Source organism: Austwickia sp. (assembly GCA_016699675.1).
GTDB lineage: Bacteria > Actinomycetota > Actinomycetes > Actinomycetales > Dermatophilaceae > Austwickia.
The window spans coordinates 2,646,532-2,704,202 of record CP064985.1 but is presented as its reverse complement, the minus strand read 5'-3'; the positions used below and the strand labels follow the sequence as shown (position 1 = coordinate 2,704,202).

The 57,671-nt window shown below is 73.3% G+C and carries 40 protein-coding genes, 1 tRNA gene and 1 pseudogene (2 of these 42 only partly in view); 22 read left to right on the top strand and 20 right to left on the bottom strand.

Annotated elements, in window-relative coordinates:
• From IPK37_12360 to IPK37_12330, 7 genes are all read right to left on the bottom strand, one after another.
• Nucleotides 1-4,548 carry the 5' portion of a hypothetical protein gene (locus IPK37_12360; protein ID QQR99779.1) on the bottom strand. The gene continues 120 nt to the left of window position 1, outside the view, so the window shows 4,548 of its 4,668 coding nt (coding positions 1-4,548); its start codon is at nt 4,546-4,548; its stop codon lies beyond the left edge, outside the window.
• A 206-nt stretch (nt 4,549-4,754) separates the two neighbouring features.
• Nucleotides 4,755-6,143, bottom strand: coding sequence for a VWA domain-containing protein (locus IPK37_12355; protein ID QQR99778.1), 1,389 nt, complete (start codon nt 6,141-6,143; stop codon nt 4,755-4,757).
• Nucleotides 6,140-8,677 (bottom strand): hypothetical protein, encoded by a 2,538-nt coding sequence (locus IPK37_12350; protein ID QQR99777.1) that lies wholly within the window; start codon nt 8,675-8,677, stop codon nt 6,140-6,142. Before IPK37_12350 ends, IPK37_12355 begins: the two co-directional genes overlap by 4 nt.
• Complete coding sequence (locus tag IPK37_12345) at nt 8,674-9,879, bottom strand: AAA family ATPase (protein QQR99776.1); 1,206 nt, start codon at nt 9,877-9,879, stop codon at nt 8,674-8,676. Before IPK37_12345 ends, IPK37_12350 begins: the two co-directional genes overlap by 4 nt.
• Nucleotides 9,876-11,588 (bottom strand): hypothetical protein, encoded by a 1,713-nt coding sequence (locus IPK37_12340; GenBank protein QQR99775.1) that lies wholly within the window; start codon nt 11,586-11,588, stop codon nt 9,876-9,878. Before IPK37_12340 ends, IPK37_12345 begins: the two co-directional genes overlap by 4 nt.
• Nucleotides 11,585-12,964: an SWIM zinc finger family protein gene (locus IPK37_12335; protein QQR99774.1), complete on the bottom strand. Its 1,380-nt coding sequence runs from the start codon at nt 12,962-12,964 to the stop codon at nt 11,585-11,587. Before IPK37_12335 ends, IPK37_12340 begins: the two co-directional genes overlap by 4 nt.
• A gap of 45 nt (nt 12,965-13,009) precedes the next feature.
• Nucleotides 13,010-14,074 (bottom strand): hypothetical protein, encoded by a 1,065-nt coding sequence (locus IPK37_12330; GenBank protein QQR99773.1) that lies wholly within the window; start codon nt 14,072-14,074, stop codon nt 13,010-13,012.
• Between the two features lie 201 nt (nt 14,075-14,275).
• Here IPK37_12330 and IPK37_12325 point away from each other — a divergent pair.
• The 6 genes from IPK37_12325 (at nt 14,276) to IPK37_12300 (ending at nt 21,115) form a co-directional block, all read left to right on the top strand.
• Nucleotides 14,276-14,351 (top strand) — tRNA-Arg (locus IPK37_12325).
• A gap of 179 nt (nt 14,352-14,530) precedes the next feature.
• Nucleotides 14,531-14,758, top strand: a complete 228-nt coding sequence (locus IPK37_12320) for a hypothetical protein (protein ID QQS02847.1) — start codon at nt 14,531-14,533, stop codon at nt 14,756-14,758.
• Nucleotides 14,758-15,033 (top strand): hypothetical protein, encoded by a 276-nt coding sequence (locus tag IPK37_12315; GenBank protein QQR99772.1) that lies wholly within the window; start codon nt 14,758-14,760, stop codon nt 15,031-15,033. Before IPK37_12320 ends, IPK37_12315 begins: the two co-directional genes overlap by 1 nt.
• A gap of 137 nt (nt 15,034-15,170) precedes the next feature.
• Complete coding sequence (locus IPK37_12310) at nt 15,171-16,955, top strand: GMC family oxidoreductase (protein QQR99771.1); 1,785 nt, start codon at nt 15,171-15,173, stop codon at nt 16,953-16,955.
• Nucleotides 16,956-17,562: 607 nt separating this feature from the next.
• Nucleotides 17,563-20,229 carry a hypothetical protein gene (locus tag IPK37_12305; protein ID QQR99770.1) on the top strand — a complete coding sequence of 889 codons (2,667 nt, stop codon included), beginning with the start codon at nt 17,563-17,565 and terminating at the stop codon, nt 20,227-20,229.
• A gap of 31 nt (nt 20,230-20,260) precedes the next feature.
• Nucleotides 20,261-21,115 (top strand): zinc ribbon domain-containing protein, encoded by an 855-nt coding sequence (locus IPK37_12300; protein ID QQR99769.1) that lies wholly within the window; start codon nt 20,261-20,263, stop codon nt 21,113-21,115.
• A gap of 44 nt (nt 21,116-21,159) precedes the next feature.
• On the opposite strand, the gene IPK37_12295 is transcribed toward IPK37_12300, so the two are convergent.
• Nucleotides 21,160-21,741, bottom strand: coding sequence for a TetR family transcriptional regulator (locus IPK37_12295; protein QQR99768.1), 582 nt, complete (start codon nt 21,739-21,741; stop codon nt 21,160-21,162).
• Between the two features lie 36 nt (nt 21,742-21,777).
• On the opposite strand from IPK37_12295, the gene IPK37_12290 reads away from it, so the two are divergent.
• The 4 genes and pseudogenes from IPK37_12290 (at nt 21,778) to IPK37_12275 (ending at nt 27,951) form a co-directional block, all read left to right on the top strand.
• On the top strand, nt 21,778-23,013 hold the full coding sequence (locus IPK37_12290; protein QQR99767.1) for a glycosyltransferase family 1 protein: 1,236 nt from the start codon (nt 21,778-21,780) through the stop codon (nt 23,011-23,013).
• Nucleotides 23,010-23,590: pseudogene (locus IPK37_12285) on the top strand (GNAT family N-acetyltransferase). The gene IPK37_12290 and the pseudogene IPK37_12285 overlap by 4 nt, the downstream one beginning before the upstream one ends.
• A 149-nt stretch (nt 23,591-23,739) precedes the next feature.
• Nucleotides 23,740-25,584, top strand: a complete 1,845-nt coding sequence (locus IPK37_12280) for an alpha amylase C-terminal domain-containing protein (GenBank protein QQR99766.1) — start codon at nt 23,740-23,742, stop codon at nt 25,582-25,584.
• A gap of 1,617 nt (nt 25,585-27,201) precedes the next feature.
• Nucleotides 27,202-27,951 carry a DUF222 domain-containing protein gene (locus IPK37_12275; protein ID QQS02846.1) on the top strand — a complete coding sequence of 250 codons (750 nt, stop codon included), beginning with the start codon at nt 27,202-27,204 and terminating at the stop codon, nt 27,949-27,951.
• A 257-nt stretch (nt 27,952-28,208) separates the two neighbouring features.
• Here IPK37_12275 and IPK37_12270 read toward each other — a convergent pair whose 3' ends face one another.
• A complete protein-coding gene (locus IPK37_12270) occupies nt 28,209-29,600 on the bottom strand; it encodes an IS1380 family transposase (GenBank protein ID QQR99765.1) in 1,392 nt (463 codons plus the stop codon).
• A 411-nt stretch (nt 29,601-30,011) separates the two neighbouring features.
• Here IPK37_12270 and IPK37_12265 point away from each other — a divergent pair, with 411 nt between their 5' ends.
• Entirely contained in the window at nt 30,012-30,575 is a 564-nt protein-coding gene (locus IPK37_12265) for a hypothetical protein (protein ID QQR99764.1), read from the top strand.
• A gap of 194 nt (nt 30,576-30,769) precedes the next feature.
• Here IPK37_12265 and IPK37_12260 read toward each other — a convergent pair whose 3' ends face one another.
• Nucleotides 30,770-31,432: a nucleoside/nucleotide kinase family protein gene (locus IPK37_12260; protein ID QQR99763.1), complete on the bottom strand. Its 663-nt coding sequence runs from the start codon at nt 31,430-31,432 to the stop codon at nt 30,770-30,772.
• A gap of 257 nt (nt 31,433-31,689) precedes the next feature.
• Between IPK37_12260 and IPK37_12255 the strand changes: the two genes are divergently transcribed.
• Nucleotides 31,690-32,562, top strand: coding sequence for a hypothetical protein (locus tag IPK37_12255; GenBank protein QQR99762.1), 873 nt, complete (start codon nt 31,690-31,692; stop codon nt 32,560-32,562).
• Here the strand turns inward: IPK37_12255 and IPK37_12250 are convergent.
• Nucleotides 32,559-33,647 (bottom strand): IS630 family transposase, encoded by a 1,089-nt coding sequence (locus IPK37_12250; GenBank protein QQR99761.1) that lies wholly within the window; start codon nt 33,645-33,647, stop codon nt 32,559-32,561. The two genes, IPK37_12255 and IPK37_12250, sit on opposite strands and share 4 nt — an antisense overlap.
• 333 nt (nt 33,648-33,980) lie before the next feature.
• On the opposite strand from IPK37_12250, the gene IPK37_12245 reads away from it, so the two are divergent.
• Together IPK37_12245 and IPK37_12240 are read left to right on the top strand one after the other, a co-directional pair.
• Nucleotides 33,981-35,105, top strand: coding sequence for an enoyl-CoA hydratase/isomerase family protein (locus IPK37_12245; GenBank protein ID QQR99760.1), 1,125 nt, complete (start codon nt 33,981-33,983; stop codon nt 35,103-35,105).
• Nucleotides 35,106-35,243: 138 nt separating this feature from the next.
• The gene (locus tag IPK37_12240; protein QQR99759.1) at nt 35,244-37,301 is read left to right on the top strand and encodes an NAD(+) synthase; all 2,058 of its coding nucleotides are present in this window, start codon (nt 35,244-35,246) and stop codon (nt 37,299-37,301) included.
• A gap of 98 nt (nt 37,302-37,399) precedes the next feature.
• Here the strand turns inward: IPK37_12240 and IPK37_12235 are convergent, their stop codons facing one another.
• From IPK37_12235 to IPK37_12225, 3 genes are all read right to left on the bottom strand, one after another.
• Nucleotides 37,400-37,654, bottom strand: coding sequence for an acyl-CoA-binding protein (locus IPK37_12235; protein ID QQR99758.1), 255 nt, complete (start codon nt 37,652-37,654; stop codon nt 37,400-37,402).
• A gap of 86 nt (nt 37,655-37,740) precedes the next feature.
• A complete protein-coding gene (locus IPK37_12230) occupies nt 37,741-38,172 on the bottom strand; it encodes a pyridoxamine 5'-phosphate oxidase family protein (protein ID QQR99757.1) in 432 nt (143 codons plus the stop codon).
• An 81-nt stretch (nt 38,173-38,253) separates the two neighbouring features.
• On the bottom strand, nt 38,254-39,693 hold the full coding sequence (locus IPK37_12225; GenBank protein QQR99756.1) for a cytosine permease: 1,440 nt from the start codon (nt 39,691-39,693) through the stop codon (nt 38,254-38,256).
• Nucleotides 39,694-40,024: 331 nt separating this feature from the next.
• Between IPK37_12225 and IPK37_12220 the strand changes: the two genes are divergently transcribed.
• The gene (locus IPK37_12220) at nt 40,025-40,768 is read left to right on the top strand and encodes a hypothetical protein (protein QQR99755.1); all 744 of its coding nucleotides are present in this window, start codon (nt 40,025-40,027) and stop codon (nt 40,766-40,768) included.
• Here IPK37_12220 and hutG read toward each other — a convergent pair.
• Nucleotides 40,734-41,792, bottom strand: a complete 1,059-nt coding sequence (hutG, locus tag IPK37_12215) for a formimidoylglutamase (protein QQR99754.1) — start codon at nt 41,790-41,792, stop codon at nt 40,734-40,736. The genes IPK37_12220 and hutG overlap by 35 nt on opposite strands.
• A gap of 159 nt (nt 41,793-41,951) precedes the next feature.
• On the opposite strand from hutG, the gene IPK37_12210 reads away from it, so the two are divergent.
• From IPK37_12210 to IPK37_12200, 3 genes are all read left to right on the top strand, one after another.
• Nucleotides 41,952-43,664 carry a urocanate hydratase gene (locus tag IPK37_12210; protein ID QQR99753.1) on the top strand — a complete coding sequence of 571 codons (1,713 nt, stop codon included), beginning with the start codon at nt 41,952-41,954 and terminating at the stop codon, nt 43,662-43,664.
• A gap of 1 nt (nt 43,665) precedes the next feature.
• Entirely contained in the window at nt 43,666-44,952 is a 1,287-nt protein-coding gene (locus IPK37_12205; GenBank protein QQR99752.1) for an imidazolonepropionase, read from the top strand.
• Nucleotides 44,953-45,061: 109 nt separating this feature from the next.
• Nucleotides 45,062-46,717, top strand: coding sequence for an AMP-binding protein (locus IPK37_12200; protein ID QQR99751.1), 1,656 nt, complete (start codon nt 45,062-45,064; stop codon nt 46,715-46,717).
• 172 nt (nt 46,718-46,889) lie between these two features.
• Here IPK37_12200 and IPK37_12195 read toward each other — a convergent pair whose 3' ends face one another.
• Together IPK37_12195 and IPK37_12190 are read right to left on the bottom strand one after the other, a co-directional pair.
• The gene (locus IPK37_12195) at nt 46,890-49,832 is read right to left on the bottom strand and encodes an AAA family ATPase (GenBank protein ID QQR99750.1); all 2,943 of its coding nucleotides are present in this window, start codon (nt 49,830-49,832) and stop codon (nt 46,890-46,892) included.
• Nucleotides 49,829-50,950 (bottom strand): metallophosphoesterase, encoded by a 1,122-nt coding sequence (locus IPK37_12190; GenBank protein QQS02845.1) that lies wholly within the window; start codon nt 50,948-50,950, stop codon nt 49,829-49,831. Before IPK37_12190 ends, IPK37_12195 begins: the two co-directional genes overlap by 4 nt.
• A 293-nt stretch (nt 50,951-51,243) precedes the next feature.
• On the opposite strand from IPK37_12190, the gene IPK37_12185 reads away from it, so the two are divergent.
• The 3 genes from IPK37_12185 to IPK37_12175 are packed head-to-tail and all read left to right on the top strand — an operon-like array spanning nt 51,244 to nt 52,651.
• Entirely contained in the window at nt 51,244-51,825 is a 582-nt protein-coding gene (locus IPK37_12185; GenBank protein QQR99749.1) for a universal stress protein, read from the top strand.
• Nucleotides 51,822-52,286 (top strand): CrcB family protein, encoded by a 465-nt coding sequence (locus IPK37_12180; GenBank protein QQR99748.1) that lies wholly within the window; start codon nt 51,822-51,824, stop codon nt 52,284-52,286. The genes IPK37_12185 and IPK37_12180 overlap by 4 nt, the downstream gene beginning before the upstream one ends.
• A complete protein-coding gene (locus tag IPK37_12175) occupies nt 52,283-52,651 on the top strand; it encodes a CrcB family protein (protein ID QQR99747.1) in 369 nt (122 codons plus the stop codon). The genes IPK37_12180 and IPK37_12175 overlap by 4 nt, the downstream gene beginning before the upstream one ends.
• A 74-nt stretch (nt 52,652-52,725) precedes the next feature.
• On the opposite strand, the gene IPK37_12170 is transcribed toward IPK37_12175, so the two are convergent.
• Both IPK37_12170 and IPK37_12165 read right to left on the bottom strand, forming a co-directional pair.
• Nucleotides 52,726-53,508, bottom strand: coding sequence for a C40 family peptidase (locus tag IPK37_12170; protein QQR99746.1), 783 nt, complete (start codon nt 53,506-53,508; stop codon nt 52,726-52,728).
• 409 nt (nt 53,509-53,917) lie between these two features.
• Nucleotides 53,918-54,619 (bottom strand): metal-dependent transcriptional regulator, encoded by a 702-nt coding sequence (locus IPK37_12165; GenBank protein ID QQR99745.1) that lies wholly within the window; start codon nt 54,617-54,619, stop codon nt 53,918-53,920.
• 503 nt (nt 54,620-55,122) lie between these two features.
• Here IPK37_12165 and IPK37_12160 point away from each other — a divergent pair.
• Nucleotides 55,123-56,232: a citrate synthase 2 gene (locus IPK37_12160; GenBank protein ID QQR99744.1), complete on the top strand. Its 1,110-nt coding sequence runs from the start codon at nt 55,123-55,125 to the stop codon at nt 56,230-56,232.
• Between the two features lie 197 nt (nt 56,233-56,429).
• Here IPK37_12160 and IPK37_12155 read toward each other — a convergent pair whose 3' ends face one another.
• A protein-coding gene (locus IPK37_12155; GenBank protein QQR99743.1) for an MFS transporter crosses the window boundary here: on the bottom strand, nt 56,430-57,671 show its 3' portion. The gene runs 66 nt beyond the window's last position; 1,242 of the gene's 1,308 nt are visible here — the last part of the coding sequence; its start codon lies beyond the right edge, outside the window — the gene reads right to left on this strand; it ends in the stop codon at nt 56,430-56,432.

The window sequence follows — 57,671 nt, the reverse complement described above, 5'->3', positions numbered from 1 at the left end:
GAGCCGCTCCCGCTCCCGCACCGTCGCGACGGCCGCGTGCCGCGCTCCGTCGGAGTGGACGGCGACGACGACCTTGCCCGGCACGTACGGCTCCTCGACGGCCAGGTCGATGCGGGCCTCGCCGACGCCGTACCCCTCGTGCACCGTCAGGCCCTCCGACCGGAGGCGGCCGGCCAGCTCGCGAAGCAGGGCGTGCCGGTCGTCGTCGTCGGGCGCGGACCCGAGGTAGCCGTCCCGTTCCGCGTGCTCCAACAGCTGCGCCATCCGGACCTGACCCGCGGAGGCGGCCGGGATCTGCGCCATGTCCCGGGCCGTGAGCGCGGAGACGATGTCGAGGCGATGCCGAGCGATGCCCACCACGGTGTCGACGAGCCGGTCGCCGTCGGCGTGGTGCAGCCGCTCGGGGGCGCGCAGCCGCATGCCGGGCAGTGGCATCAGCCCGGTGGCGAAGACCACCGTGTCGCGGGTGGTGCCCGCGGCGCGGTCGACGGTGGTCACGAGGAGCCGTTCGTCCGCGCCCTCCGCGAGCACCGGCGCGGCAGCGGCCTGGGCGTCCCTGGTCAGCGCGTGCCTGATGTGCCGGTCGAGCTCGGCCGCCTGGGCCGGGGTGATCGCCAGCACCGCGAGGGAGGACTGCGGGGACTGCCGCAGGTGCTCCACGACGACATCGACGACCCGGCTGTTCTCGCGCGCCTCCGCCTCGCCGATCTGGTCCACGGAGGAGATGACCGCGCCGGTGCGCAGCAGCCGCAGCGCCGTGCCCCGGCGGGGGGTCGGCCAGGCCCGCGCCTCCTCCTCGCGCTGCCCCACCGCGAAGGAGACCAGGCGCGCATCCCGCTCGCCGTACGCGCAGGTCAGGTGCCGCAGGGGCAGGTACGCCGAGAGGGCCTCCAGCACCGAGACCGACGCGGCCGGTGCGTCGTCGTCCTCGTCCACGTCGTCCGCGGGCGCCACCGTCTCGAAGTGCCGCGGACCGAGCCCCTGCAGGTCGCCGGCGGCGACGACGCGCACGGCCCGGGCCAGGGCCGACACGGCATGCGCGACGGGCATCCGCCCCGCGTCGTCGATGAGGACGGCGTCGAAGGCCAGGTGGGTGGGCACGACGGATGCCAAGGTCAGCGGGCTCATGACCCAGATCGGCGCGACGGCCGCGACCACCTCGCCGCACTCGGCGAGCAGGGCGCGGGTGGGGCGGGGCAGCCGGTCGTACGCCGCAGCCTCCCGCAGGACGTTGACCTGGTCCGGCCGGGTGGAGGCCTCGACGCGGGCGTGGGCGCGGGCCCGCTGCAGCACCTGCTGGGCGCGCCCGGCGTGCAAGGCGCGGTCGCAAGCCACGAACTCGCGCACCAGGTCGTGCAGGGCAGCGCCGTCGTGGGAGCCGTACGCCGGGTCCTGGCCCGCCACCGCGTCCAGCACCGAGAGCCACCAGACGAATTCGGCCTCGTCGACCACTCGCTCGGGGGCGACGTGCCGGTGGGCCAGGTCGCGCAAGAACTCGCCCAGCCCGGCCTGCGCCAGGCGCGCCAACCGCTCCCGGACCGCCGGGACCACGTCCGCCCGGTCCGCGCGGGCAGCCAGCTGGGCGAGCCGGGCCTGCAGCCGGTCGATGGGCAGGGTCATCAGCGCCGAACCACCGCTTGCTCCCGCAAGCATCAGGTCCAGCCAGGCCACGTCCTTCTCGAGGGCGACGCACCGGGCCAGCGCCTCGGCCGCCTTCTCCGGCACGCGCGGCTCGTCGTCGCGGCCGGTCAGCGCGACCCAGCGCTCGCGCTGGTCGTGCGCGCGCCGCAGCGCTTCGTGGAGGGAGTCGATGCGGGCGTGCGGCAGGGCCAGCGCCCGGGCCTCCTTCTTGTGGCTGCTCCCCCGGGCCCACCAGGACGAGCGCGCCTCGGTGGCCGGGTCGGTAGCCGCGATGAGCGGTTCGAGATCGCGGCTGTAGACCTCCGGCCGGAACGCCATCAGCGTGTCCCGCACCCCCGCGACGAGACTCAGCGCCTCGTGCCAGTCCTCCACCGAGCGGCCCGGCGGCAGCCCGGCGTCGGCTAGCGCCGCGTCCAGGACGTCTCGGTCGGCGGCCAACCGGCCCCCCGCGAGATCGGCTGCGATCGCGACCGCGAGTTCCGCGTCCTCCGGCGTGGGGAGTTGTGCTCCCCACCAGGGGTCTTCGTCGCCGGGCGCGGTCGTCCAGGCCCCGTCGGCCGCGACCTGCGCGGCCTCCTGCGCCAACTGGCGCAGCCCGTCGCGGGTGAGCCGGCGCAGCGCCTCCGGGGGGATCCGGACCCGGGAGGTGGGGGCGTCGGCGTGCGCCGAGAGCCCGGCGAGCGCGGTCTGGGCCTCGAAGATGCTGACCCCCCAGGGCTCCCGGGGGGCGTGCAGCGCCTGCGAGTGGCCGGCGAGGCGCGCCCGCAGCCGGGCCAGCTCCCGGTGCGGGGAGTCCTCGTCGTCGGGGCGCGCTCGGCGTACGGTCGCCAGCGCCTCCTCCTCGGGACTCAACGCGGGCGCCGTCCGGGAGCCGGCCGCCGTGCCGGTCCCGTCACCGCTTTCGCGTCCATCCAGCTCCCGAGAGCCCGATTCCCCTGGGCCGGTGAGGTTTTCCCCGGCGGCGCCCGACGCGGGGTCCGCGCCCCGCTCGCCGTACCCCTCCCGCGAACCCGGCGGGATTCGGCGGCCTTCGACCCGCGCGATGATGTCCGTCGAGATCGTCCGCCGCAGCTCGTGCGGGTCGCGCGCGTCGAGGACCAGTTCGCTGAGGCCGGCCCGGTCCAGGTACGCCGTGAAGTCGGCCAACTGGCGCGCGCTCTCGCTCACGACGAGCACCCGCTGATCGCCGGCCACCAGCGCCGCGGCGATGTTGGCGAGGGTCTGGGTCGTCCCCGTCCCCCGGGCCGCGTCGAGCAGCACGTGCCGGCCGCTGCGGGCCGCGTCGATCACGTCCTGCTGGCTGGGATCGGCGTCGAGGACCAGCGACTCGCGGGCCAGGTCGGGTTCGGCGGGGCGACGATCGCTGTCGGCGAGGCCGCCGTCGCCGTCCGCTCGCAGGGCCTGCTCGGCGTTCGGGTCGCCCGCCAGCGCCGCGATCACGTCGTTGCCGGCGAGGATGTCGGCGAAGGCGGCCAGGTCGGCGACCATCGCCATCTTGCTCATCGCGAACGTGGAGATGACCCGGCGGTCGACGATCGTGAAGTCCGCGACCCCGGCGAGCACCCGGCGCAGCTCGCGATAGACGGGCAACGGGTCGAAGCGGCCCGTCGAGTGGGCGAGGTCGGCGAGGGCCTCCCCCTTGAGCCGAACGCCCTGCTCGGAGGCCATGTAGTGCAGGAACACCGGGTTGATCTCGACCCGGGTGGACAGCTCCATCTCCAGGTCGGTCTCGGCCCCGTCGACCGCGTGAAGCCGGGCCGAGCGCAGCATGATCGGGGCCTGCGGGCGCCGGTGGGTGCCGGGCAGTTGCCAGGTCGCCATGCCCACGCAGACGTACCCCGCGTCGAGGCCATGGTCGTCGTGCAGCTCCAGGGCCTTGTTGCGGATCCGCCGCGCCGTACCGAGCGCCTCCCGGAACGCCGCCGGCTCGCGCACCAGGTGGGAGAGGCGCACCCGGTTGCCGGCCATGAGCATCGACACGCCCGTAGGGTGCGCCTTGGTGAGGTCGAGAGTGCCGTCGGGGGTGTCCCGGTACCACAGCAGCGCGTTCGGCCCCCCCGTCTGCGCCAGGTCGCCCCGCCAGACCCGCAGCGCGGCGCCGACGCGTTCCCCCCGCGAGGGGGCGGCCCCGGGCTCCAGGGCGGAGTCGGCGATGGGGGTACGTCGAGCGCGGCGGGTCACCGGACGCCGGACTGGGACCTCAGGCGGCCGCTCCGCCCGGGGCGGGTCGGCGAAGCTCGGGGCGTCGGCGGCGGGAATGAAGGGCACATCGTGCGAGGTCGCGCCGGCATTTGCACCGGCCACGGCCCCGGTCTCGGCTGGCGGCAGGGCACCGGCGGTCGCGCCGAGATGGCCGCCGGCGACGTCGTCGTCCGCCGAGCCGGCCGCCCGGACGCGGGGTGGAGGCGCCGCGGAGTAGATCGTCTCGCCGCCCTTGTCGGCCCGGCGCTCGACCGTCTCGTTGGGGACGACGACCATCGGCGCGTGATAGACGTCGAGCTCGGCCGCCTCGTCTGCGGATTCGCCCGTGTCGTCGGGTCCGCGGCGCTGGTCGGCGGGTTCGCCGCGCTGGTCTGCTGCCGGTTCGGGTGTTGCCGTCGGCCCGCCCGGGCCGGCTCCGGCGGAGTCATCGCTTCCCAGGAGGTCCGCACGGTCGATCTCGGAGGCGTCCATCTCGGCGCCGATCTCGGAGACGGCGTCACCCGCGGGAGCATCGGCGGGAGAACCCTCGTCCACCGCCTGGCCGAACTGCGGCTCATCGCCCGCGGGCGCGCCGATCAGATCGGCGGGCGCATCGTCGTGGGCCCGCGGCCCGGACGCGCCACCACGACCCGTCCGAGAACTCGTCGGCCGGCGCGCGGTGTCGCTGCCAGGGCCGGCCGACTGCTGCGGAGGGGTCGGACTCACCCCCCAAGGTTAAGGGCATCCCGACGGTTCGCGGACCCGGGCCCGCCGGGCTTTCCCACCGACCGGTCCGTTCCGCCCGGATGCGTCGCCGCAGGTCACTGGACGTGCGTCCAGCACGGCTCGACCGCCGAGCGAGTCGGCGACCCCCGCGTGGGACCCAGCCTCGAGCCCCGGCGGGGGCTTCATCCGCGAGCCCCAGCGGGGGGTTAACCGCCGTGCGCGGCGGCCTCCTGCTCGCGCTGCGCCCACGCCGCCACATCGCCATGGTTGAGGGCCAGCGCGATGAGTTCGGGGAAGGCATCCGGCGTGCAACCGAACGCCGGCAACCCCTGATCGGCAAGGCGCTGGGCGACCTCGGTGGAGTACCCCGGCGTGCCCGCGTCCGTCAGCGCCAGCAGCACCACCACGCAGACTCCGCTGGCGCGCAGGTCGACCAGCCTGGCCAGCATCGCCTCGGGATTGCTGTCGAAGAGGTCGCTGATCAGCACGAGCACGGAGGCGCGCGGATCGGTGATGAGCCCGGCGCAGTAGGCCAGCGCGGGGGCCGTGTCCGTTCCGCCGCCGAGCTGGGTGCCGAAGATGACGTCGACGGGGTCCGCGAGCTGGTCGGTGAGGTCCACCACGGCGGTGTCGTACACCACCAACGACGTACGCACGGCCCTGATCGACGCCAGCACGCAGGCGAGGATCGAGGCGTACACCACCGAACTCGCCATCGACCCCGACTGGTCGACGCAGAGCACGACGTGCCGCTGGAAGCCGCTCTGCCGGCGCGCGTAGCCGACCAGCCGCTCGGGCACGACGGTGCGGTAATCGGGCTGGTAGTGCTGGAGATTCGCCCGGACCGTGCGGGCCCAGTCGATGTCGGCGTGCCGGGGCCGGCGGGTCCGGGCCGCCCGGTGCAGCGCCCCGCGTACGGCCTGCCGGAGCTTGTCGGCGAGGCGGGCCTCGACGTCGTCGACCACGCGGCGGACCACCTCCCGCGCCGTCGCCTTGGACGCCTCCGGGATGACCCCGCGCAGCGCGGCCAGCGTCGCGACCAGGTGGACGTCGGGCTCGACGCTGGCCAGCATCTCCGGTTCCAGCAGGAGGCGGCGCAGCCCGAGCCGCTCGATCGCGTCCGACTGCATGACCTGGACGACGCGGCTGGGGAAGTACGTGCGGATGTCCCCCAGCCACCGCGCCACCCGCGGGGCCGACGCGCCCAGGCCGGGGGCGCGGTCGGCCGGGGCGTCCGGACTGTCGGGTCGGTCCGTGGCGGGGTCGCGCGGGCCGCGGTCGTAGAGCGCGGCGAGCGCGAGGTCCATCGCCCGCTCGTCGCTGGTCAGGTCGGTGCGTTCGCCGTCCGGGTCGGCGCCGAGGGCCAGCCGCCAGCGGCGGTCCCGGTCGACGGCCGGATCCGGGATGGCGGCCGGGTCGCCTCCCTCCCGTTTGACGTCGCGCCCCGCGTCATATGTCGCGCCGTCGCCGTACGTCGCGTCGTCGCCGTGGGTCGCGTCGCCACCGCCGACGTCGTACGTCGGGTCGCGCGGCGAGCCCGAGGCGTCGCCGAGCACGTCGTAGGTCGGGTCCGCCCGGCCCGGGATCTCGGTCATGCCGCGCCGCCCGCCCCGGGCACCGCGCGGGCCGCGCGCCCGTGCAGGAGCAGTCCCGCCAGCTCCAGCAGCGGCGCCGCCGCGGCCCAGTCCTCCTCGGCGACCGCGTGACCCAGGGAGTCCGCACCGCCCGGCCCGCCTGGCCCGGCCGATCCGGCGGGCCCCGCCTGACCTGCCGCTATGCGCGTCGCGAGCCGGCGCCGGGCCGGCGGATGCCAGGCGCCGAACGTCCGCCGCAGGATCGGCAGCACGTCCTGGAAGGCCGCGGCGCCGATGCCGCTGAGCCAGTCGTCGAGGATCTCGATGAGCCGGTCGTCGTGCAGCACGAGCAGCGGGTTGCCGGCGAGGAAGCCCTCGACCCAGGCCGCCTGCCGGCCTGGGTCGGCGCCCGGCGACAGGGCCCGGGACAGCCGCGCCGCGCCGTCTTCCGCGTCGAGCTGGCCGGCGTCGAGCAGCAGCCGGACCAGCCGTCCCGCGACCAGCCCGGGGACGTCGCGCCGGTCGGCCGCCGTCCGCAGCGTCTCCGACCACAGCCGCTGCGACTCCGGGCCCAGCAGCGGCACCACCGCCTGGACCTCGTCGATCGCGTCGCGCAGCTCCCGCGCGGCCTCCTCGGCGAGCCCCGAGGCGGCCGGCGGCAGCCCGGCACACGCCCGGGCCAACAGTCCCTCCCCGACGCGCTCCACCGCGGCGGCAGCGGTGCGCCGCACGTCGCCGTACCGGCGCACCCGCGCCATCGGGGGCACCGCCCGCAGCAGGGCGCCCACGTCGGCCTCGTGGGCGGCGCGCCGGTCGAGCGCGTCGAGCAGGGGCGGCAGCGCGTCGTCGAGGCCGGCGAGCAGGGCGGTCTCGATCGCGGCGGTAACCCGCGGCAGGGTGTCGGTCTCGGCGACGAGCACCGCGGTGGCCGCGGTCGCGACGGTCGTCCCGTGCCGGGCGGCGTCGACGATGCGCACCGCGAACTCCGGCCGCCAGATGAGGGTCCAGCCCTCCTTGAACGTGCCGGTGGAGGTGAGCTGATCCGGCTCGCCCCAGCCGATGCCCAGCACGGCCAGCTGGCGCAGGAAGCGCGACTTGGCCAGGTCGTGCTCCTTGCGCAGGTCGAGCGCGACGGCCCGGGCGGTGGCCTCGGGCTTCAGGCGCAGCGACCTGGCCCGGGCGCGCAGGTCGGCGTCGAGAGGGACGGTGGGCACGGCGTCGGGCACCGCCCCGAGCTCCTCGCCCACCACGGCCTCCCGGGTGACGAGGTCGAGGGTCAGTGGGTTGCCGTCGCAGAGCACGGACCAGGTGGCTTCGGTGACCTCCCCGAGCCCCGGCATGGGGCGGCCGCGCAGCCCGGCGAGCGCGTCGGCGAGGCGGACGGCCTCGATGACGTGCGCGGTGCTGACCGGGAGGTCGTGGCCGCGCAGCACCGCGGCGACGCCGGTGAGCCAGCGGGCGATGGGGTCGGTCGGGGTGGTGAAGAGGTGGTGGTACCAGCCCGGGGAGGTCACCCCGGCGCCATACCCGCTCGCCGCCGCCAGCCGCGAGTGCGTCCACGGCACCCAGGTCAGCGCGACCTTGGCCTTCGGGGCGGTCTTCGCGGCGGCGCGCAACAGGGCGGCGTCGGCGGAGGCGGGCGGCAGCTTCCCGGCGAGGGCCGGGGCGTGCCACGCGCCGCAGACCACGGCGATGCGCTGATGGCCGGCCTTGCGGGCGGCGCGCAGCCCCTGCCGCATGTGCGCCTCGCGGCGCAGGGTCTCCGGGTCCGCCTCCCCGGTGACTGCGCGCAGCTGTTCCATCGCCTCGGTGAGCAGGTCGAACGCCGCCCGCTCGCCACCGGCCCGCAGCTCGACGACGTCCTCCCACCAGGCCTCCGGGTCGTCGTACCCCGCCGCCCGCGCCAGGTGCGCGATCGGGTCCGTCCGGATCGGGTGCGCGGCGGCGTCGTCGGAGGCGGCGCCGTCCGGCGTGGGTGCCTCGGGCGCGGGTTCGTCGGTGGCTGGGGCGCGCGACCGGGCAAGCGTGAGCGCGGCGGGCAGGTCGATGAAACGCGCCGGTACGCCGTGCGCGGCGGCCCAGGTCAGCGCCTGCCACTCCGGCGAGAAGACGGCGAACGGCCAGAACGCCGAGCGCAGCGGGGCGGCTACGTCCCAGGCCAGGAGCGCCACGGGCGGCACCAGCTCCGGGTCGGCCACGAAGCTCAGCAGCGCGTCGGCGTCAGCGGGGCCCTCGACGAGGAGGCAGTCGGGCCGGTACTCGGCTAGGGCCGCCGCCACCGCCCGGGCCGACCCGGGCCCGTGGTGGCGCACCCCGAGGATCCGGGTGGCCGGCGGGGACGCGGGTGCTGGTGCGACTGCGCCGACAGCGTCTGGCGTGCGGAGGTCCGGAGCGGCCACGGTGCTCGACGTACCGGCCAGGCTCGACGTACCGGCCAGGCTCGACGTACCGGCCAGGCTCGACGTACCGGCCAGGCTCGACGTACCGGCCAGGCTCGACGTACCGGCCAGGCTCGACGTACCAGCCAGGCTCAACGTACCGGCGACGTCCGTCACGGGACCGCCTCGCGGGCGGCGCGATAGAAGTCGGTCCACTCGCGGCGGTCGCGGACGACGGTCTCCAGGTACTCGCTCCACACCACCCGGTCGGCCACCGGGTCCTTGACCACGGCGCCGACGATCCCGCCGGCGACGTCCGGGGCGCGCAGGACACCGTCGCCGAAGTGGGCGGCGAGGGCGAGCCCATGGGTGACCACGGAGATCGCCTCGGCCGTGGACAGGGTGCCGGAGGGGGACTTGATCGAGGTGCGACCATCGACGCTGAGCCCGGCGCGCAGTTCCCGGAAGATCGTCACGACGCGGCGGATCTCGGCGGCGGCGTCGGCGACTCCCGGCAACTCCAGGGCCGCCCCCAGGTCGCCGACGCGGCGGGTCACGATAGCCACCTCGTCCTCGACCGAATCGGGCAGCGGCAGCACCACGGTGTTGAAGCGGCGGCGCAGGGCGCTGGACAGGTCGTTCACGCCCCGATCCCGGTCGTTGGCCGTCGCGATGAGGTTGAAGCCCGCGTGGGCCTGCACCTCGGCACCCAGCTCGGGGATCGGCATCGACTTCTCGGACAGCACGGTGATCAGGGCGTCCTGCACGTCGCTGGGCATGCGGGTGAGTTCCTCGACACGCACCAGGCTCCCGCGCTGCATGGCCACCACGACCGGGCTGGGCACCAGCGCGTCGCGGGAGGGACCGTGGGCGAGGAGGGCGGCGTAGTTCCAGCCGTACTTGACCGCCTCCTCCGCGGTCCCCGCCGTGCCCTGGACGACGAGCGTCGAGTCGCCGCTGATGGCCGCGGCGAGGTGCTCGGAGACCCAGGACTTGGCGGTGCCGGGCACGCCGAGCAGCAGGAGCGCCCGGTCCGTGGCGAGCGTGGCCACGGCGATCTCCATGAGCCGGCGGCTGCCGACGTACTTGGGCGTGATCGCCGTCCCGTCGCCGAGTTCGCCGCCGAGCAGGTAGGTGACGACCGCCCAGGGCGACAGGTGCCAGTTCGCGGGCCGGGGCCGGTCGTCGGCCTGAGCGAGGGCGGCCAGCTCTGCGGCGTACTGCTGTTCGGCGTGCGGCCGCAGCAGCTCTGCCGTCGGGCCGGCATCGGTTGCCGCGCTTGGCCGGGTGCTGTCGTTTGATGAGGCGGCGCCGCTTGGTCGGGTGCTGGCGTTTGACGAGGCGGCGGCGCTGGCTTCGGTGGCGCTGGCTTCGGTCATGGCTGATCCTTCTCCCCGCGCGCGGGGGTCGGCTGCTTGCTGGAGTGAGCGGTGAGCACGTCGGCGATCGCGCGGCGCAGCTGGAGCGCCGCGGCGGCCTCCCCGAACGCCCGGTGCAGGGCGGCGGATTCCTGGGGCGCGAGGCGGCGGTGGAGGGCCTGGAGGTGGGCCACGGTGTCGGGCGCGATGCTCAGGTCGGCGCGCATCGCGAGCCGGCGGAGCAGGTCCGGCAGCTGGTAGCGCGTCGTGGTGAGGGTGCCGAGCCAGTCGCGGACGACGTGGGTGAGGTCGGCGGTGCCGCGGGCGTCCAGCCGATCCGGCAGCAGCGGCAGCACGGTGGCGGCCGCCGCGGGGCGTTGGCGGAGGGCCGCGCCGACCCAGGCCGCGCGCTCGGGGTCCGGCAGGACGGGGAGCAGGCGCGCGGCCTGCGCGGGGGCGCCGCGCAGCACGACCCTGGCGAGGTCGGCGTCGCTCCACCGCTCGGCCGCGGCGGCCCAGGCGTCGGTGAGGTCGAGGGGGCCGCCGTCGATCTCGGCGGGGATGCGGGCGAGGTCGGCGGCCGGAGTCCCGAGGAGGTCGACCCAGTGGCTCGGCGGCACGATCGAGCAGGCGTGGACGAGCCGGGTCCGGTCGGGGCCGCCCGGCGGGTAGAGGTCGCGGGTGGTGGCCGCGGTGGCGGGTACGCCGGTCGCCATCAGCGTCGCTTGCCGGAGCAAGCGGGTGCGCAGGGTGAGGTGGGCGCGCACGTGCGCGTGGGCACGGGAGACGTACGCCGAGTGCGGCAGCCGCGCCAGGGCGTCAGCGGCGGCGCGGCGCACGCTCAGGGCGCGGTCGTCGAGCAACCGCTCCAGGAACGGCTCGTCGGCGTCGGACAGGCCGATGGTCAGCGTCCGGACGAACTGCTCGCGCGCGTCCGCGGTCTCCCGGGCCCAGCCGGGGCCGTCGAGGAGTGCGAGACCGGTGGGCGGGTCCACCCGGCGGACTCGGGCCAGGTGGGCGAGGCGCTCGGCGAGCGTGCCGCGGTCCCAGGCGTCGGGGTCCGCGGGACCGGCCGGTGCGGCTGGTGCTTCTGCCCGGACGGCGTCGGAGGAGTCGGCGGGCGCGGCGCGTGCAGCGCCGGTGGGGTTCGTGCCGGTGGGGTTCGTGCCGGTGGGGTTCGTGCCGGCAGGGCCGGCGCCGGTGGGGCCGGCGCCGGCGCGCGCCAGGTGTTTCGACCACGTGCTGTCGAGGGCGACGAGGGCGCGCCCGCGGTCGTCGAGGAGCGCGGCGACGGTGCGGGCGATCGCGGGCCGATGCGCGTCCGCGAGGAGGTCGAAGAGCAGCGCGGGCGGCAGCGTGAAGCCGCGCTCGGCGGCGCGGGAGAGCGCCTCGGCTTGGAGCGGCTCCGCGGCCCAGCCGCTCTCCCGGATGCGGTGCAGGAGCGCGACGAACTCGCGTGGCACCGGCGGGCGTGACGCGGGCGGGAGCGCCAGCGCAGGAACCGCGGTCGCGGCGGGAATGCTGGACCGGCGGACCAGCGCAACGGCCGCGGCGGCATCGAGCAGCAGCGCCGAGGCGGAGGCATCAGCGAGCGAGGGCTCGGGGCCCTCGGCCACGGGGGCCACCAGCGCCGCGAGGGGTTCGGGCAGGGCGTCCGCGGTGATCGGTCGGGTCGACGTGCCAAGCGCCGCCGCGGTCGCCAGCGTCGCCAGGGTGCGGTGGGCGTTCACAGCACCACAAGTCCCGCGTCGGTGACCAGCGCGCTGGGGCGTAGCCCGTCCTCGCCGAGTTCGCCCAGTAGCGTGCAGGGTTCGCCGCCGGTGTGCGCCGCGACATGCCAACAGCGGTCCCCGATGAGGGGCAGGGGTGGCGCCGGGCCGAAGTCGTCACCGGGCGCCACGTCGTCCGCGTCGGCCAGGGCGAAGGGTCCGTCGAGCCCACGACGTACGGTCCCGCGCACGCCCACCGGCCACACGTCGATCCAGGGATCGGCGGCGAGGGCATCCCGCCACGCCCGGCGGGCCTGCCCGATCGACAGCGCGGGCCAGGCGGGACGGGCCCCGTCGGGCCAGGCGTCGAGCGGCCGCGCGTGGTCCTCGCGCTCCCCCACCGCGGCACGCACGGCCGGCCGCCCGGGGTAGAAGTGCAGAGTCGCGCGCACGGTGGTGCCGGGGTACAGGTTCGACGTCAGCGCCTGCCCTCCGGCGGCGAAGAACAGCACCAGCGCGGGCCGGCCGGTCGCCAGGCCGCGCAGCCACACCCGGCGTACGGACACCCGTTCCTCGTCCGCGTCCCGCAGCCCGACGACGGCCCACGTGTCGGTCACCCCCGCGGTGGCCAGCACGTCCTCGGCCCGGACCGTGAACCCGAGGTGCGCCCGGACCGTGGCGACGAGGTCGTCGGGCAGGTCCGCGCGATGCTGCCAGGCGCGGGTGAGCAGGTGGATCTCGCCGAGTCCGGCGGTGAGCGTCTCGTGCCAGTCGGGCGCGGAGTCGGGGACGAGAGCCAGGGCGCGCAGCCGGGCGGCGACGCCGGGGGCCTGCGCGTCGACCATGCGGGCGGCCTGTTCGGCGAGGCGCTCGGGGCGGCGGACGGCGTCATGAGCGAGGCCCCGGGAGAGGAGGTCGTGCAGGTACCGGTCCAGGTCCGCCAGTCCAGCGTCCACGCGGGCGTCGCGCTCGGCGGCACGTTGGGCGGCGGCGGCCGGGTCGGCGGGGGCCCGGGTCGTGGCACCACCCGCCTCGGCGTTCGGCGCGGCGGCGCGGGCGCCTCGCTCGGCGGCGGCTGACCAGGCGGCGGCGAAATCCGCGGCGACGCCCTGCTCGTCCACGTGCCCGTCGGCCCAGAGATAGAGAAGCGCGATCGCGTGCTTGCAGGGGAACTTCCGCGAGGGGCAGCTGCAGGCATAGCGGGGGGCGGCGAGGTCGATCGACACTTGGTAAGGCGTGCTGCCCGACCCCTGGCACCGCCCGAACAGCAGCGTGCCGGTGTGGCCGACGTCGCGCCACGGGGTGGGGATCGCGAGCCGGCGGCCGGCCTTGCGGACCTGGTCGTCGGGGGCGGCGCGGTCGACCCGCTCGGGGGTCCATCGGTCGCGCGCCGCCACGCGGCTCACGATAGCCCGCGGGTCCGACAGCGGTCGCGGGCCTGATCAGTCGGGCAGCGCGGCGCGGGCCGCGGTCGCGGCCTGCCAGGTCTGGGTCGCCTCGGCGACGCGCGCGCGGGCCTCGCCGGCCTCCGTCGCGGCAGCGTCCGCCTGGTCGGCCGCGGCGCGCTCGTCGCGTTCCGCAGCGGCGAGGAGGGTGCGGATCTCCTCGGTACGTCGTCGCGCGGCCTCGCCCTTGTCGCCGGCGTCGACCGCGGCGAGTTCGGCCGCGGTGACCTGGCGCTCGGCGTCGCGCAGGGCCTGCTCCGCCTCCGCCACGACGGTCGCGGCGCGGTCGCGCTCGGCCTGGCGTTCCCGCGCCTCGGTTCGCTCGCGGGCCGCCTGGTCGGCCTGGTCGGCCTGGTCGGCCCGCAGTTTCTGAGCCTTCCGCCGGTTCGCGGCCGGCTCGGGCTCGGGGTCGGTCCCGGGCTTGTGTTCGGCCTGTTCGTCCGGCTGGGCACCTTCGCTGGTCCGCTTCGAGGCCTCGGCCTGGTCAGGCGTGGGGTCCGCGGTGGGGGCGCGCCTGGTCGGGGGCTGCGCCGCCGGGAGCGCGGCCACCGCATCGTCGAGTTCGACCTCGCCGAACCCGGCGTACGACAACGCCCGCACCAACCGCCCCGACGTCACCGCGTCCGCGGCGGCGGGATCGGCGAGCGCGGCGACGAACGTACCGCGCACCTCGTCGGCGGCGGCGCCCAGGGCTTGACCACGGGCGGCGGCGACGGTGCCGGCGGCGTGCACCGCCCGTTCCAGCAGGTCGTCGCGGTCCGGCCGGAGTGCCTTCAGCTCGGCCGCGTCGAGGGTCGCCTGGGCGTCGCGAAGCCGTACGCCGAGCGCGGCGAGATCCTGCGTCAGGTCCGGGTTGGCGCGGACCAGCTGGTTGATGGCCCAGGCGGCGACCGTGGGGCGGCCCAGCTTCTTGACCGCCGCGGCGGCCGTCTTGTCACCGGCCTTGCGCAGCGCCGCCGCGGCGGCGTCCCGGGCGGCGACGAACTGGTCGCGGTCGAGGGCGTACAGCTCCGCGATGGCGCCGGCCAGGGCCTCGTCGTCGGCGCCGCTGATGTCGCTCACCGGCTCATGATGCCCGCTGGACCTGCGGACGGCGCGCACAGCACCTCTTTCCTCCGACGGCGCCGGTTTGCGCCAGGAACACCTGCTGCAGCGGGTTCTTCTGTGGGAAGCCGACGCTTCGGTTGGAAAACCGCTCCTCCGTGAGATCGAGCCAGCAGCACGCGTGAGACACTGTCCCGGTGCCCGTCACCGGCGGGTCCAGCCCTCGTAGCTCAGGGGATAGAGCACCGCTCTCCTAAAGCGGGTGTCGCGCGTTCGATTCGCGCCGGGGGCACCATCCATTTCCGCAGGTCAAGGCCTCCCCTCGCACGGGCGGAGGCGCAGGCTGCCCCCATCACGGCCGCCGGTGGTCCCCATCTAGTCCGCGCCCCTGCGCGCCCGCGTGCTGCCCCACGGTATGACGGCTTGCATGACATCTTGCCGCGAGGAGCTTGAACAAGTTAACTTGATACCGTGGTGGTCGAGCCCATCGTCGCTCGTTCCGCTTTCAAACACGGCGTGAGCGAGGAGGACATCCTGCATGCGTACCGCAACCCAGTGCTGGTCTTCGACCTTGACGACAGGTTCACGATGATCATCGGGGCCAATGCCACCGCGATCATCTTCGAGGTCGGCGTTGTGGAAGGCGAGACAGCCGACGTCATCGTGCATGCGATGCGTGCCCGCGAGAAGTTCCTGAGGTGATGACCATGCCCCGCTCGGTTGACGAGATCCTTGCCCACGCCGACGAGCTCGCCCAGCGATTCGAGGACTTCGAGCCCGACCCCGCCCGGGAGCGCGACCCCGCCGCGATCCTGATGCTGCGCGAGGCCGCTCTAGAGCGGTCCGTCGCCGAAGCTCACGTGCGCGACGCCGTACGACGTGCCCGAGAAGCCAAGGTGCCCTGGTCGACCATCGGTGCCTACCTCGGCACCAGCGGGGAAGCCGCCCGGCAACGCTACGGACGAATGAGCGCCTAGTCACGCCGACCGTTGAGCCGCACCAGACGTCCTCGGTGACCGAGGAGCGTCCCTAGCTCGTATCAGCGCGGCCCGAGCGCGCTCTCTCCCGGCGTACCCCGTCGTCACTCAACGTCGAGAGCGCCTGGAGGCCAACCGTGTTCACGATCCGCTTCGTCACCGAGAGGTACGCCCCCAACCAGACCGTGGTCCTGCGCTGGGCGCCGCACTGGGACCTCGACCGCGGCGGGGTCTATATCGACGGTGCGTGGACCTTCGACATCGACGAGGCCGCCTTTCCCGGCGGCATCGAGTTCAAGTTCGCGCTCACCCCGGGTCGGTGGATGACCGGGAACAACCTGATGATCCCCGCGAACCAACTGGCTGGAATCCACGAGTACGCCGAGGCCCAGGTTGAGTTCGACTGGAACACGGAGGTCGTCACCGAGAACGGACTGGTGCCGCAGCGCTTCTTCGTGCGGAACACGTCCCCCGATCACGAGTACGACGTGATCGTGGTGGGCTCCGGCATGGGCGGGGGTGTCCTGGCCTCCGAGCTGGCGCACGCCGGCGCCGACGTACTGGTCCTCGAAGCCGGCTCCTACCTGTTCCCGACGCACGTCGGCAACCTGCCCCGGCGCCTCAAGGTCGGCGCCTTCGACAAGCACATCTGGTCCCTCTGGGACGACTTCAAGGTCGTGAACTACGCCCCCAACCCGGCGTTCCAGGGCGGCCAGGCCTTCGCGCTGGGCGGGCGATCCCTGTTCTGGGGCGGCCTGATTCCGCGGCAGACGCCCTGGGAACTCGCGGCCTGGCCGGCGCCGATCCGCACCGACCTGCTCGCCGGCGGGTACGCCGCAGCCGAGCGCAAACTCAACAGCACCCCGCTGACGGCCAGCCAGTACCAACAGGACAGCAAGACGCACCTCGCCAAACTGCTGCCCGGGTTCACCGCGACGGACGCCCCCATGGCGGTGCAGTATCGGGGCTCGACCAGCCTCGCCGTCTCGGCCGGGCTGTTCTCGACCGCCGATCTCCTCATGGAGGACCGCCTCCTCGACGATCCGGGGAAGAACCACCGGCCGCCGACCATCAACCTCAACACCGCCGTCTGGTCGGTCCTCATCGACCCCGCCAGCCCGCACCGCGTCACCGGCGTCGCCGCCTGGGACCTGCTGGCTCGCCGCCAGCGCACCTACCGGGCCAAGACCGTCGTGCTCTGCGCCGGCACGATCGAATCCGCCAAGATCGCTCTCCAGAGCGGCCTTCAGGACCCCAACCAGCTCATCGGGGTGGGGATCACGGACCACACGATCCGGTACCGCCACTTCACGCTGCCGCCGAACTCGCCGTACTCCAGTCACGACGAGTCCGCCAAAGTGCTCCTCCAACACCCCGGCGCCACCGCGGCCGCGCACCCCTTCGACGTCGTGGTCGAGTTCGGGGCGGAGTTCAATCAGGGACGGTACGTCGACCCGGCGCACCTCGCCCGCGAGCGGGCGTTACGGGCCGACTGGATGCTCTGCGAGGCCGTCTTCATGTGCTACGCGGACCTCAACGACGCCAACAGACTGACCGTGACCGGCAACCCGGCCGACGACGCCCAGATCACGATCGCCGCGTCCCCGCCCCCCGCGGCGGTGCTCGCGGAGATCGAACAGCTCGCCCAGGGCCTGTTCGCCGGGCTGGGGGCGCAGCCGGTCCTCGGGGAGGCCAACTGGCCGACGCTCGACACGGGCGCGCTCGGCGGGGTCGCCCACGAGGTCGGCACCCTGCGCACCGGGGCGGGCGGCGCGGGGGTCGTCGATGAGAACCTGAAGTTCCACGCGTACGCCAACCTCTACGCCTGCGACAACTCGGTCTTCGCCGCGTCGCCCGCGGCCAACCCGAGCCTCACGACCGTAGCGCTCAGCCTGCGCCTGGCGAGTCACCTGACGGCGTGAGCTCGCCGCATTGCAGGGCGGCCGTCGGGTGTCTCCGGGCCGGCGCGTCCTGGGCCGTGCGCCGAAACGGTCGGTCCGCGACCATCGCCAGCGTCCCGAGGGGTCGCGGTGGTCGCGGTGGACGCGGTGGACGCGACGGTCTCGATGGGCGCGGACCAGCCGAATCGGACTTGGTCAACCGCTCAAGTTGGGCCCCTGCGGACCGAATCAGTGTCCGACGGTGAACGGCCGTCACGTCACAACCTCGGGGGAGGCCAAGATGCGGTTCTGCGCGCAATGTGGAGAGGCGGTGACGGCGGCCGACGCGTTCTGTACGTCGTGTGGCCACCGACTAGCTCCGCCACCACCATCGACCGACCAGCTCGCAAAGATCCTCGGTGAGCAGGCCGACGCGGCGGGACAGGCCGCGGATCAGTCCGCTGCCGCTCCGCTCGTCGCCTCGACGCTCTCGGCCGGTCCTGGCTCGGCCGCGCCGGCCGCGTCCGGCCCCGACTCACCGGGGATTGCCGAGACCGCTCTGCCGCCCGCACCGCCCGCCTCACCAGCACCGCCCGCGCCACCGGCGCCACCGGCCGGCGTCGAAGCAGCTGGAATTGCGGCCGCCGAGATGCCTCCCGCGGGGACGTCGGCGCCCATCGTGCCGCCGGCCTCGGCCCTGCCGCCCGCTGCACCCTCGACGACCGCCGTCGCCCTGTCGGCGCGCACCGAGCAGCTTCGCCGCATGGCCCTGCGCAGCAGGGAAGGCCTCACCTCCGGCCACGTCCTCGGCGCCGCGGCGGCCGGGGCGGCCGCGGTCGTCGGCCCGTTCCTGGTCTTCTGGGGCCTCATCGGCCTCGCCATGTCGCGCAGCGAGCTGGGCCAGGTGTCCGACACGAGCGCGATCGCGGCACTGAATGCCTCCGGCCTGCTCGGGATGGGCCTCGGGGTCCCGATGACGGGAGAGGTCGCCGGGTCCGTGAAGTCATTCGGCTCCGGCGGGGTCCAGGCCAGCTCCTCGATCATGCTGCTGACCCTCACGCTGCTCCTCGCGGTCGTCCTGGCCGTCGCGGTGCGGGTAGCCCAGCGATCGGTGGCGGCCACGCCCCAGCAAGCCCCCGCTCTCGGGCTCATCAGCGCCGGCGCGTTCGCGATCGGCTCGGTGCTGCTCGTCGTCGTGAGCCGGGTGAACCAGGCCGTCGAGGTGCCGGAGCTCGGCTCGGTCTCGGTCGCCTCAGGCGTCGATCCGCTGCGCTCGGCACTCAGCGCCCTGGTCCTGGGCGCGGCCGTTGCCAGCGTCTCGTGGTGGCATGTGGCGGCCGATCGGGCCGACCGCAGGATCCGCGACAGGATCAAGCGGCTGCCCGCCGACTGGTACCGGGCAGTAGCGCTGGCCCTGCCCATCGTCGCGCTGCCGGTTCTCCTCGGGTCCGTGATCGTCGTGGTCGCCTCGGCGTACAGGGTCGCCACCAGCTCATCGGACCTTCCCGTCGGGGGTTTCTCCCTGGGTGTGGCCTTCGTCCTGGCCGTGGTGAACGCCGCGGTCCTCGCCGGCGGCGCCCTCATCGGCGGGAGCCTGTTCGCCTCGGCGGGTGCCGCCGCCGCGACGCTGGCGTCCGGGTCCGTGCGCTTCGGCCTGATCAGCGGCGGGCTGCCCACGCGGATCGTCGTCCTCTGCGTCACGAGTCTGGTGCTCATGGTGCTCCTGCTGGGCCTGCGCACCGGGCTGCGGTCCGCCCCACGGCGGCTCTCCGGCGCGGTGGCCTGGCGCACGGTTGCACTGGTCGCCGGATGCTGGTTCGTGCTGGCCAAGTTCGTGCGCGTGACGGTCGACGTCAACGCGTCCGGCTCGCTGCCACCGTTGCTGGCGAGGGAGCTCCTCGGCACCTCGTCGATCGGCGCCAGCATGCACACCAACGCCGGGCTGGGCTACCCGTCCATCCTCGTGGGATCGTCGGTGTTCACCCTGCTGGTCCTCCTCTGCGGATGGCTCCTCACCCCGCAGGTCGCCGGCCTGGCGCCCCGCTGGGCGCTGCGGATCGCCGGATCCGGGATCGACGCGGGCTGGGTTCCCCTGCTGCAGGCGGCGGCAGCCGAGCGCGGCGAGACGGCCCTTCCGGTCGCGGCCGTCGCCCCAGACACCCCAGACGCCCCAGACACCCCGGCCGAGGCTGTCGCAGCAGCGCCGGTCGACCCGACCGCACCAGTCGCGCCGGACGCTCAATCGCTCCCGGACACCCCGGCCGTCCAGGCCGACGAGCCCGTTCGGACCAGCGAACCCGTCCCGGCCAGCCAACCGATGCCGGTCGCCCAGGCAGCGGCGCCGCAACCGTTGGCCACTCGGCTCACGATGGTGGACCCCCGCGCACGGCTCGCCCTGGTGGTCTGCGGGGCCATCCTGGCCCTGGCCGTTCTCGGGCTGATCGCCAAGGCGGCGTACGGCAGCTTCATCGCCACGCCCACGAACGCCGCCGCGGGCTACCTCGACGCGGTCGCGGCCAAGGACGCCGCCGCGGCCCTCGGTCGACTCGACCCGGCCAGCAAGCGCGACCTCGACACCACCCTGTTGACGTCGCAGGCGATGGGCGAGCTGCCGAAGTACACGCTCACCGAGATCTCCGCCGACGACGACCACGCCACGATCCGGGTGGCGTTCGAGCAGAACGGGGTCGCCAACGGCTCGGTCCCGACGAACCTCCTGTTGCATCGCACGGACGGGCCCGCCGGAACGCCGGTGTGGCACGTGACGAACGGCCTCGGGTCCCTCGGTGTCGACGCTGGCTCCGGGGTGGACCCCGCGTCCGTCACCGTCAACGGCGTACCGGCTTCCTCCGGGCAACACCCGGCCTTTCCCGGCCGCTACACGGCCAGCGGCAAGAGCCTGCCCCTCAGCGCGGTCAAGGAGGACTCGTCGTTCGTCGGCGTCGGCAGCCGCAGTTCGCTGTCGGTCGGCGCGGTGATCCCCGAGCAGTACACGAAGGCCATCGAGACGGCCATCAAGGCGCACGTGGACGAGTGCGTGGCGAAGGGCCGCTCCGAGGCTCCGGGCTGCCCCTTCTCGACGTACGGCAGCTACTCCTCCCTGACGTGGTCCGTCACGCAGTACCCGGTCGTCCAAGCCACCCTCGACCAGAACGTGATCCGGGTGCGGAGCCAGCAGGACGGCCAGGTGGCCTACACGGGCGTCGGCGCGTACGCGTCCTCGGCCTCCCGCGGCACCGACCGGTTCGGCATCAACGGCACCGTCAGCTGGGACGGCAAGGCCGAGAGCCCGATCCGGTTCACGCCGGACCACTGATCGTCGGACCACTCGTCGAAGGAGCAGCACCATGCCCACCTGCGCCCACTGCGGCAGTGACCAGCCGGTCGAGGGGCTCTTCTGCCCGAACTGCGGTACGGCGACCGCCGCGCTCCCCGCCGAACCAGCGCCGGTGGCGCTGGCGGTGACCGACGAACCGCGGGTACGGCGCCGCGGGGTCGCCATCGCGGTCGCGGCCTGCGTCGCCCTGGCGGGCGTGGGCGGTACGGCGTTCGCGCTGTCGCGGCGCGGCCCGGAGCGACCGCCTGAGGCCGTCGCGACGGGCGCCACCACCGGCGCGGCGGCGTCCGGCACGACCACGGGCGCGGCGATGCCGGCCGCCCCGGCGGCGGCCACGACGGGCGCGTCGACGGCTCCGTCGACCGTCACGCCGGCGGCTCCGGCACCGGCGCCCGCAGCTCCGAGCGCGCCGGCGCCCCAGCCGGACGCATCGTCGGGGTCAGGCCAATGGCCCAAGGCTCAGCAGGAGGTCCAGTCGATCCTCGAGCGCGACTCTGATGCGGTGTACGCGCGCCTCGACGGGCGGTGGGTCGCCAAGCTCGCCTCCAAGACCGACGGCGTCACCGACATGCGGCAGCTGAGCCTCGCCGGAACGCACACGTTCGGCTGGGACGACGTACTCAACGAGCACCTGTCCCTCCGCCGCAATCCGAACCTGAACGCCACGATCCTGCTGCTCAGCAGCACCCTCGTCGGGGACGGACTCGTCTTTCCGAAGACCGGCCGGCCCTACATGACCACGATCGCGGACGGCGGTTTCGGCAGCTCCGACGCGGTTACGGCGTGGTGTCGGCGGTCCTTCCCGAGCCTGTGGGGCGACGACCTGCGCAACGCCTGTATGCCGATGCGGATGACGCGGTACTGACGCCGCGGCACCACACGGCGTACGTCCTTCGCCGCAACGCGGCCTTACGGCCGTGGCGACACGGTCTGCGCCGCCGCCCGGAGGCGGTCGGTGAGGTCGCCGACGCCGTACGAAATCACCGCAACGACGGCCCCCACCGCGGCCCCCGTCAGCGCGACGGCGCGCGTGGGCTCGAGGTGGGGGTGTGCGCGCCGCAGGGCCTCGGCGAGCTCGGGAACGTGGCCGAACAGCAGCACCGTCTGGCGCGCCGCCAGCTCCGGTTCGCGCTGGACCACGGCAAAGCGCAACCGCGTGAGCGGGTCCTCGATCGGCCGCGTCCAGGGCTGATCGTGGACAGCCCGCTGGAGAGCTCGGGCGAGCGTCTCCTCGGGCGTGGGCCTCGGGTCGAGCGGCTCGGCGAACCGATACAGGTCGGCGTCGGCGAAGAAGATGTCCACCTTGGCGGGGAAGTAGTTGAACACGGTCGCCGGAGACACCCCGGCCGCCGCCGCGATCTGATCCACGGTGGTGCCGTCCAGGCCCAGCTCATCGACCAGCCGGAGTGCGGCCTCGATGATGGCCGTTCGGGTCGCTGACTTGCGTTGGGCCCGCTTGCTTTCGACGGGCGGGCGCTCGGCGTACGGCACAATCGTAGAGTCTCTCTAAGTTTGGGATGGTGCGGCGTGCCTCCACTCTCGCGGTCAGTCCTCGTCTGTGTCCTGCCGGCGCGCGGCCATGTCGCGCCCGCGGTGGCCGTGGTCGACGAGCTGATCAGCGCCGGCCACGCGGTGCACGTGATCACCGGGCGGCGCTACCGGGACCAGTTCGTTGCCGCCGGCGCTTCGGTGACCCTGCTCGAAGCCTGCGCCGACTTCGACGACGCCGACCTCGACGCGTCGTTCCCCGCGCGTCGCGGTCTCCGCGGTCTCCGTCTCGCCCGGCACGACCTGATCGAGGCCTTCGTGCGACCCATCCCGTCGCGATGGGCCACGGTCCAGGCCGTGCTGGCCGGGTTCCCTGCCGACACGGTGCTGGTGGACCCCTTCTTCCTCGCCGGGATACCGCTGGTCCTGACGCGGCGGGCCGGCGGTCCCCGGGTGTTCGTGCTGGGGATCACCCCGGTGATGCTTCCGCCGCACGCCCCACCTGGGCGGACGGCCGGCATTCGGGAGCCCCTCACCGCGTGGGCGATGCGCCGAGCGTTGGCGCCGGTCCAATCCCTCGCGGAACAGCTTGTGCTGGAGTCGACGGGGCGGCCCCTGCCGACGTGGTTCACCCACTGGGTCGGGCTGACGGATGGGATCCTCCAGCTGACCTGCCCCGGGTTCGAGTACCCGCGCCCTCGCGCGACGACCCCCATCCACTTCGTGGGGCCGACGGCGACGAGCACCGCCCGCGACCATCCCCTCCCGCCATGGTGGGACGACCTCGAGCAGGAGAAACCGGTCATCCACGTGACGCAGGGGACGATCGCCAACGGCGACGTCAGTGCCGTCATCGAACCCAGCCTGGCGGCTCTGGCCGACCGGGAGTGCCTGGTCGTGGTGTCCACCGGCGGGGCGCCCCCGCCCGCGAACCTGCCCAGCAACGCGCGAACGGCCCGGTACCTGCCCTATGACGCCCTGCTCCCCCGCTGCGCGCTGATGATCACCAACGGCGGGTACGGCGGCGTGAACCACGCCCTGCGCCACGGGGTCCCGCTCGTCGTGGTCGGGGCCAGCGAGGACAAGCGCCCCGTCGCCCAGCGCGTCGCCTGGAGCGGCGCCGGCATCGGCATCGGCCGGGCCCAGGTCAGCGCCGCGCGGATTGCGCTCGCGACGCGACAGGTCCTCGCCGACCCCTCCTACGCGGCACACGCGCGGCGGCTCGGTGCGCAGATGGGCCGGTGCCCGCGAATTCTGGACATCCTGTGTGGGTGAGTACGCCGAGCCCCCCACGGACGACCCCGTTCACCGACAAGCCGACGTTGCGCGGCGAACTGGTCACCCTGCGCCCGATCCGCGCGGAGGACGCTGACCTGATCGACGCGATCATCGACGCCGACGACGACATCGCCGCCTCACGGGCTCCATCCACGCGAGCGCCGAAAGGCCGCAGCTCGGCGCCATCGAGCGCGTCCGCGAGATCTACGCCGGATGGGCGCGGGCCGACGATCGTCTCGTGCTCGCCATCATCGACAACACCACCGGCCACCTGGTCGGCGAGGCCGTCCTGAACGACTGGGACGAAGCGAACCGATCGTGTGGCTTCCGCACGTTCATCGGCGCGGCCGGACGCGGCCGCGGGCTCGGCACGGAGGCGACCCGGCTCATCGTCGCACACGGCCTGACCACGATGGGACTGCACCGCATCCATCTGGAGGTGTACGCCATGAACCCACGCGCCCGTCACGTCTACGAGAAGGTCGGTTTCGTTCACGAGGGCACCGGACGCGAGGCGTTGCTGTTCGACGGCGACTGGTACGACGTCCACTACCTGGCCATCCTCGGCGACTGACCGGCCACGACGTACGCCGTGCCGCCGCCTGCGTACGACGTACCGACGCCGCGCGACGTACGCGCTCGCGCGCCGCGACGACGTACGGCGACGCGCGGCGCGACGGCCCGCGCGGGCGGCCCTAGGCGGCGTTGTCGGAGCCGCCCCTTATGGTGTCGCCCGTGCCCGCAATCCCCTCCACCCAGGCCGGTATGGGCGCGGTCTGCCACGACGGCGGCGTGACCTTCCGCGTCTGGGCCCCGCACGCCCGCAATGTCGCCGTCATCGGCGACTTCTGCGGCTGGGCGATGCCGCGCAAGACGATGCTCGCGCGCGACCACGCCCGGGCCGGCACGTGGTCGGCGTTCGTCCCGGACGCGGGGCCGGGCTCGGAATACAAGTTTCTGGTCCGCCGTGGCGGCCCCTACCTGTGGCGGATGGACCCGTGCGCCCGCGCCGTCACCCATTCCGTCGGCAATTCCGTGGTCTTCGACCCGACGTCTCTGGACTGGCCCGACACGCCGTACACGTCCCCGGGCTGGGACGACCTCGTCATCTACGAGCTGCACATCCGCACCTTCGCCGCGGACGAGCACGGCCCTGGCACGTTCGACAAGGCGATCGGCCGCCTGGACCACCTGGCGTGGCTGGGGGTCAACGCGGTGGAGGTGATGCCGCCGTTCGAGTTCGCGGGGACCGTGAGCTGGGGTTATAACCCCTCGCACGTGTACGCGATCGAGAGCTCGTACGGCGGCCCGGCGGCCTTCGCGCGCTTCGTCCAGGCCGCGCACGACCGGGGCATCGCCGTCATCCTGGACATCGTCCACAACCACCTGGGTCCCACGGACCTCGACCTGTGGCGCTTCGACGGCTGGGCGAAGCGGCGCTACGGCGGGGCGTACTTCTTCAACGACCGCCGTGCCCACACCCCCTGGGGCGCGACCCGACCCGACTACGGCCGCAAGGAGGTTCGCAACTTCCTGCGCGACTCGGCGGTGATGTGGCTGGAGGACTTCCGGGTCGACGGGCTGCGGTTCGACGGTACGAACTTCATCCGATCCCGCTGGGGCGACGTCCGCAACCCCGCCGACTACATCGCGGCCGGGCACCGCTACCTGTCCGCGATGACCGCCGACCTGTGCGCCCGCCAGCCCTGGAAGCTGCTGATCGCCGAGGACATGCAGGGCGACCCCGTCGTGACCCGGCCGAGTGACGCCGGTGGGCTCGGCTTCCACAGCCAGTGGGACGCGGGCTTCGTGCATTCGGTCCGGCACGTGCTGGAGCAGCCGCGCGACGAGGACCGGGACATGGCCCCGCTCGCCCGGGCGGTGGTGGGGCACGACGTCCACATGCCGCATCAGCGCATCGTCTTCACCGAGTCCCACGACGAGGTCGCCAACGGCAAGGCCCGGGTCCCCGAAACCATCACGCCGGGCGCCGCGGACTCCTGGCACGCCCGCAAGCGCGCCGCGCTGGGGCTGGCGCTGGCGCTCACCTCGCTCGGCGTACCCATGCTCTTCCAGGGTCAGGAATTCCTGGAGGACCGGTGGTTCGACGACCGCCGCTACCTGAGCTGGGACAAGGCGCACCGCTTTTCGTGTTTCCTGCACCTGGCCCGCGACCTGATCCAGCTGCGGCGCGATGGTGCGCGGGCGGCGGCGGGAGGGCGCACGATCACCCGCGGCCTGTCCGGGCGGCACGCTCACGTCCTGCGGGCCGATCAGCACCGCAAGATCCTGGCCTACCACCGCTGGGAGAACGGCGGCCCCGGCGACGACACGGTCGTGATCGCCAACCTCAGCACGCATCCCGTGAGTGGGTACGCAGTGGGCCTTCCCAGGGCGGGGCGCTGGCGGCTGCGGGCCAACACGGACGCGCCGCGGTACGGCGACGGGTTCGGTGCGGTCCACGCGGGGGACGTGGTGACGAGGGACGGCTGGTACGACGGGTGCCCGCAGCACGCCGAGATCACGATCGGACCGTACGCCGCGCTGATCTACTCGCAGGATCCCTGACGGGGCGGGCATCTGACGGGGTGGCCGTCTGACGGGGTGACCGCTGAGGGGAACCGTGCTGGACCGGCGACCCGCGACCCGTGATCGCGGTCGGAGCCGTGTTTTATACGGATCTTCTTGTTCAAATAAGACGGTGGGGAGTGCACTCCGGAACCCATCGCGCGGCCACCAGCGGGAACAGCCTCGCTGGTTGCACGGGAGGGATGAAACTCCACGCAAACGGGACCGGCGTGGGATGGCGCGCGCACGCCACGTGCGACCACGCCCCTGCCCTCGGGATGGCCGCCTTGGCCCGCGTGGACCGGAACGGTGCCGTGCCATAGCACCTCATCTCGCCGACACTCAATTCTTGTTCCGGGTCGTTCATCCGGTTCTCCGCGGCTGTGGCTGGCCGGAACGGTGATCTGCGTGACGTATTAAATCGACCCGGCCACCGGCTACACCACTATGCGGGACTCAACTCCGGAACTCCATGACTGCCGCGGTGATTCGAGGGATGACGAGCCCTTATCCGGTGGAAACACCACCGTTACCCGCACCTAACTGCTTGACACATCGCTGTTGTGTTCGAGAAGATGAGCCATGACCGCATCGCACACCCTTCCGCTATACGGGGAAACAGCAGAAGGGCTCTGGGCCGAACCCGGGTCGCTGCCGGCGGGTGCGTCGGCGTTCGAGGCGATGTTGTGGTTGTCGGCGGCGGCACGTCGTGCGGTGGCCGGGTTGGCGGGGTTGACCCGCAACGACCAGCGCGACGCGGAGGGCGAGGTGTCAGCGCCCGAGGTGTCAGCGGCCGTACAGACGGCTGAGCAGCCGGCGTCTGGACGGGGAGCCACGGAGCGGCAATCGGGGGACGCTGACGATCCGGCGTCGGCTGTCAGAGCTCTGCCGGGTGCTCTGCCGGGGTTGGCGCAGGTCTTGGCGTTGGTGCCGACCGCGGAGTTGGCGGGCCTGTTCGGGGAGCTGGTGGCGCTCAGGGCCCTCGCCGAGGGCATCTCCACGGCGGTGCTGGCCGAGGCCGTGGCCCGCGGGGTGGTCGCTGGCAGTGACGGCTCGCCCCGACCGATCGGGCCGAAGATCACGTCCTGGGTGGGTGAGCAGGCCGCGCAGGTGGGGCACCCGGTCACCACCGCGGTCGCCGGGACATACCGGCGGGTCTGGGAGGACTCCCGATGTCCCGAGCTGGCCCCGCTGACCGCGGCGATCCAGTCCGGGCGGATCAGTCTGGCGGTCGGGGCCCGCCTGGGTGGGGACCTGAAATTGTTGGCCGTGGCGATCCCGCCGGACTGGTGGGAGCCGGCCGCGCAGGAGCTGATCAGCCACGCCGCGTCCGGGGCCAGCATCAGCGCGTTGGCCTCGATCCGGGAGGCGTTGATCGCGAACTACGGCGGCGAGGGTGATTTCGAGGACCAGCAGGATCGGCTCCACCAGGAGCGGTGTTTCGCAACCCCGGTCAAGAACGCCGCGGGGTTGTGGGTCGGCACGTACGCGATGGACAACGACGCGCACGCCGCGCTGCAGGCCGCCCTGGATGCGTTGGCGGCGCCGTGCCGCACCGCCGAAGGCGAGGTCGACACCCGTACGGCTGGGCAACGCAACCTCGACGCGATCATCGAGATGTGTCGGGTGGTCGCCACCGACCCCACCCTGTCCGGGCACGTCCGGCCGGCCTCCGCGACCAAGGCCCAGATCATCGTGACCCTGGACTACGACACCCTCGCCACCCACCTGAGCACCCCCACCAGACCGACCAGCCCGACCAGCCGTCCTGCTCCTGCCGGCGCTGGCGCGCCCGGGCGCACGAACTGCGGCGGGAACACATGGACAGGCGGCCCGAAGCACGGTTGCTGCGGACCCGTGACGGGCGAGACCGGCTGTGACTTTGGCGCGGCGACGTCTGCTGACTCCGCCGCGGGTGAAGCTGCGCGCGACGCTGAGCCGGCTGAGCCGGCCGACATGGCCGGGCGAACCGGGCCAGGACGGCGGGGCCGGGGGTACGGGGTCGATGGGCACGGCAACCCCCTGACCCCCGCCACGATCCGTCGCCTGGCCTGCGACGCGCTGCTGATCCCCGCGGTTCTCGGCAGCGACTCCGCGGTCCTGGATCTGGGCCGGGCGGCGCGGTTCGCCAGCGCCGACCAGATTCGCTTTCTGCGGCTGCGAGATAAGGGCTGCACGTTCCCCGGCTGCGACCGACCACCCTCCTGGTGCGACGCCCACCACCTGCGCGAATGGGAAGCCGACCAGGGCGAGACCACCGTCGACAACCTCGCCCTGCTCTGCACCCGCCACCACACCGACATCCACCGCCGCGGACTCATCGGCCGCCTCAGCGACGGCACCATCCACTGGACCCGCCGTGCGTGAGTCTCGACGACCCGGTGGGCGAGGGCCTACCCGACGTGACGGCGCTGGCCGGCGCGGTTCCACCGCGTGCGGTGCCACACCCACGCCGATAGCCGATGCACGGCGGCGACCCGCACTAGCCCCGGTCTTTCATGACGGTGCCGACGACGGCATCGCTGCGTGGGGTGAGTCGATGACGGTGCGCGGGTACGACATTGGGCCGGCTGGCGCTGCCGGGCTGCGGTTCTCCGGGTCGTGATGTCGTGGGCGGACGGGGGTCAGGCGGGTTGTGGGATCGCGGCGATGTTGGCGAAGACTGCGACGATCGCGGCCGCCCATGGCCACGACTCGGGTATCCGCAAGCGTCGTCGGCGGGCGCTGTGAGTCAGCCGGGCTGGGACGTGAAGGAAGCGGTAGCGCAGCGCTTTCGGCTCACACGCCGCCAGCGACTTCGCGTCTCCGGTCAGTGCGAGGAGCCGGGTCCATGCGGTCAGGTCGGCAGCGATCTGCACCAGCATCAGCCACACCCGGTTGATCTCGAACTCCCGCGACGGGAACCGCCCCAGCCCCGAGTCCTTGGCGTGCCGGATCCGGTCCTCGACCCGAGCGTGCGCCCGATGCCGGGCCTCGAGGAAAGCCAGTTGTCCGGTCGTGGTGTTGGTGACGAAGGCTTGGTAGCGCCAGCCGTCACGTTCCTCGAACAGCGACAGTTGGGCGCCGGGATGGGGTCGTTCGCGGCGCACGATGACGCGCATTCCGGTCGGCCAGCTGCTCAGGTCCAAGAGCCCGGTGAGCTCGGCGACGTCACCTCCTTCGCGGATCCCACCGTCGGCGTCGAGTGCCGGGGTCCAGACCTTCTTCGGGACCAGGTCGATGGCGTCGCGGATCTTCTCGGTGACCGCGAAACCCACGCTGTACTCCACGCTGCGGCCACGGACCCGGTTCTGCTCGGTAAGCCAGTCCAGCAGCTTGTGCGATGCGCCCGCGCCGTCGGAGCGGATGAGCAGCTTCTTGCGGTGCGTGCCGGGGATCTGCGCGATCGCGTCGGTGAGGACCTCGATGTGGTCGGCGGCGGTGTTCGAGCCGGCATTGCCAGCGCGGAGCTTGGCGGCGAGGAACTCACTCGTGTTGTCGCACCACACCCCGAGTGGGTGGAACCCGAAGGTCCGCTTGAACGTGGCCGCCGCGTTCTCCTTCTCGCTGTGGCTGATCACGATGGTCGCGTCGGTGTCGAGCACGATCAGATCGTCAAGATCGGTCCCGGCGACCTTGCTCGCCGGGACGCCGTCAGGCAGCTGGGACCAGACCTGGCGGCGGACCCGCGCCCGCGCGTTCTGGATCCTCTTCAACCGGCCAGGTGTGACCTCGTCCAGTGCCCGCCACACCGTCGGCGCCGACGCGACACGGCCCAGCACGCTGGACTGGTGGCGCAGCACGTCGATGTCGGCGATCGCCTCCCCGCCGTCGGCGAGCATCACCGCGACGTCGGTCAGCACCCTGCCGCGGTCGTGACCGGGGACGAAGTTGCGGCGGACCATCACCTTGGACAACTCGGACGTGAGGCCGACCCGGTCGGCCAGAAGGCGGGTGGCGACGCTGCCCGCATGGGCCACCACGCCGACACCATCGGAGGTCACGGACAAGCCGGTAGACCACGAAGTACGCTTCACCTACGGAGTGCCTTCCGGTTCGGAGATCTTGAGTCGTCGCAAACCCAAGTTTCCCTTGCTGGACAGGCACTTCCGTGCTTCTACGCGCCGATCACACCCGAGTCTCGTGAACGATCCGGGCTAGGGGACGGGCCGCCCGACGTGACGGCGCTGGCCGGCGCGGTTCCACAGGGGTGCGCCGCCACACCCACGCCGATAGCCGATGCACGGCTGAGTGGTCCCGTCCCGCCGCCCCTCGACGATGACGATCCGCCGCGGCCGCGGCCCCGCTGCCGGACCGCCTCCAGGCCGGGTTCCGAGCAGGTCAAGCCGCGGCGCCGCGCCGCAGCCCACGTATCAATGCCACCACGGCCGCCTCTTTCCTTCCAAGACACCGGATCTCGGTGTCCGCCGCGAACGAAGGAAACTGTCATGACCTCGTCATCCATCCGAGCGCTGACCCTGGCTACCGCCCCCTTGGCTGCGCTCGCCGTTCAGCTCGGCGCCACATCCGCAGCGCACGCCGCCCCGTCGCCGCTCCCGTCGCCCGTCACCAGCACGGCGAGCGTCGACACAGCCACCCTCTCCCCAGCACTCCCAGCAGCGCTCGGACTGCGCAGCCTCACGATGGCGCAATCGACCGTGACGCCGTACGACGGCTGGGTCGCCAGCGGGTCCGGTCTCAGCCAGGGGCGTACCGACGTGCAGCTGTGGATCGTCAACACCACGCGCGGCGGTTGGTCCACCCACGAGTACCAGTCCGGCCTGAGCACCAGCAGCTTCTCCTGCAGCGGCTACTTCTGTCGCGTGGGCGGTCGCCTCTCCACGAAGGGTTCCCAGCGGTGGGTCCCCGCCGGCGGCATCTTCCCCGCCATGTGGTGGGCGAACCACCCGCTCACTTGTGGCCAGACCTATCAGCCCGTGGCGTACGACCCCGCCGACGGCTACGTCTACGGCACTCCGTTCGCGACGGCCGCGTGCCCGATCATCCACTGACGCCCACGCCGCGGTCCGCTGCGGCGGGAGGCCATCCGGCCACCCGCCGGCGCGGCCGGGCGAGGCCAACCGGGCCGGCGGGGCGGCGGCGGGTGGCTCGGCGTGGGCGGCGGATCGGCGGGTCGGCGCGCTCGGAACTCGGTTTCGCGCCGCCCCGCGCGGCCCCGCGCCCCCGCGCCGCCCCGCGCCTCCGCTCAATCCGCCACCACGACGACGACGGCACAGCCCCGGGTCGCCTCGATCAGGCGAGCATTCGCTGCGTCGGTGCCGGACACGCTGCGCTCGTACGCCTCCTCCCGGGACCGCCCGAAGCGCACGTGCCGGGCCACCAGCCGATCGAGTCGGGTCGCCTCGGCAACCTCGACGTACCAGATCTCGTCGCACAACTCCCGCACCGGCGACCACCGCTCGTCGTCCAGCAGCAGGTAGTTGCCCTCGGTGACGACGAGTCGTACGTCGGGGGCCAGCCCGCGCACCCCCGCGATCGAATCCTCGATCTCCCTGCGGAACTCCGGCACCCAGATGGTCCGGGGCTCGCCGGCGCGGACCCGACGCAGCAGCGCGACGTAACCATCCGCATCGAACGTGTCCGGCGCGCCCTTCCGAGCGACCGTCCCCAGCCCGACGAGCGTCTCGTGGGCCAGATGAAACGCGTCCATGCCGACCAACACGGCGCCCGAATGACTCGCCACCAGACGCGCCGCCAGCGTCGACTTCCCCGCCCCCGGCGCGCCGGTCAGGCCGAGGATGACCCGCCCGTCCGCCCCCCGCAGCAGCTCCGCGAGCCGCGCCTGCGCCGCCGCGACCGTCACGCGCGGCTGTCGCCCGTCCACCACCATCCCCCCAGCCTGCCGCATCCGCCGGCCGGCCCTGGATCGACGCCTAAGCCCGAGCAGCCACCAGCCACGTAACTGAGAATCTTTATCACCGACGGAGATTGATGGCCCAGCCCCCGCTGGATCGTGACCCGAAGTTGACCCAGCACCTCCTCGCCATTGAAGCCCGGAGCGGGAAACTCGCGCGCATGGACCCGACAGATCCAACAGATCGCACAGATCGCCCAGCGTCCGCCCCGACCCCGGACGGCCTCGGCAGTGCGGCACCCGTACGCCTCATGAACCCCCACGACCAGCAGGTCCAGGACCGCGGCACCATCGTCCTGGAGGATCTGCGCGACATCCTGCACGGCATCGCCTATCAGGAGGGCCCCAACGGCCCGCAGTCCCCGATCACCCAGTACATCCTTTGCGAGGGCGCCGCCCACCTCGCCGCGGCCCTCGCGGCGGACGTCACCGGCGCCCAGGGCGAGGTCCCCGCGGTGCTCGCCACGCTCCTCGGGCACGACTCGTTCGCCACCCGGGTGCTCGACATCAGCCGCAACCACATGCGCCGCCGGTGGCCGTTGGCGAGCGCCTGGTACGCCGACCTGATCGCCTACGCCCTTCGCCCTCAGCGGTATTCGATCAACGCCATGAACTTGTTGCAGCAGGTCCCGGTCTGGATGGACGGCCCGCTCGGCGTCCTCATCGCCGAGTTCGCGAGCGCCGAGGTGGAGTCCTCCCAGGATCCACACCTCTACCGCCTCGGCGACACGATCATGACGCTGTGGCCCGACTACCCGCCCGTCCGCCAGGCCCTGCGGGTCTACCGGGAGTCGGTGTCGGAGACGTGGGCGCCGGTGTACGAGGGCATCCTCGCCCGCTACGGGCTCCGTCTGCGCCACGGCGTCGACATCAACGACGCCTGCTGGGTCTTCCAGGCCCTCGTCATCCGCGAGGGCCAGGAGCGGCGCATCGATGCCGACACCCGCACCTCGGCGATCCCCGGCGTCGCGCAGGCCCCGCTGTCCGCGCTCGCCATCCTGACGTACGTCGCGGGCGCGGCGACCACCCTGGACGGCCGCACCCTGGACTACCGCCAGCTCGCCGAGCTCGCTCCCGTGACCAGCTCGCCCACGCCCGCGGGCAACGGGCACCCGAGCCCCTAGTGTCGTGAGTCGTTAATTCGTTTGCAGTAGCCGGCGAGGGTTTCGAGGATCTGGTCGGCGCTCTTGGTCCAGACGAAGGGCTTGGGGTTCTTGTTCCACTCCTGGGTCCAGGTGACGATGTCGCGTTCGAGCTCGATGACCGAGCGGTGGGTCGCGCGTTGTAGCTTGCGGCGGGTCAACTCGGCGAACCAGCGTTCGACGAGGTTGAGCCAGGACGCCGAGGTCGGGGTGAAGTGCAGCACCACGCGGGGGTGTTTGAGCAGCCAGGCCTTCACGGCCGGAGTCTTGTGGGTGGCGTAGTTGTCCAGCACGAGGTGCAGCTCCAGCCCGGCGGGGGTGACCCTGTCGACTTCCTTGAGGAAGGCCAGAAACTCGCTGCTGCGGTGGCGCCGGTAGTTCCGCCCGATCACTGCCCCGGAGACGATGTCCATCGCCGCGAACACGGTCGTCGTGCCGTGGCGGACGTAGTCGTGGGTGGCCCGCGCGGGTGTACCGGGCATCATCGGCAGGATCGGCGCGGTCCGGTCCAGCGCCTGGACCTGGGACTTCTCATCGACCGCGAGGACCAGCGCGTTCTCCGGTGGTGACATGTACAACCCGACGATATCGCGGACCTTGTCCACGAAGTCGGGGTCTTTGGACAGTTTCCAGGAGTCCACTGCGTGCGGTTTGAGCCCGAACGCCCGCCAGATCCGCGACACCTGGGTCTGGTTCAGCCCCTGGTCGGCGGCCATCGACCGGGTCGACCAGTGCGTATCCCCGTTCGGCGGCGTGTCCTGCAACGTCCGGGTGATCAGGGCGTTGATCTGCTCATCCGTGAGCTTGCGCGGCTGCCCCGGTCGCGGCGCGTCCTCCAGCCCGTCGAGACGACCGGCCGCGAACCGGTCGCGCCACTTCGTGACCGTCGCAGCGCTCACCCCGAGCCGGCGCGCCACCCCGGCCACGTGCGGGTCATCGGCGTACGCCAACACGATCGAGGCCCGCTGCACCAGCCTGGCCGCCGACGTCGGCCGCTTGATCCACCCCGTCAACACCGCCCGCTCATGATCGGTCAACACCAACGGCTTCGCGGCAGGACCCGACATACACGAATCCTACCCAACAGCAGGCGAATTAATGACTCACGACACTAGCGTCCGGAAGCGCATCCCCTCGTTCGGTCAGGGGGACCTTCCCCCTGACGAAAGTCGCCGAGTGCGAGGACACTTCCGCGAGTCGACGGCCGCACGGCAGCGGGGGCGCCAAAGCGCCCCCTCGCGGCGCCGACGCCGGTCATCCCTCGCAGGGCCGACGCGCTCAGCGCGCGCCCGGGCGGGTACGTCGTGGGCTGCGACGTACCCGCCCTTTACCGTGCGAAGGTCGACGTCATCAATCGCGTGCGCTACAAAGAGAGTTCACCCACCAGGCGAAGGGACGCCATGGATCCCATTGCCCTACGCGACCTCGTCACCGTCCTCAAGCGCCGCGACAGCCCTCCGGAGCAGCCCGGCCAGCCCATCGTGCTCGTCGACCTCGAAGGCCTGGAGGCGCTCTCGCCGCCAGACGCCAACCTCGTCGCGCACCGGCTGCCTGACGATCTGCGGGTGTACGTCGGCGTGCGGCGTACCCCCCTTCCCGTCCCGCTCATCGGCCCCGGCCAGCAGATCCTCGAGCGCCTCACGACCACGGTCAGCCCCCGCGTCGGTCCCGTCGCCGACGGCACCCCGCAGGGCCGGGTCACCGCCACGTCCGCGGTGGTCCGCGTCGCGGACCCCATCGAGACGGCGGCGGAGATCCTCGCGCAGGGGCGCCGCACCCCCGATACCGTCCACGTCCTGGACACGGCGCTGCGCATCGCCGAACGGGCCACGGCCCGCGAGACGATCATCCTGGAGTCCAACGGCTACACGAACCTGTTGGCGGGACCCGAGTACACGGCGTGGCGGCGCGTGTTCGGCGAGGTGCTGACCGGTCCCCCAGCCGAGGTGCGCACCGCGGACGACGGGGGGCGCCGGGTCGTCACGCTGGACTGGGCCACCGAGGCCAGCGGCATGGACCACCGGCTGCGGCGCGTCGTCGCCGAGGCCCTCCTGGCGGCGCGCAGCGACGACGTCGAGGAGATCGCCCTGCGCGCCTCCGGCCCGGACTTCTGCGCGCAGGCCATCCCGGACGACGACCCGGCCCGGCGCAGCGACCCGCATGCCTATCTCACCCGCCTCAGCCGGCACGTCGGGGTGGCAGGCTGGCTCGTCCACCGCCGGCTGACCGCCGCGGTGCAGGGCCGATGCAGCAGCGCCGGACTCGAACTGGCCGCCTTCGCCCAGTCGGTGACGGCGACGCCGGATGCCCGCTTCTCGGTGCCGCACGTGCGCTTCGGCCTGTGCTTCGGGGCCGGCGGCACGTGGAGCCTGACCCGGCGGATCGGCCGATGGCGCACCGCCTATCTGGCGCTCTCCGGCGCGGAGATCGACGCCGCCACCGCACTGCGCTGGGGGCTTGTCGACGAGATTGTCGATGAGGCCGTCCCACAGTCCGCCCTGGCCGGCGCCGTCGCGACGACCTGACGTTGGGCCGGGCGGGACCGTCCGGGCGGGACCGTCCGGGAGGGAACCGCCCGGGCGTGGACCTCGACGCGACCCAGCTGGCGGCCGGATCCCAGCAGCCCGGCCGGATCCGAGCAGGGCGCTGCCTAGACTGCCGTGGTGGACTTCTTCTCTGCCTACGACCAGGGATTCCTGCGCGTCGCCGCCGCCACCGTGCCGACCGCGATCGCGGACCCGCAGGCCAACGCCGCGACGATCCTGCAGTCGGCGCGCGAGCTGGCCGACCAGGGCGTGGGACTGATCGTCTACCCCGAGCTGAGCGTCACTGGGTACGCCCTCGACGACCTCCTGCTCGGCTCAAGCCTCCTGGAGGGCGTCACAGCCGCGCTGGCCAGCCTCGCCGAGGCCACCACCGAGCTTGCGCCGGTGATCGTCGTGGGCGCCCCCCTCGCCTGGCGCAACCGCGTCTACAACTGCGCGGTCGTGCTGCACCGAGGCGAGATCCTCGGGGTGGCGCCGAAGTCGTACCTGCCGACGTACCGGGAGTTCTACGAGCGACGGCACTTCGCGCCGGGCGACGACGTACGGGCCATGCTGACCCTCGCCGGTCGGGAGGTGCCGTTCGGACCCGACCTGCTCTTCGCGGCCAGCGACGTGCCGGGGTTCGTCCTGCACGTCGAGGTGTGCGAGGACATGTGGGTGCCGATCCCGCCGAGCAGCGAGGCGGCGCTCGCCAGGGCGACCGTGCTCGCCAACCTTTCGGGGTCGCCGATCACCGTCACCAAGGCCGAGGACCGCAAGCTGCTTGCTCGAGCGAGCAGTTCGCGCTGCCTCGCGGCGTACGTGTTCGCCGCCGCCGGCGATGGCGAGTCCACCACCGACCTGAGCTGGGACGGGCAGACCTTCGTCTACGAGAACGCCGACCTGCTGGGCGAGTCCGAGCGATTCCCGCAGGGGCCCCGCGCCACCGTCGTCGACGTCGACCTGGACCGGCTGCTCGCTGAACGCCGCCGCCAGGGCACCTTCGACGACAACCGGCGCACCCACGCCGCGCGCGCCGACGCGTTCCGCACGATCGAGTTCGGGCTGCGGCCGCCGCGCGGCGACGTCGGGCTGCGGCGGGCGGTGGACCGGTTCCCCTTCGTCCCCGACGACGCGGACCGGCTGGCGCTGGACTGCTACGAGGCCTACAACATCCAGGTCAGCGGCCTGGTGCAGCGGCTGCGGGCGATCGGGTCCCCCAAGGCCGTCATCGGCGTGAGCGGCGGACTCGATTCGACGCACGCGCTCATCGTGTGCGCGCGGGCCATGGACCTGCTGGGGCGGCCGCGCTCGGACATCCTCGCGTACACGATGCCCGGCTTCGCGACCTCGGCCAGAACCCGCTCGAACGCCGAGCTGCTGTCCCGCGGGCTGGGGGTGACGTTCGAGGAACTCGACATCCGGCCAGCGGCCGAGCAGATGCTCGCCGACATGCGACACCCGTACGCCGTGTGCGCCCCGGCAGAGCGGGGCCGCGAGGTGTACGACGTGACCTTCGAGAACGTCCAGGCGGGGCTCCGGTACGACTATCTGTTCCGGCTGGCCAACCAGCACGGCGGCATCGTCGTCGGCACCGGCGACCTGTCGGAGCTGGCGCTGGGCTGGTGCACGTACGGCGTCGGCGACCAGATGAGCCACTATGCGGTGAACACCGGCGTGCCGAAGACGCTGATCCAGCACCTCATCCGCTGGGTCATCGCGTCCGGGCAGTTCTCCGGCGAGGTCAACGACGTTCTGCAGGCCGTGCTCGACACGGAGATCAGCCCGGAACTGATCCCGGCCGGAGCGGACGGCAAGGTGCAGTCGACGCAGGACTCGATCGGGCCGTACGCGCTGCACGACTTCGCGCTCTATTACCTGCTGCGGCGTGGCTATCCGCCGCGCAAGATCGCCTTCCTCGCGTGGCACGCCTGGCGGGACGCGGGGGTCGGGGAGTGGCCGCCTGGGTACCCCGCCGACGAGCACGTCGCCTACGACCTGGCGACAATTCGCCGCTGGCTCACAGTGTTCGTGAAGCGGTTCGCGACCAACCAGTTCAAGCGCTCCGCGATTCCCAACGGGCCCAAGGTCATGGCGGGCGGGTCGCTGTCGCCGCGGGGCGACTGGCGGATGCCGTCGGACGCCAACGCGCGGTCGTGGCTGGCCGACATCGAAGCGAACGTGCCCCAGTCCTGAGGCGACCGTTCGTGACCTGCGCAAAGGGTGCCATGGCACCCAAAGAGCAGGTCACGAACGGTCGGCCTGGGATAACGAGGCGGGTCGGGTCCGGCTGCTCAGCGGCCGAGGATCTTGCCGACCTCGGCGATGTACGCCTCTTCGGCCTGCTCGGTGCTCATCCCGGTGCGGCCCGCCCACGCGTCGTACTTGGCCCGTCCGACGAAGTCCGTCAGGCCCGGCCGTTTGCCGGTGACGTCCCCGGCGGTGACCTGCTTGAACAGGCCGTACAGCGCGAGCTTCTGCAGGTTGTCGGGCTGGGCGTCGGAGGCTTCGAGTTCGGCCTTCGCGGCCTCGAATGCTGGGCTGGCCATGGGGCCAAACTAGCCCCGCGGGCCCCGACGTACCGTCCCTTTGCCCGCCGCTGTCGCGCGCCTCACGGGGAGTCGCGCGCCGTTGATCAGCCCTCGCCGGGCGCCGGGACCACCATGGTGACGGTCGGCGGGGTCGTGCTGGAGTCCCACCGGCGCACCCAGCCGGCGCGGACCCGCAGCAGCGAGAACCCCGGCAGGAGCGCCTTGGTCCCCGGGAACCGGCGCGCGAACTCCGCACCCACCTGGTCGCGCTCGTCGCCGTCGAGCACCTCGGCGGTGCCCTCGACCTGGTACGTCACGGTCCCGCAGCAGCCGATCACCACGGCGACGCGAGCATCGGCGGCGATGTTGGCCATCTTCCGGGCGTCGGACTTGGAGCCGAAGAGCAGGCTCCCGTCCCGCATCGCCGCGAAGTCCACCAGGGCGGCCTCGGGCCCGCGGCCCGCGTCGTACGTCGACACCACCCCGAGCGGGTTGGCGGTCACGAAGTCGTAGAAGTCCTGCGTCGCGCTGCTCACGGCCCCACCCTAGGGCGCGCGAGACGCTCAGGTCAGGCGGTCGGCGATCCGGTCAACCCGCGACCGCCACACCCGTCGCGCTCACCGTGCCGCCACCGCGTCGTGGGTCGTCTCGGCCAGCCCCGTGTCGGCCGGGTAGATCATCGACTCGGGCGGACGCTGGGTGCGCTTGGCCACCGGGTAATACACCGCGGCCGTCAACACCAGCCCGACGATCCACGAGATGTCGGTGCCGCCGAGGGCCTTGGTGAGCGGGCCCGTGTACATGGTCTGGGCGAGGAACGGGATCTGCGCGACCACGCCCAGCACGTAGATCGCCAGGGCCGGCCAGTTCCACGCGCCGTACCGCCCGCGCGCGTCGTACAGCGCCGGGATGTCCACCCGCTCCCGGCTGATCAGGTAGTAGTCGACCAGGTTGATGGCGCTCCACGGTGTGAACACCATCAGCAGCACGAGCACGAAGTTCTTGAAGTTGTTGAGGAAGTCCGCCGAGGCCAGCAGCGCGACCAGCACGGACGCCGCGATGAACACGCAGATCCAGACGGCCCGCCACACCGGCGGGACGGTCGCCGACTTCTGGAACGCCGAGGTCGTGGTGAGCATGGTCATCGAGCCGCCGTACGCGTTCAGCGTGTTGACCGTCAGCTTGCCGATGACGATGACGAGGTAGAGCACGATCGCGACCGCTCCCCCGCCGGACAGCTCGCCGAGGAAGCCGACCTGGTTTTTCAGGAAGCCGGACTTCGGGATCGAGGCGATCAGCGCGCCGAGCGCCATGGACCACGACGAGCCGAGCACGCTGCCGGCGAACGTCGCCCAGAAGGTGGTCGAGCCGGGCGTCTCCGCGGGCAGGTAGCGGGAGTAGTCCGCGACGTACGGCCCGTAGGTCAGCTGCCAGCCCGCCCCGAGCGAGACCGCGAGGAGGAATGTCACCAGGTCGAAGTGCGGCTTGGCGAAGAAGGAGCCTACGTCGTACGTCGTGACGAGCTTGACCGCGAGCCAGAGCCAGCCCAGGATCCCGGTCACGGTGGCGACCCGGCCGAGGGCGTGGATCCACCGGTACCCCACGATCGCCACCAGCGCCGTCAGTGCCCCGAACACGACAATGCCCACGGCCGGCGTGGTGATCCCGAACATCTTGTTGATGGCCTGGCCGGACAGGACGGTGCCGGTCGAGGCGAAGCCGAGGTACATCAGGACGACCAGCACCAGCGGCACGATCGCGCCGACGACGCCGAACTGGGCCCGGCTCGAGATCATCTGCGGGAGCCCCAGCCGTGGCCCCTGCGCCGAGTGCAGCGCCATCACGACCCCGCCGAGGATGTTCCCCAGGGTCAGGCCGATGATCGCCCACAGGGCGTCCGCCCCGAAGACGACGGCGAGCGCGCCATCGACCAGGGCCGTGATCTGCATGTTCGCCCCGAACCACAGGGTGAACTGGCTGCCGGGGCTGCCGTGTCGCTCGGCGGCCGGGATCACGTCGATGCTGCGGCGCTCGACGCGCGTGGGTGCTGCCGTCATGGCTCCTCCTGGGGCGGGACGCGGGGTGCGTGCGCGCGCTGTACTGTACGGCGACGCCCGGCGCGCCCGCACGAGAACCGGGCCGAACCGGCCGAGTTGTGCCCCGCTGCGCACCGGACGATCCCGCGCGCCGAGCACCGTTCGATGCGGCGGGGACGGGCCGAGGGCGCCCAGGCTCCGTCCAGGCGGCCCGGCTACGGTAGAGTCACCGGCCGTCCGCGAAGGTGCAGCGATCCCAGGCACTGCGCGGGACGGCCATTGCTGTGACCGCAACCGAAGTCCCGCACCGGAGCATGACCGGGCGACCCGACCGAAGGAACCTCAGAGCACCATGAGCACCACCCGGACCGGCTCGACCGCCGAGCAAGACGCCAAGGAGATCGCCGAGGAGGAGGCCGAGCGGGTTCGCCCGTCGTCGGCCCAGGTGATCGGCAGCGCAGGCGCCGCTGTGAGCGCCGCCCTCGTGGCCTCCCGGCTCGGCGTCGCGGGCACGCTCATCGGGGCGGCGGTGGCCTCGATCGTGTCCACGATCGGCGCGGCCTACTACACCAGCTTCGCGAAGCGGACCCACGCCCAGGTACGACGGCTCGGCTCATGGTCCCCGCGGGGGTCGTCCGCGGCGGGCCTCGGCTCCGAGGCGCCCTCACGCAACCCGCGGTTCCCGGGCCGGCGCGGCTGGTGGGTCGGCGCCGCGGGCGCCGCCTTCCTCCTGGCCGTCGTGGCGATCACCGCCCTGGAGCTCGGCCTCGGGCATCCGGTCTCGGCCACCGAGCAGTCGGGCACCAGCGTGGGCCGGGTCGTCAGCCCCGAGCCCGCCACGCACTCCCCGACGGCTCCCGGCGCGACACCGTCGTCGACGTCCGCCCCGCGCGCGACGTCGACAGAGGGGCCGACGTCCACGCCGACCGACGGCGCGGGCACGTCGGGTCCGGAGCCCAGCCCGCCGAGGACGACGTCCCCGACGGACTCGGCCGGGTCCGGTGCCCCCGCCGACCCGTCGGGGCCGGCGACGGCTCCCCCGCCGAATGCCTCCGCGCCGGTCAGTGCCCCTGCAGCGCCTCAACGATCGAACTGATCAGCCGGGCGGCGGCGCGGGCGGTGCGGCCGTCCACGTCGTACGGCGGCGCCACCTCCACCACGTCCAGCACGGCGAGCTTGCCGCTCGCCGCGACGTGCTCGCCGACGGCGAGCAGGGTCTCCATCGGTACGCCGTACGCCGCGGGCGCGCTTACCCCCGGCGCCACCGCCGCCGGCAGCACGTCCATGTCGATCGACAGGTGGACCAGCTCCGCGTCCGCGACGCACGCGTCCACCACCTGCAGGACCGAGTCGAGGCGGTGCGGCTGGCAGTCGCGATCGAGCAGGTACGTCGCGTCGAGGGCGTCCGCCGTCTCGAACAGGGCGCAGGTGTTCGACGGCGCGGCGATGCCGAGCACCGTGTAGTCGAAGGCGCGCCCGGCGGCCGCGTCGTCGCGGGCCATCTGCAGGAACGGGGTGCCCGACGAGGCGCGGGGGGCGTCGCGGAGGTCGAAGTGGGCGTCGAGATTGATCACCCCGGTGTGCGCGGCGCGGCCCCGGGCGGAGCGGCGGCGGCCGACGAAGGAGCCGTACGCCGTCTCGTGGCCGCCACCCAGCACCACGACCAGCCGGTGCGTGTCGAGGAGCCCCGCGACGGCGTCGCCCAGCGCCGACTGGGCACCCTCCAGGTCGTCGCCGGCCACCACCACGGTTCCGGCGTCGTGCAGCGCGGCGGTGCCCTGCCGCGCGCCCGTGCGGTGCAGCGCCAGGGGGGCCAGCGCCCGCCGGATCGCGTCCGGCGCCAGCGCCGCACCGGGACGGCCGTGATTGCGGCGGACGCCCTCGTCGGAGGCGAACCCGAGCAAGGCCACGTCGCCGGCGGGGATGCCGGCCGGGTCGGCGGCCACGTCGCTGGCCGGGTCGTTGCCCGCCGCCCGGTCCGCCCCGGGTGCCCCGCCCGTCGGGCCCGCGGGCCGGATTGCGGTCACGACCTGGTGCCACCGCGCGTGCTCGGGACCGTCTCCGTCGACGCGGCCGGACCATACGCCGTCGGGGGTCGGCATCCACCGGGAGGGCTCCATGGGCCACATCCTCCCCCGGTCGGGGCCCGGCGGCCCGCCGCTCCCGACGTACCGTCTCCGATCCGAGACACGCGCGCCGCCGCAGCCGTGGCGCAAAGGGGACCGGACGCGCTTGCATGGGTTTGCAGCACGTCCATCCGCCCCACGTCAGGAGCACCCATGGCCCTCCCCGGCGCCCGCGAGGTCCGCGCCCCCCGCGGAACCGAGATCTCGACCAAGTCCTGGCAGACCGAGGCCCCGTTGCGGATGCTCATGAACAACCTCGACCCGGAGGTGGCGGAGCGGCCGGACGACCTCGTCGTCTACGGCGGCACCGGCCGGGCGTGCCGCTCGTGGGCGGCGTTCGACGCGATCGTCGCGAGCCTGCGCGACCTCGAGCCGGACGAGACGCTGCTCGTGCAGAGCGGCAAGCCCGTCGGCATCCTGCGCACCCACGAGTGGGCGCCGCGCGTGCTCATCGCGAACTCCAACCTGGTTCCGGACTGGGCGACCTGGGAGGAGTTCCGGCGGCTGGAGGCGGAGGGCCTCATGATGTATGGCCAGATGACCGCCGGCTCGTGGATCTACATCGCGACGCAGGGCATCCTGCAGGGCACGTACGAGACCTTCTACGCCGTCGCCCGCAAGCTCCGCGAGGCCGGTCGCCTGCCCGAGGCCGACGGCGAGCCGTCCCTGGCCGGCACCCTCACCCTCACCGGCGGGTGCGGCGGCATGGGCGGGGCCCAGCCGCTGGCGGTGACGCTGAACGGCGGCGCCGTGCTGGTCGTCGACGTCGACCGGCAGCACCTGGAACGGCGCGTGGCCAAGCGCTACCTGCACGAGATCGCCGACGACGTGGACGACGCCGTACGGCGCGTCGCCGCGGCCAAGGCCGAGCGCCGGGCGCTGTCGGTGGGCCTCGTCGGCAACGCGGCCGACGTCTTCCCCGAGCTGCTGCGGCGCCACCGCGCGGGCGAGGTCGCCGTGGACATCGTCACCGACCAGACCAGCGCGCACGACCCGCTGTCCTATCTGCCGAGCGACTTGCCGTTCGAGCAGTGGCGCGCGGAGGCCGAGGCGGACCCGACCGGTTTCACGAAGAAGGCCCGCGAGTCGATGGCGGCGCAGGTCCAGGCGATGGTGGAATTCGCCGACGAGGGCGCGGAGGTCTTCGACTACGGCAACTCGATCCGCGACGAGGCCCGGCAGGCCGGCTACCAGCGGGCGTTCGAGTTCCCCGGGTTCGTCCCCGCCTACATCCGGCCGCTGTTCTGCGAGGGCCTCGGCCCGTTCCGGTGGGCGGCGCTCTCCGGCGACCCGGCCGACATCGCGGTCACCGACGCTGCGATCAAGGAGCTCTTCCCCGACAACGCCCACCTGCACCAGTGGCTGGACGCCGCAGGCGAGTACGTCGAGTTCGAGGGGCTGCCCGCCCGGATCTGCTGGCTGGGGTACGGCGAGCGGCACCGCGCCGGACTGCGCTTCAACGAGCTGGTCCGCGACGGACTCGTCAAGGCCCCGATCGTCATCGGCCGCGACCACCTGGACTCCGGGTCCGTGGCCAGCCCCTACCGGGAGACCGAGGGCATGGCCGACGGCTCGGACGCCGTGGCCGACTGGCCGCTGCTCAACGCGCTGGTCTCGACCAGCTCGGGCGCCACGTGGGTGTCGATCCACCACGGCGGCGGGGTCGGCATCGGGCGCTCGATCCACGCGGGTCAGGTGGGTGTGGCGGACGGGACCGAACTCGCCGCCGCCAAGCTCGAACGCCTCCTCACGAACGACCCCGGGATGGGGGTGCTGCGGCACGTCGACGCGGGGTACGAGCGCGCCGCCGACGTCGCCACTGAGCGCGGCGTGCGCGTGCCGATGACCCCGACGCCGCGGGCCTGAGATGAGCAGCGAACTCATCACCGGGATCGGCGAGCTGTGGAGCGTCGACCCACAGGTGTCGGAGGACCCGGCGCTCGGGTACGGCTGCGGAGTGCTCGCCGACGCGGCCGTCGTGATCGAGGACGGCCGGTTCGCCTGGGTCGGCCCCGCGGCCGCGGCGCCGGCGGCGGACACCCCCTGCGAGGTCGGCGGCCGGGCTGCGCTGCCCGGCTGGGTGGATTCGCACTCGCACCTGGTCTTCGCCGGGGACCGGGCGAGCGAGTTCGCGGCCCGGATGGCCGGGCAGAGCTACGCCGCCGGCGGCATCGGCGTCACCACCGCGGCCACCCGGGCGGCGAGCGACGACGAGCTGCGGGCCTTGCTGGCGAGCCGGGTGCGCGAGGCCGTGCGCGGCGGCACGACGTACCTGGAGACCAAGACCGGCTACGGGCTCTCGCTGGCGGAGGAGAATCGGGCGGCGCGGCTGGCGGCGGAGTACGTCGATGAGGTCACCTTCCTCGGGGCGCACCTGGTGCCGAGCGAGTACGCCGGGGGCACGCCGGGGCACGACCGGACGGCGTACGTCGACCTCGTCTGCGGGCCGATGCTGCAGTCCGTCAAAGACCTGGTGGGCTGGGCTGACGTCTTCTGCGAGGAGGGCGCCTTCGACGTCGCGGAGTCGCGCCGCGTGCTGACGGCGGCCCGGGACGCCGGGCTCGGGCTGCGGGTGCACGGCAACCAGCTCGGGCACTCCGGCGGGGTGGGGCTCGCGGTGGAGATGGGCGCGGCCAGCGTCGACCACGTGAACCACGTGAGCAGCGCCGACGTCGACGCCCTGGCCAGTTCTGAGGTGGTGGCCACCGTCCTACCCGCCTGCGACCTGTCCACCCGGGCGCCGCTGGCCCCCGCGCGGGACCTGCTGGACGCCGGCGCCACGGTCGCGATCGCGAGCAACTGCAACCCCGGCACGAGCTACACCAGCTCGATGAACTTCTGCGTCGCCACCGCGGTGTTGCAGATGCGGCTCACCGTGGCCGAGGCGGTCCGCGCTGCGACGTACGGCGGAGCCCGCGCCCTGCGCCGCGACCCGGACTCCCACGCCAGCCCCGACGCCGGCGGCTCCCCCGAGGGCGGTTTCCACGGCGACGCCACCCATCGCGACGGCCGGGCGGCGCCGGTCGGGATGGTGCGCGTCGGCGCGCGGGCGGACCTGCACGTGCTGGACGCGCCGTCGGCGACGCACCTCGCGTACCGGCCGGGGATGCCGTTGACCTGGGCGGTGTGGCGCGCCGGCGAGCGGCTGCATTGATCGGGACGGTCGCTCACGACATGGATACGTCCAGCCCGGGGGCCTGTGCGGACCTGCGCGTTAAGACGCTTACCATGGAGTTGAACGACCGCACAGGTGGAGGGTCGCGTTGGAATATCGCAGCCAGGACCCCGACATCGACGTCCCCCAGCAACGGCTGGACCAGTGTGTCCTCGACGCCGTGGCCCGGGTCGACGCTGCCCGCGTCGCGGTGCGGGACGGGGATTCGGGGCAGGAGCTGCGGTACGGCGAGCTGGCCGGACAGGTCAGCCGCGTGGCGGCCGCACTGGCGGACCTCGGCATCGGACCCGGCGACGTGGTGGGCCTGCACCTGCCGAACAGCGTCGAGTTCCCCGTGGTGTTGCTCGCGGTCAGCGCCTGCGGCGCCACGACGACCCTGATCCCGGCCGGGCAGACCCTCGACGAGGCCCGCACCCAGATGCTGACCGCCGGCGCGGGGATGCTGGTCACGCACGCCGACCTGTTGGCGGTGAGCGCGCCCGCCGCGGCGGACCTCTGCCTCGATGCGGACCGATTCGTCGTGGTGGGCGGGGCGGACGGGCCGGGCGGGGACGCCGCGACGACGTGCCCGCCTGGTACGACGTACGAGGATCTGCTCGCCCATCCCGACATGCGACTCGACGTGGACATCGACCCGGCCACGCACCCGGCGTGCCTGCCGTTCTCCTCCGGGACGACCGGGGTGCCGAAGCCCGTGATCCTGTCGCATCGGGCGATGGTGGCCAACACGCTGCAGTTCTCGACGGCGCTCAGCCTCCGGCGGGGTCAGCGGACCCTCGCGCTGCTGCCGTTCAGCCACGTCTACGCCCTCACGACGGGGCTGCTCGGGAGCCTGGTCCGGGGCGAGACGGTCATCACGATGCGCCGGTTCAGTCCGAGCAAGGCCCTCACCCTGCTGGCCGAGGAGCGGATCACGCTGGCGTTCATCGTCCCCCCGATCGCGACGATGCTCGGCACCCATCCGTGCGTCGATCCGTCCCGGCTCACGCACCTGCGGGTCATCGTCTCCGGGGCCGCGGCGCTCAACCCGGCGATCGCGCGCGCGGTGTGCGACCGGCTCGGGGTGGAGCTGTTGCAGGGGTACGGGCTCTCCGAGATGTCCCCCGTCACCCACATGAAGCGGCCCGGGGCCAACATGCCGGTCGAGTCGGTGGGCACAGCCCTGCCCGGCATCGACTTCCGCGTCGTGGACCCGGAGACGCGCGACGACGTCGCGGCCCCGCCGCCGGGCGGGACGAGCGCCCGGGGCGAGCTGCTGGTACGGGGGCCGAACGCCATGACCGGTTACCTGGCGAGGCCCGAGGCCACGGCCCAGGTGCTCGACCCCGACGGGTGGGTGCACACCGGCGACCTGGTCACGGTCGACGACCGAGGCTGCGTGCGCGTGGTGGACCGGCTCAAGGAGGTCTTGAAGAACCGCGGGTTCCAGGTGCCGCCGGCCGAGCTAGAGGCGCTGCTGCGGGAGTACCCGGGCGTCGCCGACGCCGCCGTGACCGGCGTGATCGTCGAGGACGACAGCGACGAGCGGCCCTTCGCGCTGGTGGTGCGGAACGTGAGCGCCGGTCCGGGACCGAGCGAGGAGGGGCTGCTGCGGTACGTCGCCGACCGGACCGCCGACTACAAGCACCTCGTCGGGGTGGCTTTCGTTGACGGGGTGCCGCGCTCGGACGCGGGCAAGATCATGCGTCGCCAACTGAATGGCCTGCTCCCGGCGGATCGAACCCCGTCCCGCGCATCGGCCTGAGCCGGCGGGTCTGCTTACCGCGCCACGCCCGGTTGGGCCAGGAATTATCACCATGGTTGCGGTTTTGCGTGTCCCATCACCACGGAGCGCCAGCTCTGACCACAAACCATCACCATGGTTGCGGTTGTGACCACGGAGGATCGTGCGTGGTCACTTCTTCGGTCAACCCGGGTCAGCCCGCCGCGCGGACCGGGGGCGCGGTTAGGGCATCCAGCCGGATGACGTGGGCGCCCACGATTCCGTCGTACCGTCCGGGCGTGCACGTCAGCAGGATGACCTGAGCATCGGCGCCGACGAGCGAGAAGGCCGCGGTCATGCGCCGCAGCCGGCCCGGGTCGCTGTAGCCCAGCGCATCGTCGATGACGACCGGCACCCCCTGCTGGGCGTCGACGAGGGTGGCGACGGCGAGCCGCGTCAGGATCGCCAGCTGCTCCTTGGCGCCGGTCGACAGGGCGTCGTAGCCGATGCGGTCACCGTCGAGGACGCGGGCCTCGATGGCGAGGGACTCGCTCACCTCGACGTCCAGGCTCGGCCCGTAGACGACCTTGCCGAGGCGCTGAATCGCCGCGGCGAACGGGGCGACGTAGCGGCGCTTGGTGGCCGCCCGATGGGACTGCAGCGTGTCGTGCAGCAGCCGGGCCGCCTCGGCACGCCGCCGCACGGACGCGAGCTTGCGCTCGGCATGTTCCAGGTTGCCGCGCGCGGCCTCGAGCGCGTCGTACCGACCTTGCCGCCCGCTGTGCTCCAGCCGCGCCTCGATCGCCAGGCGCTGGTCGCGGAGTGCGCCCACCCGCTCGGCCGAGGCGCGCACGGCCTCCGCACCGGCCTGCGCCCGTAGGCGGGTCTCCTCGACGTCGATGCCGTCCAGGGCCGCGGTCGCGGCGGCGAGACGGTGGCGGGCGCCGAGTCGCGCGTCCTCCGCGTCGGCCAGGAGCGCGGCGAGGCTGGCGTCGTCGTCCGTCTCACGCAGCCGGGCGAGCCGGTCCTGCGCACCGGTCAGTTCCCGGCGAGCGGCCGATAGCAGGGACTCGGCCCGTGCCTGCGTCATCCGGGTCTCGGCGACGGCGGTGCGCAGGGCCTCTACCCGCGCTGCGTGCCCCGCAACCTCCCCGGCCGCCGCCTCGGCACGACGGCGCAGGTCGGCCAGATCCGGCGCGGCCTCGGGTGCGGCGCCTGCAGCGGCGTCCGGGGGCGCCTCCTGGTCCCGAGCGCGTGGTTCGAGCCCGTCCAGAGCCGTCAACGCCTCCTCGTCCCGGGCCCGTTGGGCCTGGGCCGCGGCGAGGTCGTCGCGCAGCCGGTCGAGGGTGGCCCCGGCGAGGACGTCGGCGAGGCGGTCCGTCGCGCGGGCCAGTCGGTCCGTCAGCGCGCGCTGGTGATCGAGTCGGTCGCGGGCCGCCTCCAGGTCGGACACGCCTGCGGCCGCCAGAGCCGCGGCGAATTCCTCCTCCGCGGCCGAGACCGCCGCAGCCCGCGCCGCCGCGGCCGACTCCGGATGCCAGCGCAGCGCCAGCCGGCCCGGGAGGACGATCTCCAGTTCCCTGGCCAGCGTCCGTTCGCACTCCTGCCCCGCGGCCAGAACCACCTCGGTGCCGTCGATCAGGATCGTTTGGTCCCGATCGAGTGCCGCCACGCTCACCCGCGCGCTGTCCGCCTCGTGGTCGGACCGGGCCAGATCGAGGGCGGCGAGGGCACGTTCCGCCCGCCGCACCGTGCGCTCATCGATCGCGGTCCCGGCGAGCTCGGCGGCGACCTCCCGTCGCTCGCGGTCGACCGACTCCGCCCGGGCCAGGCGATCCGCCAGCGCGGCGGCCTCGGCGGCCGACCGGGCAACCTGCTCGCTCAGTTCCGCCCGGCGGACCCGGACGGCGTGCCCATCCAGGCGAGCGGCGGCCTCGGCCTGGGCGGTCACCGCCTCGGCGAGGGCGGCCTCGTCCGGACCCAGCGTCTCCACCAGGAGCGCCACGCCCTGCTCGTGGACGCGCACCGATTCCGCGCGCTGCTCGATGTCGGCGACCAGGCGCGCCCGCTCCGCGTGCCGCTCCCGGGCCCGCTCGGCCTCCCGGTCCGCAGTCGCCGCGTCACGCCGGGCGTCGGCGTGCTGCTGTTCGAGGGCCCCGATCGCACTCCAGCGGTCCGCCAGGGCGGCCGCGTCGGCCACGGCCGCCTCGTGGGCGCGGGTGACCTGACGGGCCTCGACGACGAGTTCATCGTGCCGGGCGACGTCCGCCTCGACCTCGGCGACCGTGCCGGCCGCCGCCCGCTCCGCCGCCGTGGCGGCGTCGACCGCGTCAAGCGCCGCCCGGAACTCCCCGGTGGGCTGGCCCCGGCCCGCCGTGTAGTAACGCGCCAGCTCGGCCTCCGCCGCGGCCACCAAGCTGTCGGCAGCGGCATCACCGCCGGCCGCACCACCGCCCTCGTCCGCACACCCGCCGGATGACCGGTCGAGCGCCGACGGACGCCCAGCGCCCCCGCGGCCCCACCCAGCGGCCGAGCCGCCGGCCGATCCGCCGGCCGATCCGCCGCCCGACCTGTCGAGCGGCTCGTCGGATGACTCGTCGGCTGCCTCGCCGTTCCCCAGGCCGTCGTGGTCGGCGCCCTGATCATGGGCCGCCTCGTCCGCCGCGAGCAGCGCCTGGGCCGCCGCGTCCAGGGCCGTTGACAGGGCGGTGCTGCCGCACAGTTCCACCTGCCCCAGCGCGGTGGCCTGCATGAGGCGCAGGGCGCGCCACAGCGCCACGTCGGTGGTCTCGGCGATGATCGCGGCCACGCGGTCGTGGGCGGCCACGCCGGAGAGCTGCTCCACCCGGGGCGAGGTGACGTGCAGCTCGGTGGCGGGCTGCCGGAACCACTGCTTGCGGTAGCGGAAGCGATAAGGACCCGACGACAGCTCGGCCTCGATGGCCGTCGGAACGTCCTGGCCCACCGGCCGCAGCGCGACGACATGGCGCTTGCGGCTGCTGTCCTTCTCTTCCAGCAGCACGTCCAGGGCCTCGAGCATCGTGGTCTTGCCGACCTCGTTGGGTCCCTCCAGGACGATGACGCCCCGATCGGGGAAGACGACCTCGCGGTCCTCGACGCCCTTCACGTTGCGCAGCCGCAGGCGGTGGATCCTCATCGCGCGGCCGCCCTCGCCAGGCGATAGAGCAGGGCGAGCGCGTCGCCCGCCCGCGGGTCGGTGCGCCCGGCCTGCCGCAGTTCCGTCACCGCGGCCCCCACGTAACCCGCCACCCCGATGCCGGCCAGGTCGTCGTCCCCGCAGCACACCGCCAGGTCGGTGTAGGCCTCCCAGGGGAAGCACCCGGCCAGGCGATCGGCGTGCCGATCGAGGACCTCCTGGAGCGCCGCGTTGTCGGCCAGCGACACGGTGCCGATCAGGGCGTGCCGCACCACCGTCCGGTCGGCCTCCGGAAGGCCCGCCAGCTCCGCGTCGAGGGTCTCGATGTCGTCGCGGCCGTCGACGTTGTGGGTCCAGTCGAGGAAGCGCCACCGCCCGACGCGGACCGCCTCGGTGCGAACCGTGCCGTCCCGGGCCAGGTCGACGACGAGCACGTCGCCGGCCGCGGTATCGCGGAAGTCGGTGACCTCCGGAGACCCGCTGTAGTGCACCCGGCCGGTGGCACCGACGCTGAGCCGGGAATGCCGATCGCCGAGCGCGACATAATGCACCGTCCCGGCCTCGATCACCGCCTCCAGCGTCGCGAGCCGGATCGCGGCCGGGCTCGGGGTGTCCGGGGACAACACGTCGACCTGCCCGTGCGCCGCGAGCACCCGAAGCGTCCCGTCGGCCGCCAGGCCGGCCAGGGCGGCCACGGTCGGGTCCCCGAGCGGCATGTTGGACGCCAGCGGCGCAGCCACCAGCTCAACGCCCGGCGCCACGACCGTGGGCGTCGTGCCCGCCAGGACGTGGACGTTCGGCGGACACTCGCGCGTGAAGACCGCGCTGCGATAGATCGTCGCCGCGTTGTAGGCGTCGTGATTCCCGGGCAGGAGATACACCGGCACCCCCAGGGCGGCGAGCACGTCGAGTGCCCGACGCACGGTCTGGGTGGCCAGCAGGTTCGAGTCGAAGACGTCGCCCGCCACCACGACGAAGTCGCAGCCACGGTCGCGGGCCAGGGCGCCGAGCGCCCGAACGGCGTCCAGCCGCGCCCCGGCGTACCGAGCCTGAGCCTCCCCCTCCAGGAAGTGCCGGGTCATTCCGAGCTGCCAGTCGCTGGTGTGCAGGAAGCGCACGCCGCTCCCCTGCGTCCGGCCGCCCTCGCGCCCCCGATCCGCCCCCTGACTCGACACGACCTGCACCTCCCTTCGCCGTCCGCGCTCTCGACCGAGCCTTCACAGCGAGGCTAGCCGGGTCGACCGACAACGCTTCGGCAACGCTCCGCACCGGCCGGACTCGACCCGTCGCCGCTGCTCACGGCCCCGAAGCGGTGGGCGGCGTAGGATGACGCGACCCCCGCCGACCGCCGCCAGCGATCAGCACCGCCCGCCGTCCTCGATCAGCAGCGCCGCCCGAAAGGCCCGCCTCGATGTCGACTCCCCCGCCCCAGCCGAGCATCGAGCGCATCGCGCCTGTCGCGGGGCACCCGCTCGTCGTCGCGGTGACCCCCGGGCAGCCGGACCTCGTCGTCCGCACCGCGGCCACCTGGGCTCTCGCGCTCGGCGCCGGCCTGCACTGCGCGTACGTCGACCCCACCCGCGCGATCGTCGAGGAGCTGCCGGACGGGACGGTCACCCACACCGCGCTCGACGTCGACGGCGTGGATGACTCGTGGCGCGATCGCGAGGAGGAGCTGCGGACCCAGCTGGAGGCGGCGTTGGGGCCCGCCGAGGAGCGCAGCGCAGCGTTCGGCCCCGCGTCCGGCCCGGCGCCCGTCCGCTGGGCGTTCCACTACCTGGCCGGCCGGCCGGACCGAGCGCTCACCCACCTCGCACGAGCGGTCGGTGCGAGCGCGTACGTCGTGGGCACGCACCGCCCCGGCTTCACCGCCCGGGCCCACGAATTCCTGGACTCCTCACTGGCCCACCGCCTCTCGCAGCACCAACATCGACCGGTGCTCGTGGTCCCCCTCAGCGTGGTCGACTGGCACGCCCGGACACCCTGGTCGTGACCGCGGCACCGCAGGGCTCGCGGCGCCGGCCGGCGTACCTTCGACCCGCGCTCCTGCTGACCGTCGCCGCCGGCGGATCGGTGGGGACGCTCACCCGGGCGCTCCTGGCCGCCGCCTTCCCGCCCGCGCCCGGGGGATGGCCTTGGGTGACGTTCGGCGTCAACGTCACCGGGGCGTTCCTCCTCGGGCTGGTGCTGCAGGCGCTGGCCCTGCGGGGGCCGGACGAAGGCGCCCGGCGGCTGACCCGGCTCGCGCTGGGCACGGGCGTGCTCGGCGGGTACACGACGTACAGCACGTTCGCCGTCGAGACCGCCGCCCTGGGCCGGGACGGTGAGGTGGTGCTGGCGACGGCGTACGACGCCGCCAGTCTCCTGGCGGGCCTGGTCGCGGCCTGGCTGGGAGTCCTGCTGGCCGAGGCCCTCCCGCAGCGCGCGAGCGGACCGGACGCGGGCCGCCGATGATCCTGCTCATCGCGCTCGCGGGCGGCGTGGGTGCCGTCCTGCGGTTCGTCGTCGACAGCGCGCTGGCCGCCCGCAACCGGCGCAGCTACCCCGTGGGCACGCTCGTCATCAACGTCACCGGCTCGGCGCTGCTGGGCGTGCTCGTCGCCGGTGCGGCCCGGCACGGCCCGGGCGCGCAGGAGCTCCGGTCGGTGCTGGGAACGGGTCTGCTCGGGGGTTACACGACGTTCAGCACAGCCAGCGTCGAACTCGTGCGGTTGGCGCGCGCCGGACGCGGCGGCACGGCGGCAGGGCTCGCCCTGGCGATGGTCGGCCTCTCCGTCGCGGCGGCCGCCGCTGGCCTGGCGCTGGGCTCCCTGCTCTAGCTCGGCCCGCTCACGACACCGGCCCCGACGTCCGAAGACGTCGGGGCCGGCGCGGGAGGTGGTACGTCGTCGCGTCAGCCGACCCGACCGAAGGTCACGTCGCTGCTCCAGATGCTGTGCAGACCGGTGGTGCCCCCGGAGGACGGCGAGTCGTACATCATGTTGCCGCCGGCGTAGATGCCCACGTGGTACGTGCCGAAGAAGACCAAGTCGCCGGGCACGGCGCTGGCGCGGGAGATGTACCGCGTCGCGGCGCGCTGGGCGCCCGCGGTGCGCGGCAGGGAGATGCCCGCCTGGCGGAAGACGTACTGGGTGTAGCCGGAGCAGTCGAAGCCGCCCGTGCTGGTGCCACCCCACGAGTAGGGGATGCCGGACAGGCCGGCGGCGATGCCGAGGACCCCGCGGGCGGGGGCCGGAGCCGCACCGACGTTGGCGGCGACGGTGCTGACGCGCGCGGCCGGAGCGGCGGTCGCGGTCGCGGTGCGCGCCGTCGTGGTTGTCGTCGTGGTGGTCGCGGCCACGGTGGCGGCCGGCCGCTGACGGTTCGCGACGGTCACGGTCTTGAAGGTGGTCTTCGCCGGGGCCACGGCAGGGGCCGGGTTGACCAACTGCAGTCCGTAGGAGACCCGAGCAGAGCTGATGCCGGAGAGAACGACCGACTCCGAGGACGGAGCCTGCGGGGCGGCGGGTGCGGCGCTGGCGGGGCCGGACAGGGCGGCCACCATGCCACCCGCGGCGGCGACCGAGGCGGTGGCGGTCAGCGCCGGACGGGCACCGCGCACCAGGGCCGCCGACAGGGAATGAACGGGATTCAGGCGACCGGAGGCGCGGTGGCGCCCCTGAGCAGATGTGGACACGAAGGGATAACCTCTCCAGCCGCCTGCGAGGTGAGCTGTCGGGTTCGGGCTGGAGATGCTGCCCGGCCGCGGTCGAAGGGCCCGCGACTTCACCCCTAGGTCTCGCAGAGACCCCGTGTGGGTCCCCCGCTCCTGCCTGTGCGTGTGACAAATGATTCCCGGCGACGGCAGGCAGGATTAGGCGTTCCGCTCCGGGAGCCGCCCCAGGGGTGGACGACGGGTTGACGCTATCCGTTGGTTCGGCGCAATGTCACGTTCCCATCACGAAAAGCGCAAGGTAAGGTCACGAAAGCCTCCGTGAATGGCGGATAATCCCAGGTCACAATTAGTTCCGGACGTTACTGTGAAATGAGTCACAACCGTGACCTGACGGCCGAGTCGGCCCCGCTCCTGGCCCGAGCTCGCGGCCCTAGAGGTGGCCCAGGGGACGGGGCAGGGTCACCCATACCTGGGCCGCCACCTCCCGGGAGACCTCGACCGTGGCCTCGGCCCCGGCAATGTGCCACCGGCCGCCCTGCGCGAGCACGTCGACGCGCTGACCGGGGACGGCACCCGCCTCCTGCAGAAGGCTCAGCAGCGCGGCGTCGTGTTGCACGGGCTCGCCCACCCGGCGTACCTCGACGCGGCACTCACCCGCGCCGTCGAGCTCGGCCAGGGGCACGACGACCGAGCGCATCTCGTGGTCCGGCGTGATGCCCAGCTCGGCCAGGCCGGGGATCGGGTTGCCGTAGGGACTCTGCCGGCGCTCGTCGAGCAGCTCCAGGATCTTGCGCTCCACCCGGTCGCTCATCACGTGCTCCCAGCGACAGGCCTCGGCGTGCACGTGTTCGTATTCCAACCCGATGACGTCGACCAGCAGCCGCTCGGCCAACCGGTGCTTGCGCATCACCCGAGTGGCCCGAAGGCGACCCTCGTCGGAAAGCAGCAGGCTGCGGTCGGGCTGGACGGACAGCAGGCCGTCGCGCTCCATGCGCGCCACGGTCTGCGAGACGGTCGGGCCGGAGTGACCGATCCGGTCGACGATGCGGGCGCGCAGGACCGGGGTGCCCTCCTCTTCGAGTTCGAAGATGATCCGCAGGTACATCTCCGTGGTGTCGATGAGCTCCGTCACGCCCCCATCTTCTCAGCTCGCGCCGCGTGGTCGCCCATGGCCCGGCCTGGCCGCCCGACGATCCCGGCGGGGACCATGGGCTGGCCGCCCACCGGAGACCCACCATGGACCCGCCCCACGCCCCGCCCCGACCCGTGTGCGATCAACCCGCCCGGAACGCCCGCCTTAGCGGCCGCCAAGACTCTTGAACGGGAGCAGAGTTCAGTTTGGGCAAAGACTTGCCGTGCCTTCGGCCCGTGGTTTAGCCTTCAATCACGCCGGGCGGACGTGGCCTAGGACCCCCGAGCTGGGTCACGCCCGCCGGTCAGAAAAAAAGAGCGCGCTGGCGCACCCCCTGGCTGCCGGCGCCTCGACCGGGCCCACCCTGGCACCGGTCGTCGAAGGGCCGAGTCGTTTCGACTCAGCCCTTCCGCGTGCCCGGATCCTCGTGCAGCCGCCCCCCCGCGCCCGCCCCCGCGGCACCCTTGGTCGCTGCTTCGGAGAAGTCAGGGACAATAGGCGGCATGGCCGCCCCTTCGGATCCCATCCCGGCGATGCCGACCGCCATCGCCGAGGCCGACGGCGCCTCCGGTCGGCTGCGCTACCGCGGCGTGGACGTGGCCGATCTCGTGCGGCGGGTCACGTTCGGCGAGGTCTGGGGGCTGCTCGTCGATGGCCGCTTCGGCGCCGGACTCCCACCCGCCGAGCGATTCCCCCTCCCCATCCGCACCGGTGACGTGCGCGTCGACGTCCAAAGCGCCCTGGCCATGCTCGCCCCGGTGTGGGGCTTTCGCCCGCTGCACGACATCGATGTCGCCACGGCGCGCGAGCAGCTGGGCCGCGCCTCGACGATGGCCATGTCGTTCATCGCCCAATCCGGCCGCGGCACCGACCAACCGTTCGTGCCCGAACACGAGATCGGCCAGGCCGACACCGTGGTCGGCCGGTTCCTGACCCGGTGGCGGGGCGAGGCCAACCCCGCGCACCTCGCGGCGCTGGACGGGTATTTCACGGTCGCCGCCGAGCACGGCCTCAACGCCTCGACCCTGACGGCCCGCGTGATCGCCTCCACCGGCGCCGACGTCGCCGCGTGCTTGTCCGGGGCGGTCGGCGCGATCAGCGGACCCCTCCACGGCGGCGCCCCCACCCGGGTGCTGCGGATGATCCAGGAGGCCGAGGCCACCGGCGACCCGGCCGGCTTCGTCCGGCACGTCCTCGACAGCGGCGCCCGGCTGATGGGGTTCGGCCATCGGGTGTACGTCGGGGAGGACCCGCGCGCCGCCGCCGTGCGCGAGCTGGCCGTTCGCCTCCAGGCACCGCTGGTCCCGGTGGCGCTCGAGCTGGAACGGGCGGCCCTGGACGCCCTCGCCGAGCGCCGGCCGGACCGGCCGCTGGGCGTGAACATGGAGTACTGGGCGGCGGTGCTGTTGCACGGTGCCCAGGTGCCGCCGCGGCTGTTCACGGCGCTTTTCGTGTGTGCCCGCACCGCGGGCTGGTCGGCGCACATCCTCGAGCAGAAGATCCTCGGGCAGCCGATCCGGCCGGTCGCGGCGTACGCCGGTGAGGGGCCCCGTGACCTGGCCGCCGTGCCCGGCTGGACGGACATCCCGCCGAGCCACCGCCTGGCCGGCTGACCGTCTGGCCCGGCTGTCCCTGGTCAAGGAAGCGCCACGCCCGCCTAGCGCTGGAAGAGCGGGGCGATCAGCACGGCGGCGAGCAGGCCGGCGAGCGCCACGAGCACGATCACCCGTCGCGTATGGGGCGTCATCACACGTCCTTCCGGAAACGACTGATACGCCGCGGGCGGGCCGTGGCCCGGGGCCGCGAGGTATCACTGGGTGATCTCGGGCAACGGCTCCGGCGGCGGGATCGGTCGGGCCGGACGGGCCGCCACCACGAGGTGGGGACTCTGTCCGCGACGGTAGCGCACCCGCACGCCGCGGTAGCCGACGAGGTACCCCAGCGAACCGGCCAGCGCGAGCAGCGCGGCCGCCGCCCCCACCAGGAGGGTCCACCTGGCTCCCCAGGCGTCGCCGATCCATCCGAGCAGCGGGGACCCCAGCGGCGTACCACCCATGAAGATGGCCAGGTAGATCGCCATCACCCGGCCGCGCATCTCCGGCTCCACGCTCAGCTGCACAAGGGAATTGCAGGTCGGCAGGATCGTCATCGCGGCCAGGCCGACGGGGATGAGCAGGACGGCGAAGGCCTCGTACGTCGGGGCGAGCGCGGCAGCGACCATGGTGACCGCGAAGGCGGCCAGCGCGACGAGAACGGTCCGCAGGCGCGGGTTCTGGCGCCGCGCCACGAGGAGCGCGGCGGTGAGGGATCCGACCGCCATGATCGAGCCCAGCAGCCCGAACTCCCCGGGCCCCTTGTGGAAGACCGTCGTGGCCATCAGCGCCGTCGTCATCTGGAAGTTCATGCCGAAGGTGCCCTGGAGAAACACGATCGCGAGGATGAGCAGGATGTCGCCACGGGCTGCGACGTACGCGATGCCCTCCCGGATCTGACCCTTCCCGCGGGCCGCGGGCGAGGGGAAGAGCCGCCGTGGGTCCATGCGGGTCAGCGACACGATGATGGCCACATAGGAGAGCGCGTTGATGGCCAACACCCAGCCGGTGCCGACGACGGCGATGAGCAGCCCGGCGAGGGCGGGGCCGATGAGGCGGGCGGCGTTGAAGTTCGCGGAATTCAGCCCCACGGCGTTGGGCAGCAGGTCCGGCCCGACGACTTCGCTCACGAAGGCCTGCCGGGCCGGGGCGTCGACGGCGGCGAACGCGCCGGTGAGGAACGACAGGACATAGACCTGCGGCAGCGTGACGACGTGGGCCAGCGTGAGGACGGCGAGCAGCCCCTGCATCAACCCCATGCCCAACTGGGTGACCACCAGGACGCGCCGCTTGGCAAACCGGTCCGCGATCAGGCCCGCCCACGGGGCCAACACCAGCATGGGGAGGAACTGGGCGGCGGTGACGTAGCCCAGGGCGCTCGAGGAGTGCTCGGTCAGCTCGACGAGCACGAGCCAGCTCTGCGCCGTGCGCGCCATCCAGGTGCCCGCGTTGGAGGCGAG

Bases quoted from the DNA above. Each gene is read 5' to 3' on its own strand.
- IPK37_12225 (QQR99756.1), bottom strand. From the start codon at position 39,693: ATGACGGCAGCACCCACGCGCGTCGAGCGCCGCAGCATCGACGTGATC.
- IPK37_12250 (QQR99761.1), bottom strand. From the start codon at position 33,647: ATGTCGGGTCCTGCCGCGAAGCCGTTGGTGTTGACCGATCATGAGCGG.
- IPK37_12185 (QQR99749.1), top strand. From the start codon at position 51,244: ATGTCGACTCCCCCGCCCCAGCCGAGCATCGAGCGCATCGCGCCTGTC.
- IPK37_12255 (QQR99762.1), top strand. From the start codon at position 31,690: ATGAACCCCCACGACCAGCAGGTCCAGGACCGCGGCACCATCGTCCTG.
- IPK37_12275 (QQS02846.1), top strand. From the start codon at position 27,202: ATGTGTCGGGTGGTCGCCACCGACCCCACCCTGTCCGGGCACGTCCGG.
- IPK37_12195 (QQR99750.1), bottom strand. From the start codon at position 49,832: ATGAGGATCCACCGCCTGCGGCTGCGCAACGTGAAGGGCGTCGAGGAC.
- IPK37_12175 (QQR99747.1), top strand. From the start codon at position 52,283: ATGATCCTGCTCATCGCGCTCGCGGGCGGCGTGGGTGCCGTCCTGCGG.
- IPK37_12160 (QQR99744.1), top strand. From the start codon at position 55,123: ATGGCCGCCCCTTCGGATCCCATCCCGGCGATGCCGACCGCCATCGCC.
- IPK37_12315 (QQR99772.1), top strand. From the start codon at position 14,758: ATGACCATGCCCCGCTCGGTTGACGAGATCCTTGCCCACGCCGACGAG.
- IPK37_12210 (QQR99753.1), top strand. From the start codon at position 41,952: ATGGCCCTCCCCGGCGCCCGCGAGGTCCGCGCCCCCCGCGGAACCGAG.
- IPK37_12220 (QQR99755.1), top strand. From the start codon at position 40,025: ATGAGCACCACCCGGACCGGCTCGACCGCCGAGCAAGACGCCAAGGAG.
- IPK37_12305 (QQR99770.1), top strand. From the start codon at position 17,563: ATGCCTCCCGCGGGGACGTCGGCGCCCATCGTGCCGCCGGCCTCGGCC.
- hutG (QQR99754.1), bottom strand. From the start codon at position 41,792: ATGGAGCCCTCCCGGTGGATGCCGACCCCCGACGGCGTATGGTCCGGC.
- IPK37_12345 (QQR99776.1), bottom strand. From the start codon at position 9,879: ATGACCGAAGCCAGCGCCACCGAAGCCAGCGCCGCCGCCTCGTCAAAC.
- IPK37_12235 (QQR99758.1), bottom strand. From the start codon at position 37,654: ATGGCCAGCCCAGCATTCGAGGCCGCGAAGGCCGAACTCGAAGCCTCC.
- IPK37_12280 (QQR99766.1), top strand. From the start codon at position 23,740: ATGGTGTCGCCCGTGCCCGCAATCCCCTCCACCCAGGCCGGTATGGGC.
- IPK37_12355 (QQR99778.1), bottom strand. From the start codon at position 6,143: ATGACCGAGATCCCGGGCCGGGCGGACCCGACCTACGACGTGCTCGGC.
- IPK37_12205 (QQR99752.1), top strand. From the start codon at position 43,666: ATGAGCAGCGAACTCATCACCGGGATCGGCGAGCTGTGGAGCGTCGAC.
- IPK37_12300 (QQR99769.1), top strand. From the start codon at position 20,261: ATGCCCACCTGCGCCCACTGCGGCAGTGACCAGCCGGTCGAGGGGCTC.
- IPK37_12265 (QQR99764.1), top strand. From the start codon at position 30,012: ATGACCTCGTCATCCATCCGAGCGCTGACCCTGGCTACCGCCCCCTTG.
- IPK37_12260 (QQR99763.1), bottom strand. From the start codon at position 31,432: ATGCGGCAGGCTGGGGGGATGGTGGTGGACGGGCGACAGCCGCGCGTG.
- IPK37_12245 (QQR99760.1), top strand. From the start codon at position 33,981: ATGGATCCCATTGCCCTACGCGACCTCGTCACCGTCCTCAAGCGCCGC.